40 protein-coding genes and 1 tRNA gene are annotated in these 49529 nt (G+C 69.0%); 18 read left to right on the forward strand and 23 right to left on the reverse strand.

Features of this window, described 5'->3' with window-relative positions:
• Positions 1-184: 184 nt before the first annotated feature.
• From OXM58_10660 to OXM58_10670, 3 genes are all read right to left on the reverse strand, one after another.
• Entirely contained in the window at positions 185-889 is a 705-nt protein-coding gene (locus OXM58_10660; protein MDE0148823.1) for a hypothetical protein, read from the reverse strand.
• A 224-nt stretch (positions 890-1113) separates the two neighbouring features.
• Positions 1114-2697 carry a cisplatin damage response ATP-dependent DNA ligase gene (locus tag OXM58_10665; protein ID MDE0148824.1) on the reverse strand — a complete coding sequence of 528 codons (1584 nt, stop codon included), beginning with the start codon at positions 2695-2697 and terminating at the stop codon, positions 1114-1116.
• A 12-nt stretch (positions 2698-2709) separates the two neighbouring features.
• Positions 2710-3723, reverse strand: a complete 1014-nt coding sequence (locus OXM58_10670) for a ligase-associated DNA damage response exonuclease (GenBank protein MDE0148825.1) — start codon at positions 3721-3723, stop codon at positions 2710-2712.
• Positions 3724-3885: 162 nt separating this feature from the next.
• Here OXM58_10670 and OXM58_10675 point away from each other — a divergent pair, with 162 nt between their 5' ends.
• The 3 genes from OXM58_10675 to OXM58_10685 all read left to right on the forward strand — a co-directional run bounded on the left by OXM58_10675 (position 3886) and on the right by OXM58_10685 (position 7180).
• Positions 3886-5100, forward strand: coding sequence for a multidrug effflux MFS transporter (locus OXM58_10675; GenBank protein MDE0148826.1), 1215 nt, complete (start codon positions 3886-3888; stop codon positions 5098-5100).
• A 5-nt stretch (positions 5101-5105) separates the two neighbouring features.
• Positions 5106-5666, forward strand: coding sequence for a gamma-glutamylcyclotransferase (locus OXM58_10680; protein MDE0148827.1), 561 nt, complete (start codon positions 5106-5108; stop codon positions 5664-5666).
• A gap of 95 nt (positions 5667-5761) precedes the next feature.
• A complete protein-coding gene (locus OXM58_10685) occupies positions 5762-7180 on the forward strand; it encodes a Glu/Leu/Phe/Val dehydrogenase (protein ID MDE0148828.1) in 1419 nt (472 codons plus the stop codon).
• Positions 7181-7232: 52 nt separating this feature from the next.
• On the opposite strand, the gene OXM58_10690 is transcribed toward OXM58_10685, so the two are convergent.
• From OXM58_10690 to OXM58_10705, 4 genes are all read right to left on the reverse strand, one after another.
• A complete protein-coding gene (locus OXM58_10690) occupies positions 7233-8318 on the reverse strand; it encodes a BsuBI/PstI family type II restriction endonuclease (GenBank protein ID MDE0148829.1) in 1086 nt (361 codons plus the stop codon).
• On the reverse strand, positions 8318-10075 hold the full coding sequence (locus OXM58_10695; GenBank protein MDE0148830.1) for an N-6 DNA methylase: 1758 nt from the start codon (positions 10073-10075) through the stop codon (positions 8318-8320). The genes OXM58_10690 and OXM58_10695 overlap by 1 nt, the downstream gene beginning before the upstream one ends.
• A 97-nt stretch (positions 10076-10172) precedes the next feature.
• Positions 10173-13721 (reverse strand): ribonucleoside reductase, encoded by a 3549-nt coding sequence (locus OXM58_10700; GenBank protein ID MDE0148831.1) that lies wholly within the window; start codon positions 13719-13721, stop codon positions 10173-10175.
• 226 nt (positions 13722-13947) lie between these two features.
• A complete protein-coding gene (locus tag OXM58_10705; GenBank protein ID MDE0148832.1) occupies positions 13948-14946 on the reverse strand; it encodes an NADP-dependent oxidoreductase in 999 nt (332 codons plus the stop codon).
• 213 nt (positions 14947-15159) lie between these two features.
• Here OXM58_10705 and OXM58_10710 point away from each other — a divergent pair, with 213 nt between their 5' ends.
• The 5 genes from OXM58_10710 to OXM58_10730 all read left to right on the forward strand — a co-directional run bounded on the left by OXM58_10710 (position 15160) and on the right by OXM58_10730 (position 20916).
• Positions 15160-16053 (forward strand): alpha/beta hydrolase, encoded by an 894-nt coding sequence (locus OXM58_10710; protein MDE0148833.1) that lies wholly within the window; start codon positions 15160-15162, stop codon positions 16051-16053.
• 67 nt (positions 16054-16120) lie between these two features.
• Positions 16121-17809, forward strand: a complete 1689-nt coding sequence (locus OXM58_10715) for a thiamine pyrophosphate-binding protein (GenBank protein ID MDE0148834.1) — start codon at positions 16121-16123, stop codon at positions 17807-17809.
• Between the two features lie 187 nt (positions 17810-17996).
• On the forward strand, positions 17997-19040 hold the full coding sequence (locus tag OXM58_10720; protein MDE0148835.1) for a TRAP transporter substrate-binding protein: 1044 nt from the start codon (positions 17997-17999) through the stop codon (positions 19038-19040).
• A 110-nt stretch (positions 19041-19150) separates the two neighbouring features.
• Positions 19151-19612 (forward strand): TRAP transporter small permease subunit, encoded by a 462-nt coding sequence (locus OXM58_10725; protein ID MDE0148836.1) that lies wholly within the window; start codon positions 19151-19153, stop codon positions 19610-19612.
• Positions 19603-20916: a TRAP transporter large permease gene (locus tag OXM58_10730; GenBank protein ID MDE0148837.1), complete on the forward strand. Its 1314-nt coding sequence runs from the start codon at positions 19603-19605 to the stop codon at positions 20914-20916. The genes OXM58_10725 and OXM58_10730 overlap by 10 nt, the downstream gene beginning before the upstream one ends.
• A 15-nt stretch (positions 20917-20931) precedes the next feature.
• Here the strand turns inward: OXM58_10730 and OXM58_10735 are convergent, their stop codons facing one another.
• The 4 genes from OXM58_10735 to rpsT all read right to left on the reverse strand — a co-directional run bounded on the left by OXM58_10735 (position 20932) and on the right by rpsT (position 23475).
• A complete protein-coding gene (locus OXM58_10735) occupies positions 20932-21864 on the reverse strand; it encodes an AEC family transporter (GenBank protein MDE0148838.1) in 933 nt (310 codons plus the stop codon).
• Positions 21865-21885: 21 nt separating this feature from the next.
• Positions 21886-22386, reverse strand: coding sequence for a Holliday junction resolvase RuvX (ruvX, locus tag OXM58_10740; protein MDE0148839.1), 501 nt, complete (start codon positions 22384-22386; stop codon positions 21886-21888).
• Between the two features lie 155 nt (positions 22387-22541).
• Positions 22542-22994, reverse strand: coding sequence for a MarR family winged helix-turn-helix transcriptional regulator (locus OXM58_10745; protein ID MDE0148840.1), 453 nt, complete (start codon positions 22992-22994; stop codon positions 22542-22544).
• 217 nt (positions 22995-23211) lie between these two features.
• The gene (gene rpsT / locus OXM58_10750) at positions 23212-23475 is read right to left on the reverse strand and encodes a 30S ribosomal protein S20 (protein MDE0148841.1); all 264 of its coding nucleotides are present in this window, start codon (positions 23473-23475) and stop codon (positions 23212-23214) included.
• A 410-nt stretch (positions 23476-23885) separates the two neighbouring features.
• On the opposite strand from rpsT, the gene OXM58_10755 reads away from it, so the two are divergent.
• The 4 genes from OXM58_10755 (at position 23886) to OXM58_10770 (ending at position 27064) form a co-directional block, all read left to right on the forward strand.
• Entirely contained in the window at positions 23886-24176 is a 291-nt protein-coding gene (locus OXM58_10755) for an integration host factor subunit beta (protein ID MDE0148842.1), read from the forward strand.
• Between the two features lie 119 nt (positions 24177-24295).
• Entirely contained in the window at positions 24296-24592 is a 297-nt protein-coding gene (locus OXM58_10760) for a DUF1049 domain-containing protein (protein MDE0148843.1), read from the forward strand.
• 73 nt (positions 24593-24665) lie between these two features.
• On the forward strand, positions 24666-25754 hold the full coding sequence (gene accD / locus OXM58_10765; GenBank protein MDE0148844.1) for an acetyl-CoA carboxylase, carboxyltransferase subunit beta: 1089 nt from the start codon (positions 24666-24668) through the stop codon (positions 25752-25754).
• 8 nt (positions 25755-25762) lie between these two features.
• Positions 25763-27064 carry a bifunctional folylpolyglutamate synthase/dihydrofolate synthase gene (locus OXM58_10770; protein MDE0148845.1) on the forward strand — a complete coding sequence of 434 codons (1302 nt, stop codon included), beginning with the start codon at positions 25763-25765 and terminating at the stop codon, positions 27062-27064.
• 7 nt (positions 27065-27071) lie between these two features.
• Here OXM58_10770 and trxA read toward each other — a convergent pair whose 3' ends face one another.
• The 6 genes from trxA to OXM58_10800 form a co-directional block, all read right to left on the reverse strand.
• The gene (gene trxA / locus OXM58_10775) at positions 27072-27404 is read right to left on the reverse strand and encodes a thioredoxin (protein MDE0148846.1); all 333 of its coding nucleotides are present in this window, start codon (positions 27402-27404) and stop codon (positions 27072-27074) included.
• Positions 27405-27540: 136 nt separating this feature from the next.
• Entirely contained in the window at positions 27541-31137 is a 3597-nt protein-coding gene (gene addA / locus OXM58_10780) for a double-strand break repair helicase AddA (GenBank protein ID MDE0148847.1), read from the reverse strand.
• Complete coding sequence (gene addB / locus OXM58_10785) at positions 31134-34196, reverse strand: double-strand break repair protein AddB (GenBank protein ID MDE0148848.1); 3063 nt, start codon at positions 34194-34196, stop codon at positions 31134-31136. Before addB ends, addA begins: the two co-directional genes overlap by 4 nt.
• Before the next feature lie 18 nt (positions 34197-34214).
• Positions 34215-35003: a nucleotidyltransferase family protein gene (locus OXM58_10790; protein ID MDE0148849.1), complete on the reverse strand. Its 789-nt coding sequence runs from the start codon at positions 35001-35003 to the stop codon at positions 34215-34217.
• Positions 35000-36502 (reverse strand): tRNA (adenosine(37)-N6)-threonylcarbamoyltransferase complex ATPase subunit type 1 TsaE, encoded by a 1503-nt coding sequence (gene tsaE / locus OXM58_10795; GenBank protein ID MDE0148850.1) that lies wholly within the window; start codon positions 36500-36502, stop codon positions 35000-35002. The genes OXM58_10790 and tsaE overlap by 4 nt, the downstream gene beginning before the upstream one ends.
• Positions 36503-37451: 949 nt before the next feature.
• A complete protein-coding gene (locus tag OXM58_10800; protein MDE0148851.1) occupies positions 37452-38417 on the reverse strand; it encodes a radical SAM protein in 966 nt (321 codons plus the stop codon).
• 192 nt (positions 38418-38609) lie between these two features.
• Between OXM58_10800 and OXM58_10805 the strand changes: the two genes are divergently transcribed.
• The 4 genes from OXM58_10805 to OXM58_10820 all read left to right on the forward strand — a co-directional run bounded on the left by OXM58_10805 (position 38610) and on the right by OXM58_10820 (position 41588).
• A tRNA-Gly gene (locus tag OXM58_10805) sits at positions 38610-38685 on the forward strand.
• 48 nt (positions 38686-38733) lie between these two features.
• Positions 38734-39204 (forward strand): DUF2147 domain-containing protein, encoded by a 471-nt coding sequence (locus OXM58_10810; GenBank protein ID MDE0148852.1) that lies wholly within the window; start codon positions 38734-38736, stop codon positions 39202-39204.
• Positions 39205-39276: 72 nt separating this feature from the next.
• Positions 39277-40149 (forward strand): DUF1932 domain-containing protein, encoded by an 873-nt coding sequence (locus tag OXM58_10815; protein MDE0148853.1) that lies wholly within the window; start codon positions 39277-39279, stop codon positions 40147-40149.
• The gene (locus OXM58_10820; GenBank protein ID MDE0148854.1) at positions 40146-41588 is read left to right on the forward strand and encodes an FAD-dependent oxidoreductase; all 1443 of its coding nucleotides are present in this window, start codon (positions 40146-40148) and stop codon (positions 41586-41588) included. The genes OXM58_10815 and OXM58_10820 overlap by 4 nt, the downstream gene beginning before the upstream one ends.
• 124 nt (positions 41589-41712) lie before the next feature.
• Here OXM58_10820 and OXM58_10825 read toward each other — a convergent pair whose 3' ends face one another.
• From OXM58_10825 to OXM58_10840, 4 genes are read right to left on the reverse strand one after another with little or no spacing between them, the layout of a single operon-like run.
• On the reverse strand, positions 41713-43380 hold the full coding sequence (locus tag OXM58_10825; GenBank protein MDE0148855.1) for a hypothetical protein: 1668 nt from the start codon (positions 43378-43380) through the stop codon (positions 41713-41715).
• A gap of 9 nt (positions 43381-43389) precedes the next feature.
• The gene (locus OXM58_10830; GenBank protein MDE0148856.1) at positions 43390-44301 is read right to left on the reverse strand and encodes an SMP-30/gluconolactonase/LRE family protein; all 912 of its coding nucleotides are present in this window, start codon (positions 44299-44301) and stop codon (positions 43390-43392) included.
• Between the two features lie 22 nt (positions 44302-44323).
• Entirely contained in the window at positions 44324-44617 is a 294-nt protein-coding gene (locus tag OXM58_10835; protein MDE0148857.1) for an XRE family transcriptional regulator, read from the reverse strand.
• Entirely contained in the window at positions 44607-45095 is a 489-nt protein-coding gene (locus OXM58_10840) for a type II toxin-antitoxin system RelE/ParE family toxin (GenBank protein ID MDE0148858.1), read from the reverse strand. The genes OXM58_10835 and OXM58_10840 overlap by 11 nt, the downstream gene beginning before the upstream one ends.
• A gap of 84 nt (positions 45096-45179) precedes the next feature.
• On the opposite strand from OXM58_10840, the gene OXM58_10845 reads away from it, so the two are divergent.
• Complete coding sequence (locus OXM58_10845) at positions 45180-46352, forward strand: pyridoxal phosphate-dependent aminotransferase (protein MDE0148859.1); 1173 nt, start codon at positions 45180-45182, stop codon at positions 46350-46352.
• A gap of 206 nt (positions 46353-46558) precedes the next feature.
• The gene (locus tag OXM58_10850) at positions 46559-47791 is read left to right on the forward strand and encodes an MFS transporter (protein ID MDE0148860.1); all 1233 of its coding nucleotides are present in this window, start codon (positions 46559-46561) and stop codon (positions 47789-47791) included.
• A gap of 136 nt (positions 47792-47927) precedes the next feature.
• Here OXM58_10850 and OXM58_10855 read toward each other — a convergent pair whose 3' ends face one another.
• Both OXM58_10855 and OXM58_10860 read right to left on the reverse strand, forming a co-directional pair.
• Positions 47928-48770 (reverse strand): DUF3883 domain-containing protein, encoded by an 843-nt coding sequence (locus OXM58_10855; GenBank protein MDE0148861.1) that lies wholly within the window; start codon positions 48768-48770, stop codon positions 47928-47930.
• A gap of 22 nt (positions 48771-48792) precedes the next feature.
• A partial coding sequence (locus tag OXM58_10860) for an AMP-binding protein (protein ID MDE0148862.1) occupies positions 48793-49529 on the reverse strand: 737 nt, incomplete at its 5' end.

Genomic DNA, 49529 nt, shown 5'->3' on the forward strand with positions numbered 1-49529 from the left:
CCTACCGGCCTTTTGCAGAGGAATCCTCTTCAGAGGGGGAGGCCAGGTGGGGGTGGCGCGGCGTCAGCCGCGCGCCGCCGGAAGGCGGCTCTCTCCAGACTGGCACGGCACCCCCATCGACCTCGCTGCGCTCGGCCACTTCCCCCTCTGAAGAGGGGGAAGGAAAATTCTGCCGCCTCCCTTCCTAGGATACCACTGCGGAACCGGCACCGCGAAACTCTGCCACGACGGGAGGCGCGTCTCTTCGGGGCCACGGCCGCGATTCGACGTCGACGCACGCGGATCGGAGACGCTGCGCCAAGCTCTTGCTCGCCAAGACTAGGTGGAGCCGGGAGGCGCCATCGGGACGCGTCTCGCTGTAGCTGTGCGTGCAACCGGGCATTTCATCGGGGCGAGGATGCGCCGCGCGGTAGAGATCGACAAATCCGAGACCCATCAATTCTTCCAGCGCCCCCCGCTCATCTTCCGAATACCAGCGGTCGTTCTTCTCAAGCGGGCCGTCGGCCCTGACCTTGACGTTGAAGTCGCCGCACAGAAGGCTGTCCCGGTCGGCGCAACCCCGGTCGCGGACATGGTCCCGGAGGCGGTTCAGCCATGCCACCCGTCGTTCGATCGCCTTCTCATGGCCCAGACTCTTTGGGCCGTACGGCGCATAGACCGAAGAGACCCAAAGGCCGCCGATATCCACGGTGAGGAAGCGCGATTCTTTTTCCCCGGCGCCCGGCAACTGCCGGACACGCGTCTCCGGCTTCGGCAAATCGCGATGGCTCAATATTGCGACCCCGAGGTCCGAACCGGATATCCGGCCGAGAAACGCGCTTTCGTAACCCTTTTCGCGGAGCGGTTCTGCCGGAAAATCCTTTTCGGAACCGATCTTCTGAAGCGTCACGATATCCGGCTGTCTGGCGTGCAGCCAGTCGAGCAGCCGGGACCCGTTTGTCTTCATGCTGCCGATCGCTACGTTTGCGATTTTCATAACCGGGTCATGCCTCCGATCCCGCGATGTCATTGATTCTACAGTGCGAGACGCCCATGCAAAGCCAGTGGGAGGCACGACTTGGCAAGTCGTCCTCGCGCTAGCACCGACGATGCCCCAAAAATCCGCCGCGTCCCTCACACCATCGCCTCCAGCGCCTCGATCCGGTCGGCCTCCGCTGCGGGCTTGTCCCAGCGGATGCGGGCGATGCGGGGGAAGCGCATGGCGAGGCCGGACTTGTGGCGGCTGCTGGCGTGGATGCTGTCGAAGGCGACCTCGAAGACCAGCCGCTTCTCGACCTCGCGCACCGGGCCGAAGCGGTTCACCGTGTGGTTGCGCACCCATTTGTCGAGCTGCGCCAGATCCGCATCGGTGAAGCCGAAATAGGCCTTGCCGACCGGCACCAGCTCGCCGCCCCGCCACACGCCGAAGGTGTAGTCGGAATAGAAGGAGCTGCGCCTGCCGTGGCCGCGCTGGGCGTACATCAGCACGGCGTCGGCGCGCAGCGGGTCGCGCTTCCACTTGAACCACAGGCCGGTCTTGCGCCCCGGCTCGTAAAGGCTGTCGCGCCGCTTGAGCATCAGCCCTTCGCGGCCCAGCCGGCGCGCCTCGGCCTGAAGCGCGGCGACGTTTCCCCAGTCCGGCGCGTCGAGCAGGGCGGAAAGTTCGATGTCCGGATGGCCGTGCCGCGCCACGAAGGCTTCCAGCTGCCCGCGGCGCCGTTCGAGCGGCAGGCCGCGCAGGTCCGCAGCGCCGTCGAACAATATGTCGTAGGCGATGACGTAGGCCGGGTGTTCGGCCAGCATCTTCTTCGACACCGTCTTGCGGTTGAGCCTTTGTTGCAGCGCGTTGAAGGCGGCCGGATCGGCGGAGGCGGGATCGGCCGAATCGAGGTTGGCGGGGTCGCGCACCAGCAGTTCGCCGTCGAGCACGCCGTCGAAATCCATCGCCGCCAGCACGTCCGGGAAGGCGGCGGAGATGTCGTCCCCGGTGCGCGAATAGAGGCGCCGTTCGCCGCCGCGCGCGGCGAGCTGGACCCGGATGCCGTCCCACTTCCATTCGACCAGCCAGTCGGCCGGGTCGAGGTCCGTCCGCTCTTCGAGCGGGTGGGCGAGCATGAAGGGCCGGAAGGTCGGGCGGCCGGCCACGTCCGGCTTGCGGGCACCATCGGCCAGCCAGGCGAACAGCGCGCCATAGGGCGGATCGACGGCGTGCCAGATTTCCTCGATCTCCTCGACCGCCGTGTCGAAGGCCTGGCCCAGCGCGACCCGGGCGAGCCGGGCCGAGACGCCGATGCGCAGGCCGCCGGTGATCAGCTTGAGCAGGGCCCAGCGGCCGGTCGCGTCGAGCCCGTCGAGCCAGCCGGACACCAGGCCGCGCACCTCCGTCCGCCCGGCGCGGCGCAGGGTTTCGACGACGTCGGCCAGCCCCGGCGCTTCGGCGCTGGCCTGGGTCTGCCACAGCAGCGCCGTCGTCTCCGCCAGGTCGCCGACATAGTCGTAGCTGAGCGCGAACAGCACCTCGTCGGTCTGTTCGCGGGCGAGCTCGCGGATCGCGCCGGCCTTGGCGTTGGGGAAATTCAGCGAGCCGGTGAGCGCCGCCAATGCCCAGCCGCGGTCCGGATCCGGCGTGCGGCGGAAATAGTCGGCCAGCAGGCGCAGCTTGGCGTTGCGCGACGGCGTGTAGACCAGCCGGTCGAGCAGGGCGGCGAAGGCTTTCACGGCCGCCCGGCCCTACTCATCCTCGTCCTCCCGCCCGATCAGGGAGAGGGCGCGGGCGCGGATGCCGCGGCCGGCGGCCCAGTGGACCAGCGCCTCCTCCCGCCCGTGGGTCACCCAGACCTCCGGCGCGCCGACCTCTTCCAGCGTTGCGGTGAGTTCGTCCCAGTCGGCATGGTCGGAGATAATCAGCGGCAGCTCGACGCCGCGCTGCTTCGCGCGCTGGCGCACCCGCATCCAGCCCGACGCCATCGCGGTCACCGGGTCGGGCAGGCGGCGCGACCAGCGGTCGGACAGCGAACCCGGCGGGGCAAGCACGATTTCCCCGGCGAAGGCGGCCCTGTCCCGACCCGTCGCCGGCTCCAACGGGCCGAGGCCGATGCCGTGCGCTTCGTACAGGTCGCACAGGGCCTGCAGCGCGCCGTGCAGGAAGAGCGGCCGGTCCCAGCCGGCCTCGCGGATCAGCCGGATCGTCCGCTGCGCCTTGCCGAGGCCATAGGCGCCGACCAGATGGGCGCGCTCCGGGAACAGGGCGACGGAGGCGAGCAGGGACGCGATCTCGCCGGCGTCGTCCGGGTGGCGGAACACCGGCAGGGCGAAGGTCGCCTCGGTCACGAAGACGTCGCAGGCGACCGGCTCGAAGGCCGGGCAGGTCGGATCGCGCCGGCGCTTGTAGTCGCCCGAGACGACGATGCGCTGGCCGCCATGCTCCAGCACGACCTGGGCCGAGCCGAGGACATGGCCGGCCGGGACCAGCCGGACGATCACATTGCCCAGATCGAGGCTTTCGCCGTAAGCCAGCGGCTGCGCCTGCCGGGCGGCGGCATCGGCGTAGCGTGCCCGCATGATTGCGAGCGTTTCCGGCGTCGCGAGCACGCTGCCGTTGCCGGGCCGGGCGTGATCGGCATGGCCGTGGGTCACGACGGCGCGGTCGACCGGGCGGACCGGATCGACATAGAGATCGGCCGGCGCGCACCTCAGGCCGCGCTCGGTCGCCTTCAGCCAGTCTTCCGGGCGCAACCCGGCCATGCAGCCTCACGCTTCCGTTTCGGTTTGGCCCACGCGCCGCTTTGGATTAGGCATCCCGGGCCGAGACATTCCGGTGCGCCATCGGCGCAACAGACCGCCGTAATCGCCGACAGGGACCATGCCACAAACCCCGCACACTGCAATCCGCAAGACCCCCGCCGGATGAAACGGCCGGCGCCGACCTCGTGGATCGTCACCGCGATCCTCGGCATAACGGCCGCGATCACGGCGCTCGCCGTCGACATGACGCTGCCGGCCCTGCCGGATATGGCGCGCTCGCTGCGGGTGAGCCCGACCGAGGCCCAGTTCACCATCTCGGCCTTCCTGATCGGCTATGCCGGTGCGCAGCTTGTCTACGGGCCGCTGTCGGACCGGTTCGGCCGGCGGCCGGTGCTCGTGTCTTCGCTGGCGATCTTCGTCGCCGCCTCGGCGCTGTGCGCCGCCGCCGGTTCGATCGACATGCTGCTGCTCGGCCGGTTCTGCCAGGGCGTGGGCGCCGCGGCGTCCATGGCGATCGGCCGGGCCTGCATCCGCGACATCTACGGGACGCGCGCGACCGGGCCGATGTCGTGGGTGATGCTGATTTTCGGTGTCGGGCCGATCCTGGCGCCCCTGCTCGGCGGCCTGATCGTCGGCGCAGAAGGGTGGCAGGGCGTCTTCGTCTGGCTGCTCGGCATCGGCGCGGCCATGTGGCTGGTCATAGTCCTGTTCCTCGACGAAACCAACACGCGGCTCAACGCCGACGCCACGCGGGCGGGGCCGATCCTGCGGAACTTCGCCATGCTCAGCCGGCACCGGCTGTTCCTGGGCTATGCCCTGGTCACCATCGGGCTGTACGGCACGCTGTTCGCCATGCTGTCGGCGCTGCCCTTCATTCTGGAGGCGCGTCTGGCCGCGTCGCCGGAGGATATCGGCTTTTCCTTCGCCGCGCTGATGGTCGGCCAGGTCGTCGGTGCCTTCCTTTCGGGGCGGCTTTCCGCGCGGCTCGGCGCCGTCCCCCTCCTCCTGACCGGCGCGGCGATCATCATCGTGTCGGTTGCGGCGATGATCGCGGCGGTTTCCGCCGGCGCGGCCGGTTTCGGCGCCTATGTCGGCCCGCTGTTCGGCGTCGTGCTCGGCCTTGGCCTGTCTTCGCCCAGCCTCTATGCCGGCGTTCTCGCCCCCTTTCCGACCATCGCCGGCTCGGTTTCGTCGCTCATCGGCATCATCCAGTTCGTCTCCGGCGCGGCGCTCGGCGCACTCGCCGTGGCCCTCGTCGATCCGGCGGGATTGAACCTCGGCTTTCAGATGGTGCTGCAAGCCGCACTGGCGGCCTTTGCGGTCGCGTTCATCGTCCGGCCGGCGCTGAAGCGGCTGGACCTGCCGGCCGAACGCTGATCCGGATGTGGCTGTTCGGTTACGGCTCGCTGATGTGGCGGCCCGGCTTCGATTACGCCGAGCGGCGGCGGGCGACGCTGCACGGCCGGCAGCGCGCCCTGTGCGTGCGCACGGTCCACCACCGCGGCACCGCGGCGCGGCCGGGCCTGGTCATGGGCCTGAAGCCGGGCGGATCCTGCACCGGGATCGCCTACCGGATCTCGGCGGAAGATGCCGAAGCGGTCGCCGCCTATCTGCGCAAGCGCGAACTCGACCACTATCCGGTCTACCTCGAAAGCGCCGTGGCAATCGAACTGGACGACGGCCGCGAGGTTTCGGCGACGACCTACCTGCCGCGCGCCAGGCATCCGGACTTCCTGCCCGATCTCGGTCCGGAGGAACAGCTCGCCATCGTCCGGCAGGCGGAAGGCGTCAGCGGCAGCAATGCCGATTATGTCCGCAGCGCCGCCCGCGCCCTGCGCGAACTGGGAATCGACGAGCCGGCCATCTTCGCGGCGGAGGCGGCGCTGAAAGGACGGGCGGATTCGATCGACATCCCCGATGACGCCGGGCGGCTTCCGGGATAGGGTGTTTTTGCGCCCGGTGCGGAAGCGTCGGGCCATGTGGCCTGGCGGCTGCGGGTAACCTGCCAGACCTGCCCTAACCGCGACCGGAGGCCGGCGTGAATACTTCGACAGAACCCAATTTCCAGGCCAGCGTCCGCGGCATGTTCGACCGGGCCGCCCGGGCCCTCGCCATCCCGGACGACCTGGTGGAGACCATCCGCGAGTGCAATTCCGTCATCCAGCTGCGTTTCCCGGTGCGCCTCCGGGGCAGCTACCATACCTTCTGCGGCTGGCGCGCGGTGCACAGCGAACACCGCCTCCCCGTGAAGGGCGGCATCCGCTACGCGCCCCAGGTCGACCAGCAGGAGGTCGAGGCCCTGGCCTCGCTGATGACCTTCAAATGCGCGCTGGTCGACGTGCCGTTCGGCGGCGCCAAGGGCGGACTGGCGATCCGCCCCGCAGACTATACGGAGGACGAACTGGAGCGGATCACCCGCCGCTTCACCCAGGAGCTCGCCGACCGCGGCTATATCAGCCCGAGCCGCGATGTGCCGGCGCCGGACATGGGCACCGGCGCGCGCGAGATGGCCTGGATGGCCGACGAGTACCGGAAGCTCTACCCCTCGGAGATCGACGCGATCGCCTGCGTGACCGGCAAGCCGGTGACCCAGGGCGGCATTCCCGGCCGCACGGAGGCGACCGGCCGCGGCGTCCAGTATGTCGTCCGCGAGTTCTTCGAGCATCCCGAAGACGTGGCCATGGCCGGCCTGGACGGCGGCCTCGAAGGCAAGCGGATGATCGTCCAGGGCTTCGGCAACGTCGGCTTCAACGCGGCGAAATTCTTCGTCGAGGAAGACGGCGTGCGCCTCGTCGGGGTGATCGAATACGACGGCGCGCTGCTGTCCGACGACGGCATCGATCCCGAGGCGCTCGCCGAACACCGCGCCCGCACCGGCGGCATGAAGGGCTTCCGCGGCGCGCAATTCGTCGAGGACGGCGCATCGGCCCTCGAGGCGGAGTGCGATATTCTCGTGCCCGCCGCCCTGGAGAGCCAGATCACCGCCGCCAACGCCGCGCGCATCCGCGCCAGGCTGATCGTCGAGGCCGCCAACGGGCCGGTGACGCTGGAGGCCGACCGCGCATTGCTCGCGCGCGGCAGGGTCGTGCTGCCGGACATCCTGGTCAACGCCGGCGGCGTGACCGTCAGCTATTTCGAATGGGTCAAGAACGTCTCGCACATGCGCTTCGGCCGCCTGTCGCGCCAGCTCGAAATCCAGCGCGGCCTGCGCATCGTCGACATGATCGAAACGGCGGCCGGCCGGCCGGTGCCGGAAGAACTCAAGGCGCCGCTGCTGCGCGGCACCGACGAGCTCGACCTGGTCGAATCCGGCCTCGAAGGCGTCATGCGCGACGGCTACGGCGCGATCCGCCAACGGATGCGCGACACGGAAGCGATCGACGACCTGCGCACCGCCGCCTTCGCCGTCGGCCTGGAAAAGGTCGCGCTGTCGTACCAGCAGATGGGGCTGGCGTGAGGGAGCGGCCGTCGACGTAATAGGCGCTCCGGCCGTACTCCCGAGGGCACCACTACATTCTCATCAACTCCGACAGGCGCGCTCGTTCCGTATCGGCACCCTCGTGCAGCAGTAGGATGTGATCCGGTTCCGACATGAACCAGGCGAATGAACGCCATGCCAATTCGCTTACCGAGTCCTTGAATGCCGCCTCGTTCCGATCCGCATAAGCCGTAAGGAACGCCACCTGTCCTTCGCTGAAGCCCGCTTCAGTTGCGATGGCCATCAGCGCTGCCTGTCGTCCTTCAGTGACCGGCCCTGCCGTTGCGACGACCTCCACGAACACGAGCAGCGGCTCGACCGGTTCAAGGTCAACCAGAATCAGATCCGGCAGATTCCTGTCCGGCTCGATTGCGAGGCCGATGTCCTGTGCCAGGCCGTCGTCCCGCGCCACCACCTGATTTCGGCTTTCGCTCAACCAGATAACCCCCGGTTGACCCAGGAACCGCGTCGCAAACTCTTCGACGACCGCCTTGGAGATCACGGAACTCGGACCGGGTTCCATGTGCCGTGTCTCCCCATTGGGAAACGTCACGAGAACTCCCGCCTCGCGGGCTACCGCTCCCCGGCGCATGATCGCAACTCGGGCCAATGCGCCCTTGGACAGGTTCGCCGCCCGCCATTCCTCCATCAATGTATTCAACGTATCTTCCGTCAGCGAGGGATCGAACAGCGCCGCAAAATCCGGCGCCAACGCATAGCGCGGGAGTGGCGATGTCGTCGGCAGTCCTTCCCTTTCCTTCACCGCACCGATTCGCACCAGCCCCTCGCGCAGCGTCTCGTCGCGGATCGATTCGCGTGTGTTCGCGGCGTACCACCTTCCGTCGATATCGCCAGTGGTCGGACGCATCGACAATTCCAGCCACCCTGCGCGATCGGAGTCGCCTTCCTGTGCTGCCTGAGCATCCGACATCCGCGTCACCTGATCGGGGCGCAGCCAACATTCCTCACCATCGACCGCCCCGATATACAGCATGACAAAGACCGTCTTCGCCGCGATCTCCCGGGTGACATAGTTCCGGTTCGCCGTTCCCTCGGGAAAGATTGCCTGCAGGCGTTCGTGAATATCGGGAACGGGCAGGAGCGGCGGCAGCAGCATTATCCGGCCCCATGGCCGTATAGACGTTCGACCGCCCGTTCCAGCGTTGCCTGGTTCGCCCGCTCATTCACCAGCCGCTCGATCTCCGCCATGTTTTTCGGCAGCGGAAGAGGCAAGGCTTCCAGCTCATAGGCCGAAACGGCGACGCTTCCGTTGATGCACCGAAAAACCTGATCTACGACATCGCTGTTCAACAGAACGGCCAGCGCCGCCGGCGCCACTTTTGGCGTGCCATTGAGCGGTCTGATCATGTTCAGGTGATTCTCGATCACAACCGCGCCGTGCTCCGCGATGAATGCCGCTGGCAGTTCCGCCGCGATCAGCCGCCGGCATTGCTCTTTGGCCGTCGTTCTTTGCAGCAGTACGCACGGAAACTCCGTCACCACCCACCGTTCCTTGGCTTTCGGCTCGAAATACGGCTTGTGGTTTCGTTTCTCCGCCCGGAACGAAAACACCCCTTCCGGTCTCACGGCCTCTGCCCAGATCAGCGGATAGCGTCCCTTGCCCGGCCGGTCCCGCAAACTCGCCTTGTGCCGGTTCCATACCAGCGGCCCCGTGCTGACCGTGTAGCCGTAATCGGCCAGCCGATATGGCAGTTCGTCGACCTGACGCACCAGCGCGCTTTGTGCTTCCGTTCTCGGCATCAGCCAGGGCCGGCTCGGGTCTTCGGGCAGATTGAACGAGCCTGCGGTCGTCCTCACGACCGAGCCGTCCCCTCCCGAGGACAGGAAATGGACTTTCCCGGTGCGCGAAGTGCCGCCCCGCTTGTATGTCGCCAACAGCGTTTCCTGGAGAACATCCGCGAAAATACCCTTGCGCTTTGCCACGAAATCAATGCTGACCGGCGGTGCTTCCCGACCCAGCAAACCGCGCAATGCCTTGAAATACTCTCCAGCCAGGAAGCTCGTCGGCGTCACATAGGCAATGACTCCGCCCGGCTGCGCAAATCGAAGCGCGAGATCGGTAAACACGCCGTACAGATTCGCATGGCCGAACAGGCTGCGCTGGAATTTCTTGCGCGCGCCCGTGGAGAGCCTGACCCGTCCATAGGGCGGATTGCCGACGACGAGATCAAACCTCTCGCCGTCGACCGTTTGTTCGAGGCTGTCGCAGACCCGTACTACCGAGTTCAGACGCATTCCCGCCAAATGGCACAGGTCGGCAAGCGTCACGTCGAGGAATACCTGAGACATCCACGCGGCAAACGGATCCAGTTCGTAACCGTGCAAACGACGCTGAATGTCCTGCACAGCGATCTTCGCCTCGCAGTCACGCAAACTGCTCGCCATACGCCGGGCCACTGGAGACAGGAAAGCGCCTCCTCCGCACGCCGGGTCGAGTATCCGCGCCGTTCGCCAATCGACCCCTTCCATCGTCGCCATATCCAGCAGGCATTCGCAGAGCGCTGGCGGCGTGTAGTAAGCGCCCTGTCGAGCCCGAATGCCACCCGGCATCGTCGCGGTGTACAGCACCCCGATCGCGTAGCCGGCATCCATCACATCCAGCTTCGCCGCAGCGCACCCGATGTTCTCGGCTAATTCTCTGGCTTCCTTCGGCATCGAATAGTGCTCGATATCGAAGGGCGGCTTGCGCAGCGTCCAATGACGATCCGACTCTATCTGCAACTGTTGCCAATAGGCATTGATCGCACCGAAGACGACACTCCGCGCAAAGATCATCTGATGCTGCTGCTCGACCGATGACGCCAAGAAGCGGGCGCGCGAAGATTCCTCCTCAATCCTCGCAAGCGCGGACATTGACGGCATTGCATCTCGGCTATCGCAATTTGTTGGCATTCCGGTCGCCACGCCGCGTTTCAAGAGAGATCCGGATGTCGGTTCGATTCCGCCGCCCTCACCCGCACTTGCTGTAGGTGCAGCCGGTGCAGATGTCGCAGCCTTCCTGGCGGATCAGGGCGCGCTGGCCGCATTTCGGGCAGCCGCGCATGGCCGGGCCGGCGCTGCCTGACCCCGGCCCGCCGCCCGTTACGGCGATCGCCTGCCCCCGGGCGCCCCCGCCCGCACCCGCGCCGGCGGCCACCGCCGCCTCCGTGCCGCCGACGACCTTCAATTCCCGCCGGCCTTCCCGGGCCTCTTTCGGATCGGGCAGGAAGCCGATGTCGATCATGTGCTGCTCGATGACGTCGCCGATGGCGGCGAGCAGGCTGGGGACATAGCGCGGGCCGACCCACTGGCCGCCGCGCGGATCGAACACCGCCTTCAGCTCCTCGACCACGAAGGAGACGTCGCCGCCGCGGCGGAACACGGCGCTGATCATGCGCGTCAGGCCGACCGTCCAGGCGTAATGCTCGGTATTCTTCGAGTTGATGAAGATCTCGAAGGGCCGGCGGCGACCGTCCTGCACGATGTCGTTGAGCGTGATGTAGATGGCGTGGTCGCTCTCCGGCCAGCGGATCTTGTAGGTCCGGCCGGGCAGCGCCTCGGGCCGGTCGAGCGGCTTGGTCATGTAGACGACCCCGCCGGCGTCGAGATCGTCCTTCGGCCTGGCCGCCGCGGTCTTCTCCGGCGGGGCGAGCGGCAGTTCCTGCTGCCCGGACGTGTCCGCTTCCCGCCTGCCGGCGTTCAGCACCGCGCCGGTGACGTCGTTGGGCCGGTAGGTCGTGCAGCCCTTGCAGCCCATGTCGAACGCCATCCGGTAGACGTCCTTGAAGGCGTCGAAGCTTATGTCCTCCGGGCAGTTGATCGTCTTGGAGATCGAGCTGTCGACGTGCTTCTGGACCACCGCCTGCATCACGACATGGTCGCGCGGGCTCAGGTCCCCGGCATCGACGAACCAGTCGGGCAGCGGCGCGTCGGCGCCCTTCAGCCGGCGGTAGAGCCGCCAGGCATGGTCCGCCACCTCTTCCTCGCGCCGCGTTCCGTCCGGCATCAGGACGTTGCGGGTGTAGGACCAGGTGAAGACCGGCTCGACGCCGGAGGACACGTTATCGGCCAGCAGCGAGATCGTGCCGGTCGGCGCGATCGAGGTCAGCAGGGCGTTGCGCAGCCCCTTTTCGCGGATCGCGTCGCGCACCGCGTCGTCCGCGTCTGCCATGGCCGGCGTCGCGAGATATTTCTCCGCGTCGAACAGGGGGAAGGCGCCCTTCTCGACGGCCAGATCGGCCGAGGCCAGATACGCCGCCTTCTGCACCGCCGCGAGCCATTGCCCGGCCAGCCGCACGGCCTCCGCACTGCCGTAGCGCGCCCGGCACATGATGAGCGCGTCGGCGAGCCCCGTCACGCCCAGCCCGATGCGCCGCTTGGCCAGCGCCTCCGCCCGCTGTTCCGGCAGCGGGAAATTCGAGATGTCGGTGACATTGTCCATCATGCGCACGGCGACGGCGGTGAGCGCGCGCAGGTCTTCGAGGTCCAGCGCGGCGTCCGGCTCGAACGGCTTCCGGACCAGCCGGGCCAGGTTGATCGAGCCGAGCAGGCAGGCGCCGTAGGGCGGCAACGGCTGCTCGCCGCAATTGTGGACATAGAGGCCGTTGGCGTCGAAGGCGTTGACGCCCGGCACCCGGACGTCGAAGACCTCTTCCTCGCCATCCGGCTCGACCGTATCGACCACCGCCAGGAAGCGCTCCCGGTTGGGCCGGCGCCTGTAATTCGCGAGCGCAAATTCGAGCTTTGCCCGCTTCTCCGTGTCGGCGAACCCGATCAGTTCCGCATAGCGGCCGACATTCTCGTTGGCAATGACGAGTTCATGCTGCGCGCCGGTGCGGTACGCCCGATGGCCGCCCTTGCCGTCGGGCAGGGACCGCATCTGCGCCGGGCGGCGGTCGGCATAGATCGTGGCGATGATGCCGAGCCGGGCCAGCATGCGCTGGACGGTTCGCAGCCGTTCCAGGTCGCTCTGCGCCAGGCGGAGGCTGACGCCCTTTTCCTGTGTGCCCTGCACGCTGCCGTCGGCATCGAAGAAGCCGCGCAGGAAGCCGATCGTGAAGCCGGAGGATGCGGTCTCGATCTTCGGCGTCAGGTCCTTGCGCCCCGGCGCCATGCCCAGATCGAGCGCCAGCGCCTTGACGGCGGCGAGCGACAGGCGGTGCTCGCTGCGGCCCCGGACCGGACTCCAGCCGGTGAAGTCGGCGCGATGCGGCAGCGTCTTCGCCGCGGCCAGCGCCGCCGCCATCACGCCGTCTGCGCCGTCCGGCGCGCAGCCCACGTTACCGCCCCCGTTGCCGGCCGCGCGGCGCTTCCAGACGCTCAAGACGGCCTTGTCGGCCTTCAGCGTGCCGTCGCCGACCAGCAGGCCGATCAGATAGCCTTGCTCCTGCGAATACGGGCCGGGCCAAGATGGCGCGGCGCGATGGTCGTGCAGGACGATCATGTCGCCCGCCGCCAGTTCGCCGGCCGGCTTCCACGCCCTGCCGATCCGGTTCCGGGTGCGGGAGCCGGCGGTCAACACCCGATGATCGGCGGTCAGGCGCAGGCAATGACCCTCCCGCGTCCGCACCGCGAGCACCGGCTTGCGGCCCGTCGGGAAGAAGCCGGACGGACCGGTCTCGACATCCCGCCCGTCGACCCGCGCCCTGAATCGGCAGCCGGCCAGATCGCGCACCTGCCGCGGCCCGTCGCCGGTGTGTACCCAGGTATCGGCAGTGACGCAGGGGTTGGTGGCATGGATGGTTTCCGCATAGTTCAACGGGTTCTGCCGGTTGATGCGGTCGATGAAGATGACGCCCGGTTCGGCGAACGCATAGGTGGAGCGCATGATGGCATCCCACAGCGCCCGCGCCTGCACGGTGCGGTAGACCGTGCCGCCGAAGACGAGATCCCACGGATCGTCGCGCCGGACGGCGTCCATGAGGGCGTCGGTCACCAGCACCGAGAGGTTGAACATGCGCAGGCGGCCGGGCTCGCGCTTGGCCTCGATGAAGGCCTCGATATCCGGATGGTCGCAGCGCATGGTCGCCATCATGGCGCCGCGGCGGTGTCCCGCGCTCATGATGGTCCGGCACATGGAATCCCAGACATCCATGAAGGAGAGCGGCCCGGACGCGTCGGCGCCGACACCGCGGACCGGCGCGCCGCGCGGCCTGAGCGTCGAGAAATCGTAGCCGATGCCGCCGCCCTGCTGCATGGTGAGCGCGGCTTCCTGGAGCTGGCGGAAGATGCCGCTCATGTCGTCCGGGATTTCGCCCATGACGAAGCAGTTGAACAGGGTGACGTTGCGGTCCGCCCCGGCGCCGGCGAGGATGCGGCCGGCCGGCAGGAAGCGGAAATCGCGCATGGCATCGAAGAACCGGTCTTCCCAGGCCGCCGGCTCGCCCTCGACCGCCGCCAGCGCCTTCGCCACCCGCCGCCAGGTGTCGTCGATCGTCCGGTCGACCGGCGCGCCGTCCGGCCCCTTGAGCCGGTATTTCATGTCCCAGATCCGGTGGGAGATGGCGGCGATGTTGGTCATACGGTTGGCGTCTCCGGCCGCGCAGCCGCAAGGCTACAGCCTCCTAAACTAGCATCGCGCGGTGAGTTCGACAATAGTTTGTTCCGCATTTGTTTACACACATTAGATCACAGCAAACGACCGGTCAACCGGCTGCAATTCCTGAATTTTCCGGGTTATCCCCGGCATTGAACGGGGCCGGATTCCGACCTGTACCCATGCCTGGATTTTCTTGCGCAAATTGTCTTCAGATTCGGCTCCCGCCGCTATCCGAATAGCGCACCAGCATCTTGCCGACATGGTTGCCGGAGAGCACGTCGTGCAGGGCGGCCGGCGTCCGCTCCATGCCGTCGACGACCTGGTTGTGCATCGCCAGGCGGCCGGCCCGCAGCAGCGCGCCCAGGCGCTCGATGACGAGCGGATACAGCGCCTTGTAGGCGTAGCGGTTGAATGAATGGATCGTCGCCTCCCGCGACCAGACATGGCGCAGGTTCGCCATGTCCCGCTCCGGCTCGGCGCTGTTGTTCGCCGCGACGCGGCCGACCAGCAGGATATCGGCCCCCAGGGCGAGGCGTTCGGACACGGCGTCGGCCACCGGGCCGCCGACCGTATCGAAATAGAGGTTCACGCCGTCCGGGCAGGCCGCGGCGAGGTCGTCGCGGAAGCTGCCGGAGCGGTAATCGACCGCCGCATCCGCGCCCAGCCGGTCGCGCACGAAGGCGGCCTTTTCCGGCCCGCCGGCGATCCCGACGACCCGCGCCCCGGCCAGCCGGCCGAGCTGCACCGCATAGCTGCCGACCGCGCCCGCCGCCGAGGTGACGACCAGGGTTTCGCCCGGCATCGGCCGCACCTTCTGCGAAAAAGCGAGATACGGGGTCTGGCCCGGCGAGGACAGGGCGGTCAGCCATTCCTCCGCCGTGTAGACGTCGGAGGCGAGCGAGACGTCCTCCGGCCGGACGGCGGCATAGTCCTGCCAGCCCTGGCGGCCGACCACCGCCGCACCGGCCGGCAGCGCTTCGCACCGGCTCTCGACGACCCGGCCGAAGGTATCGCAGGAGATCGTCTCGCCAATATCGAACGGCCGGATGAAGTTCCTGAAATCCTTGGTGCGCATGCCCTGCCAGGCCGACAGCGCCGCCATTTCGATGCGCACCAGCGCCTGGCCGTCCCCGATCTCCGGAACTGGGCCACGCTGGAGTTCGAAATTCTCCGGGCCGGCAAGATGGACCGGGCGGGAGCGCAACACGAAACGGCGGTTTTCGGCGGACGGGATGGTTCGCACTCCTATCGGTATCGGGATCGCCGGCACCGTATAGAAGGGGCGGCGGCGTGTGAAGCGGACCCGGCCAGAGACCTTTGCGCCCCGGCCGGTTCGTGCTAGCGCTGCGCCCGAAACAGGCGCTGCCGGGCGGTTACGGCCCCGCGCGATCATCGCAGGAGCGGGCGGCAGGGGGAGACCATGGACTATCGCGACTTACCGCGCGAAGAACTGATACGCCAGTACAGCCCGCGCATCGCGGTGCCCGAGCATCCGGTCTGGAAGGCCCAGTGGACGCTCGCCAGCGCGCTGGCGCGCAGCACATACGAAGGCCGGCTGCGCATCCCCTACGGGCCGACGGAGGGCCAGACGCTGGACCTGTTTCCGGCGAAGGAGCCGGGGTCGCCGATCAACATTTTCGTTCATGGCGGCTTCTGGCGCTTTCTCGACAGCTTCGACCACACCCTGGTCGCCCCGGCGGTGCTCGACGCCGGCGGCGCGTCGATCCTGCTCAACTACGATCTCTGCCCGAAGGTTCCGCTCACCGAAGTCGTGCGCCAGGTCCGCGCCGCGCTGAAATGGGTCTGGGACCATGCCGAAGAGGCCAACGGCGACCGGGAGAAGATTTACATTTCCGGCCATTCGGCGGGCGGCCACCTCGCCTCGATGATGTGCACCGGCGATTTCAACCGCGACTTCGGCCTGCCGGACGATGCGGTCAAGGGCGCGACCATCGTGAGCGCGATGCTGGACCTGGAGCCGGTGATGCTGGTGCCGGGGTCAGAGGAACTGCTCGTGCCGGACGACGAGGTGCGCGCGCTCAGCCCGCGTTACAATCCGCCGGCGCCGCACATTCCGCTGGTCGTCGCCGTCGGCGGCATGGAGACCACCGAGTGGATCCGCCAGACCGACGACATGATGGTCGTGCTGCGCGAACAGGGCAGCCCGGTTGTCTATCTCAAGCCGGAATTCGACCAGCACTATTCGATCCTGCTGTCGCTCGGCAATCCGCTGTCGGAACTGTGCGCCGCCATGCAGGGGCAGATGGGCCTGCCGGCGATGGACCCGTATGTGTTCGGCGACGTCGTCTGGTGAGCGCCGCGCCCGAGCAGCGGCAATTGTGCAGCGAAAGAATAATTCAGCGCCCTTGGAGAAAGCGGAAATGACCGAACCGATCTATGGCGGCCAGGCCGTTGTCGAAGCCCTCAAGAATGAGGATGTCCGCCATGTATTCGGGCTCATCGGTTCGGCGACCATGGAAGTGTTCGACGGGCTCTACGAGGCCAATTCCATCCGCTTCGTCGGCGTGCACGACGAGCGCACCGGTACCCACATGGCCGACGGCTACGCCCGGGCGAGCGGCGGGCCCGGCGTCATCGTCGCGGGCCAGAACGGGCCGGGGGCGACCAACCTGCTGACCGGCCTCGCCCAGGCGTCGGCGGCCTATTCCCCGGTCGTCGCCATCGCCGGGGCACTCTCGTCCGCCCATGTCTACCGCGACGCGTTCCAGGAGGTCGACCAGCACGCGACCCTGTCCCCGGTCACCAAGTCGAGCGTGACCGTGCCGAGCGTCGACCGCATCCCGGAGCTGTTTCAGGCCGGCTTCCGCACTGCGCTCACGCCGCGGCGCGGCCCGGTGCTGCTGAACGTGCCGCGCAACGTCCAGTCCGCCAAGGCCGTGTTCCCCGAGCCGCCGGTGCCGGACACCTATCGCGTCCAGTACGCCCCAGCGGCCCCGGCGGCGGCGGTGGAGCGGGCGGCACAAATGCTGCTCGACGCGGAGCGGCCGGTCATCGTCGCCGGCGGCGGGATCAAGAATGGCGGCGGCGCGGCGCAGACCCTCGCGCTCGCCGAGCTTCTGAATGCGCCCGTCGCCATGTCGCCGGGCCACGGCGACGCGATTCCGTTCGGGCATCCGCTCAACGCCGGACAGATGGGGCCGCGCGGCAATCCGGTGGCGTCCCGCCTCGTGCTCGAGGCCGATGTCATCCTCGCCCTCGGCACCCGGCTCGGCTTCAACTCGACCTTCTACTCCTACGACAACATCAACCGGGACGCGGCGATCGTCCAGGTCGAGATCGAGCCGACGGAAATCGGCCGCCATTTCCCGGTCTCGCTGGGCATCTGGGCCGATGCGCCGACCGTCGCCGACCAGCTCGCCGAAGCCGTGCGCAAAGCCGCCGCGATCCGCGAAGCTACCGAGTGGACGGCGCAGTTCCAGGCCGAGCGCAAGGCGTTCCTCGCCCGGCGCGATGCCGAGGCGGTCATGGACGAGAGCCCGATCCAGCCCTCCGGCCTGTTCCGCGCCTACCGCCGGGTGCTGCCGCGCAACGCCGCCATCGTGCTCGACGCCGGCACCATGACGCTCCAGGCCACCGACGCGCTCGAATACTGGGAGCCGCCCTGCCTGTTCACGCCGCTCGATTTCGGCCTGGTCGGCTTTTCCTTCGCCTGCGGCCTCGGCGTGAAGGCGGCGCAGCCGGACCGGCCGGTCGTCAGTTTTGCCGGCGACGGCGGCTTCGGCATGCAGGTCTCGGAGCTCAGCACGGCCGTGGACCACGGGCTCAACACCGTGGCGGTCGTGATGAACAACGGCTGCTGGGGCGCGGAAAAGGCCTATCAGAGGGACTTTTTCGGCGGGCGCTATATCGGCGCGGACGTCGGCAGCCCGCCGTTCGACGAACTGGCCAGGCTCTACGGCGCGGCCGGCTACCGGGTCGAGCGCCTGTCGGAGGTCGAGGACGCGATCGCCGCGGCGCTGGACGAAGATCGCCCCGCCGTCGTCGACATCAAGGTCGATCCGGATGCGCTCTACAGCTTCCGGCGCGACAGCTTCGCCCACCGCATGTGATCCCTTCCCGGCTGCCCTTCGATCCGTTGCCTATCGCGCCGGCGCAACGCGGTTTTTGCCCTGCATACCTGCGGGTCCCGGCCGGGACGCAGCCATGTTCGGGGTTGCCTTGACAGGGTGTAGGGGCACACTGACAATGCCGCGCCCCTCGACCGAGGGGCATTTTAACGAATGGGAGGACGTTATCGTGTCGATCTGGAAGCATGTCAAAAAGCCTGCGGTTTTCGCCGCGATGGCGTTGGCGGGAACGGCTCTGGCGAGCCAGGCGCCGCAGGCCCAGGAATTCAAGTTCACCTATGCCGGCTATCCCAGCCCGAAGATTTCGTCGGGCAAGGCGGTCAACTTCTTCGCCGCCGAGGTCGAGAAGCGGACCAACGGCCGGGTCAAGTTCAAGATTCATCACAGCGGCAGCCTCTATCAGGAAGAGAAGGCGCTCGAGGCGCTGCTCGCCGGATCGATCGATTTCGCCGCCGCCGGCACGTCCACGGTCGGCGTGTTCACCCGGCACTACGACTGGGTCAACCTGCCCTTCATCGTCAGCGGCGACCTCAAGACCGGACCGCGCCAGCTCCTCCAGATGATCAACAGCGACGTCGGCAAGGAGCTCCAGGCCAAGGTCGAGAAGGAGACCGGCCTCAAGCTGGTCTACATCATGCCCAGCAACGGCGGCGCCCGGGCGATCGCGACCCGCAAGGTCCGGCTCGTCGTCCCGGCCGACATCAAGAACACCAAGCAGCGGGTCAGCCTCGCGCCGCTCGACATCGTCATCAACAAGGCCTGGGGCGCCAACCCGGTCCCGGTGCCGTGGGCCGATACCTTCACCGGCTTCAGCCAGGGCGTGTTCGAGGGCGTGCAGATCCCGATCCCGCACATCCACAATGTCGGCTTCGACGAAATTGCCAAGCACATCACGATGGTGAATTTCCAGTATCTGCCCCAGGTCATGTGGGTCCGGGTCGATTTCTGGAACAAGCTGCCGGCGGACATCCGCAAGGTCATGACCGAGGTCGGCGGGGAAGCCGCCCTCTACGAGATGAAGGTCGACCAGGAGGCGCATCAGGCCTTCCGCGATGCGATCACCAAGCGCGGCGCCGAGATCATCGACCTGACGCCCGAGCAGATGGCGATGTGGCAGAAGGCCAGCGAGAGCGTCTACAAGAGCGAGGCCGTGGCGAAATACACACCGCCCGCGCTGCTGGCCCGTCTGCGGAAAGCCGGCATGCTCAAATAGCCCACAACGACGGGCCGCCGGTCCGATGAATCCGATTCCGCCCGAGGCGGCCCCGGCCGTTTCGGGCGGTTTCGTCCGGGCCGGTGCCGGCCTGCAGCGAGGCGCGTGACATGCAGGAACGGGTCCTGAGGCTGAGCGGTCGGATCCGAAAATACCTCTTCGTTCCGGCGATCGCCGCCGTGATCGCGCTGCTGTTCGTCAACATCGTCGACCGTTTCGTGCTCGACGGTGCGCTGGGCATTTCCTGGGTCGAGGAACTCAGCGTCATCATCATGATCTGGCTGGTGTTCCTGAGCGTCTTCGCCATCGACCAGGACAGGAGCCACATCAAGGTCCAGATCCTCAACCTGCCGCCCCGGTTGCAGGAGATCCTGGAAGATATCGCCATCGTCCTGTTCGTCGGCTTCCTCGTCTGGTCGACCTGGGCCCTGCTGCCCAGGATGTTCTCGAAATACGCCGCGCTCGGCTGGCCGATCGAGGTCGGCTACTACGCCATCCTGGTCGGCGGCGGCGCAACGATCCTCGCCAAGTTCGGCAAATACCTCCTGCGGGGGCTCCGCCGATGGAGTTGATCGCCGGCGGAATCGCCTTCGTCGTCCTGTTCTCGCTGGCGATTTTCGGCGTGCCGCTGGCCGCCGCCATGGGGCTGGCCGGCCTCGTCGGCATGCTGGTGGCCGGCATTCCGCTGCTGGGATCGCCGATCGCCGTGATGGGCGTGCTCGGCAACTTCGCCTGGCTGGCGCTGCCGCTCTTCATCATTTTCGGCGGCGTGCTGTCGGATATCGGCGTCGCCCGCGGCGTGGTCTGGTTCGGCGAGGTCATCGGCCGGCGCGTCCGGGGCGGCACGTCCCAGGTCCTGATCGTCTCCTCGCTCTTCATGGGCGGCATGACCGGCTCGACCCTGGCCGAGGCCGGGATGCTCAGCTCCATGTTCCGGGACGAGATGGAGCGAATCGGCTATGCCCGGGGCTACCTGGCCGGGCTGATCTCCTGCGCCGGGCTGATCGGCGCCCTGATCCCGCCAAGCAACGTCCTGCTGATCCTGGGCCTGGCCGGCGAAATCTCGATCCTGCGCCTGTGGATCGCGGGAATCGCGCCGGGCATCATGGTCGCGATCGGCCTGATGATCGTCGCGGCATTCCTGCAGACGCGCTACGAATCCGCGAAACCGGCGGCGGCCGGCGCGCCGGGCGGAGCGGCGAAGATCTACCACCGGCGCGGCGGCTCGCCGGCCGCGGCGCTCGTCGGCCTGGCGATTCCGATCTTTATCCTCGGCGGCATGCGCTTCGGCGTCTTCTCGCCGGTCGAGGCGGGCGCAGCGGGCATCGTCTTCGCGCTGTTCCTCGGCTTCACCATATTCCGGGCCGGCACCAGCGTGACCGGCCTGGCCGATTCCTTCAGCCGCAACCTGCTGAGCTCCATGAGCTACCTGTTCCTGGTGGCAGGCGCAGCCGTGTTCGGCGTGCTGATCGTGCGGCTGAACCTGGCGGACGTCGTCGAGCAGTTCTTCAAGGCCGGCGCCTTTACGCCGACCGAATTCCTGCTCCTGAACTTTGCCGTCTTCTTCGTGATGGGCTTCTTTATCGAGGCCGTGCCGATCATGCTGATCTTCGTGCCGCTGATGCTGCCGTCGGCCCAGAGCCTCGGCATCGACCCGATTCACTACGGGGTCAGTTTCAGCATGATCATCCTGCTCGCGAACCTGACACCGCCGGTCGGCGTCCAGACCCTGTTCGCCTGCCGCCTGCTCGACACCACCGTTTTCGAATGGTGGAAGCACGGCAAGCATTTCTTCTTCGTGATCCTGGTCGTCACCTTCGTCGTGATGTTCGTACCGGAAATCCCGCTGTGGCTGCCGGACGCGATCATGAACTGAGCCGGAGCCCGGGCTCTACAGGAATTCCGTAGCCAGCCAGAGCCAGAACGGCAGGGTGACGATGCTGACCACCGTCTGGGCGGCGATCATGGCGGCCGTGGTCTTGGCGTCGCCGCGCAGCTGCCGGGCGAACGCATAGGCCGATACCGAGCACGGCACCGCGGCGTGAACCAGCAGCGCCGTGGCATAGGTGCCCCCGATCTCCAGCATGTCGAGGCCGATCAGCACGAGAGCCGGCAGGAGCAGCAGCTTGACAGCCATGGACGCCAGCACGGCGCGCCCGCTTCCGGCCGTGGCGTCGAAGGCGAGGCCGGCGCCGACCGCCAGCAACCCGAGCGGCAGGGCGGCCCGGCCGAGGACCTCCAGGATCGTGTCCGCCGGGCCGGGAATGCCGGTATCGGCGACATTGATCGCGAGGCCCAGGGCAACGGCGATCAGGATCGGGTTGAGCAGGATCTCGCGCACGATCGGCCCCAGGGCGCCCGCCGCCGCACCCTTTCCGCTGCCCGTCCGCACCAGCGCGATGACGCTGATCAGGTTGGTCAGGGGCACGAAGGCGATCAGCGACAGCGCGAAGGCGGAGAGGCCGACATCGTCGAACAGCGTGACGACGATCGCCAGGACCGGATAGTTGTTGCCGCGCAGGCTGCATTGCACCAGCGCGCCGTAGGCGCCGGGCTTGGGGGCGACGACGCGGCGGACCGCGTGCATCAGCACGACCGCCGCCAGCACGACCGCACCGGCCGCCAGCACGGCGTCGCCGACCGGCAGCTCGTCCAGATTCGCGCCGGCCAGTCCGTTGACCAGCAGGCAGGGCAGCAGGATGAAATAGGTCAGCCGGTCGAGGCCGGTCCAGAAGGCTTCGGGCGCGAACTCGGCCCTGCGCAAGGCCCAGCCCAGCAGGATCAGGACGACGACCGGGGCGATTGCTGTGAAGGTCTCGGACAAGGGGCCTCCGCCGCTGCGCCGTCAGGCCGGATCCTGTGGCGGCCGCTCCCGGGCCGCCCGCGCTCTCAGGGCGTCCAGCGCGCCCTGGAGGATCCACGCCGCCGCGGCCTTGTCTACCACCTCCGCGCGGCGCTTGCGGGTCATATCCGCCTCGCCGATCAACAGCCGCTCGACCGCCGCGGTCGACAGGCGTTCGTCCCAGAAGGCGTAGGGCAGCGGCAGCCGGCCGTCCAGGTTGCGCGCGAACTGCCGGACCGACTGGCAGCGCGGCCCTTCGGCGCCGTCCATGTTGACCGGCAATCCGTAGACCAGGGCGGCCGCGCCGCGCCCGGCGACCTGGGCCGCGATCGCCGCGGCATCGGCGGCGAATTTCTTCCGGCGCACCGTGACCAGCGGCGACGCGATGGTGCGCGTGCGGTCCGAGATGGCGAGGCCGACCGTTCTGGCGCCGACATCGAGGCCCAACGCCGGCGCGCCGGGCGGCAGGTGTTCCGGCAGGGCGTGAAGGTCGATTTCCGGCATGGGGCGGGCGGACGGCGGTCGGGCGGCGGGCAGCGGCGAACCGGAGTCTAGACCGTTCGCCGGCCGGGCGGAACCGGCGCCGCGCGGGGCGTCGGCCGCTGCCGGACCCGCCCCGTGGCGATCTCAGGCCTGTCGCAGCGGCCTCAGTCGGCAGCCTATTTCCGGGTCGCGTCCACGGTCAGGCGCAGATTCTCCATCAGGACGCCCCACTTGAAGCGCCCCAGCGCCTCGACCATGCCGGATTGGGCCTGCTTCCACAGGGGCAGCGCCGCTTCGAGCGCGTCGAGGCCTTTCGGGGTTGCGCTGACAAGACGCGCCCGCCGGTCGTCTCCGGATGCAACCTCCACCAGGCCGGCGCGCTCCAGCGGCTGCAGGTTGCGCGTCAGGGTCGTGCGGTCCATGACCAGCGTTTCCGCCAGCCGGCTCATCGGAACCGGGCCGTTCGCCGCCGCTGCCGCCAGCACCGGAAGCTGCGTAATCTTCAGGCCGATCGGCTCCATAGCCTGTTCGTAATGCTGGGTCACGACCCGCGTCGCCTGGCGCAGGTTCTGGCAGGTACAGCTGGAGAGCAGTTCCTGCACCGTCCGGTCACCGGATCCGTCCGGCATGTAGGCCTCCTTGGATTTCTGAGGGATTTCGGGGGGATTTCTGGGGAGTTCCGGGTTGCGATGCGATATATTTGTGTTGCGCTGCAAAATTCAATAGGTGCAGCAGCATGCCGCCGTGCGCGGGACCGGCGAAACCCGATGCTCTCTGGACGATCGACCTGCCTGTCCTGCCGGCGGCCCGGCGCAGCCTGCGCCACGCCGCCCACGCCGTACAGCGTCAGGACATCGCCTTGATACGCGCGTTCAGGCGGCTGATGCGCCGCGATGCGGTATTGCGATGCAGGATACCCTTGGTCACGCCGCGCATGATTTCCGGCTGGGCGGTCTTGAGCGCGTCGCGCGCCGCCTCCGGGTCGCCGGCGGAAATCGCGAGTTCCACCTTTTTCAGGTATCCGCGCACCCGGCTGCGCCGGGCGGTGTTGACTTGCGCCTTGGCGCCGTTGCGGCGTATGCGCTTCCTGGCCGATTTGTGATGGGCCATCTTCTCTCTTCGGTCCGGTACGGTTTGTCGTCGGCGTGCAGCGCGCGCCGGCCGGGCAGCGGCGGCGCGCGGAATGGGCGGTATAAAGGCGGAAAATGCCAAAGGTCAAGGGCGGCCGCGCCGCTCCCTATGGCCGCATTCCGGCCGGTCCGAAGGAATTGCGGCGCCGGCGTTCGCGCCGGCAATTGGCGGCGCCGGCGCCGGCCGCACGCCGCCACGGGCGCATCCCTGCCGGGGCTGTATGCAGCGGCAACATAAAAATAGTTATTTCTTAGAGACTTAGTCTTGACCTTGGCGCGCCCCTTTGGCACTCTTTCGTTCCGGTTGGGGACAGTGCGCAGGCAATGTTCGGACTGGCTCGCGACCGTTCCGGAATCCTTTTGCCGCGTTTGGGAGCGTTCGCACTTGCCATGACGAAGTCGGAACTGATCGCCCGGCTGGCCGAACGGCACCCGGATCTGAAGGCGAGGGTCTTCGAACGCATCGTGACAACGGTGTTCGACGAAATCTCCGACGCACTGGAACGCGGCGACCGCGTTGAACTGCGCGGTTTCGGTGCCTTTTCGGTCAAGGACCGCGCGCCGCGCACCGGGCGCAACCCGCGCACCGGCGCGACCGTCCATGTCGCGCGCAAGCGTGTGCCCTATTTCAAGACGGGCAAGGAACTGCGCGAGCGGCTCAATTCCGACCGGACGGACTGACCCCGGCGGCAACCGGCGCGTCTCCCCGGACGGGCTTGCGCCGGCGGCGGACCGTTGCCATCTGTCCGGTTCGGCGCTGCGGCGCGGCCCCAGAGGAGCAGTCCTGCAGGAGCACCGGCATGAGACTTATCGGTTGGATCGTCATCGGGCTGGTCGGGATCGCCTTCATCGTCTTCGCGACCCACAACTATCATGCCGCAATGGTGAATCTGTGGCCGGCGCCGCTGACCTTGTCGCTGCCGGTTTACGGGCTGGCGTTCGGCGGCATTGCACTCGGTTTCCTCGGCGGCGCGCTGGTCGCCTGGCTGGCCGGCGGCAAGGGCCGGCGCAGGACGCGCGAAATCCGGCGCACGGCCCGGCAGCTGGAGCGCCAGGTCGAGGCCGGCGGCGGCGTGCCGGCCGTCCGCGCGGGCTGAACGTGCATCGCGGGGTCGCACTTTGGGAGAATCCCCCCGGCCGCTGCATCCGCGGGCAATTCTGTGAGGAGCCATGAGCTGGCTTGAAAACATCCGTCCGAAAATCCGCGCCCTGGTCACGCGCGATGTGCCGGAAAATCTCTGGGTAAAATGCGCCGCCTGCGATCAGATGATCTTCCATCGCGAGCTGGACGCCAACCTGAAGGTCTGCCCGCATTGCGGCCATCACATGCGCATCGCGGCGCGCGAGCGGCTGGCCGCGCTGTTCGACGACGGCGCGTACCAGGAGATCGAACCGCCGAAAGCGATCGTCGACCCGCTGAAATTCCGCGACCGCAAGCGCTATTCGGAACGGCTGCGCGACGCCCAGGCGGCGGCCGGCGCCCGGGAGTCGGGCGGCGATGCGGCCATCGTATGCCACGGCACGATGGGCGGGATGAAGGTCGTGATCGCGGCCTTCGACTTTTCCTTCATGGGCGGCTCTATGGGCGTTGCGGTCGGCGAGGCCTTCGTCGCGGCCGCCCGCCTTGCCGTCCTGCAGCAGGCGCCGCTCATCGCCATTCCGGCCTCGGGCGGCGCGCGGATGCAGGAAGGCATCCTCTCGCTGATGCAGATGCCGCGCACTGTCGTCGCGGTGCAGGAGGTGCGCGAGGCGCGCCTGCCCTTCATCTCCCTGATGACGGACCCGACGACGGGCGGCGTTTCCGCCTCGTTCGCCATGCTGGGCGACATCGCGATCGCCGAACCGGGCGCGACGATCGGCTTCGCCGGCAAGCGCGTGATCGAGGACACGATCCGCGAGAAGCTGCCGGAAGGGTTCCAGAGCGCGGAATATCTCCACGAGCACGGCATGGTGGATATGGTCGTGCCGCGCCAGGAGATGCGCGAAACGCTGATCCGCACCTTGCGCCATCTGGTCCGGCCCAACCCGCCGGCCGATGTCGTGCCGCTGAAACCTGCCGGCCGGATCGCGGCCGCGCCGGAAACGCCGAAGGCGCTGGCCGGGCCGGCTGAAGCCGATGCAGAAACCGCGGCGGCGCCCCCGAAGCGGTCCGCGAAGCCGGCCCCGAAGCCGTCCGGGAAGCCGTCCGGGAAGCCGGCGGAAGAGGCGGCCGGCGACGCATCCGGGCCGGACAAATCCGGCGAACCCGCCGCCGACTGAACCCACCCTTGTCCGCCGCAACCGTCGACCGGCTGCTCGAGCGGTTCACGGCGCTCCACCCGCGCGTCATCGACCTGTCGCTCGGCCGGATCGAGGCGCTGCTGGCCAAACTCGGCCGGCCGCAGGACCGGCTGCCGCCGGTGATCCACGTCTCGGGCACGAACGGCAAGGGCTCCGTCCTCGCCTTCTGCCGCGCCGCCTTCGAGGCGGCAGGGCTGACCGTCCACCAGTATGTCTCGCCCCATCTGGTGCGCTTCAACGAACGGATCGTTCTGAACGGACGGCCGGTCGGCGACGCGGCGCTGGTCGATATCCTGGAAGCCGCCGACCGGGCAAACGACGGCGCGCCGATCACCTTCTTCGAGATCACGACCGCCGCAGCCTTCAAGGCCTTCGCCGAAACTCCGGCCGACGTGCTGCTGCTGGAAACCGGGCTCGGCGGGCGGCTGGATGCGACCAACGTCGTCGCGCAACCGGCCGCAACCGGCATCGTTTCCATCGGCCTCGACCATCAGGGCTATCTCGGCGATACGATCGCGGCGGTCGCGGCGGAAAAGGCCGGCATCCTGCGCGCCGGCGTTCCCGTCGTCGTCGGCGACCTGCCGCCCGCTGCGCTGGATGTTGTCGAACGCGCCGCCGCCGAGGCCGGGGCGCCGATGGAGACATGCGGCGAGACCTGGCGTTTCGAGGCCGCGGCCGGTTCCGGCGACGGAACATGGCGCTATGCCGGCCCGGGCCGGGAATGCCGCCTGCCGCCTCCGGCGCTGCCCGGCGGCCACCAGACCGCGAACGCCGCCTTCGCCGTCGCTCTGGCCGATGCGTCCGGCGTCGCGCGGCCGGAGGACCGGCACTGGGCGCAGGCCATGCAGACGGTCGCCTGGCCCGGCCGGCTTCAGCGCCTCGGGGCCGGCCCCCTTGCGGCGAGGCTCGGGCCCGGCCGGCAGCTCTGGCTGGACGGCGCGCACAACCCGCCCGCCGCCAAGGCGCTTGCCGATTGGGTGCAGGCGCAGGCGCGCCCGGTCCACGCCATTCTCGGCCTGCTGGAAACCAAGGATCCGGCGGGCGTTCTGGCGCCGTTGGCGCCGATGTGCGCGTCGCTCACGGCGGTGCCGGTTCCCGGACACAAATGCTATCCGCCGGACGGGCTGGCCGAAGAAGCCCGCGCACGCGGCGCACCGGAGGCGGCTGCGGCGCGGGATTTAGGACACGCGCTCGACCTTGCGGCGGCACGCACCGCCGATGGTGGCACTATCCTTGTTTGCGGGTCGCTCTACCTGATCGGGCAGGCGCTGGCGCTGTCGGAAGGGTAGAAGCGGGTCAGGCGCCGTCGGCGAGCACGCTGTCGACCCATTCGTAGAGCTTGCTCTTCGGCAGGGCGCCGACCTTGGTGGCCGCCAGTTCGCCGCCCTTGAACAGCATCAGGGTCGGGATGCCGCGCACATTGTAGCGCTGCGGGATCGACGGGTTCTCGTCGATGTTCAGCTTGGCGATGGAAATCCGGCCGTCCTTGTCCGCGGCCATGTCTTGCAGCGCCGGCGCAATCTGCTTGCAGGGGCCGCACCATTCCGCCCAGAAATCCACCAGGACCGGCGTGGGCGACTGCAGGACATCGGCGTCGAAAGACGAATCGGTCACGTTGTTCAAGGCCATGCTTACCCCGTTTTCCCTGAAGGCCGGCGCTCTCGGGGCGCCGGTCTTTTGCTGCGGTACGGGCCCCGGATCGGGCTCCGGGACCGGTTTACGATCTAGGAAAACGACGCCGACAAATCAAGCCGGTTCGCACCGCTCAGCCGCTCTCCGGCGCATAGGGGTCGAGCAGCGAATCGGCGAGCGCCATGAGCCGCGGGGCGGCGGTCCAGAGCAGGAAACAGTCGACCCTGCGGGCCGGATAGAGGCGGCGCAGCAAGGCCCGGTAGGCGGCCATCTGGCGCAGGTAGACCGGCGGGGTCGCCGGGGCGTCGGCGGGCGGCGGGCGGTTGGTCTTGTAATCGACGACGGAGACCGTCTGCGCGCCGATGGCGAGCCGGTCGATCTGGCCCGAAATCACCGCCCCGCCGACCGTGCCGGTGACCGGCGCTTCGGCCATCGAACCTGGGCCGAACAGGGGCCGGGCCTCCGGCAGGTCGAGCACGGCGCGGATCTCGGCGGCAATTTCGCGCTGTTGGTCGTCCGTCAGGCCGTGGCCGGGGCGGGCGAGGTATCGTAAAGCCGCCCGGTCGCGCCGGTCTTCCGGCAGGTCGGGCAGATATTGCAGCAGCCGGTGAATCAGGGCGCCGCGCCGGAACCGGTCCGCGCCCGCGTCGAACGGGCCGAAGACCGGCGGCTCGTCCTCCGCCGGCCGCGACGGGGCGAGCGGCCGGGGCGGCTGCGCTTCGGGCGGCGGCGGAGCGAGCAGCGCCTGCAATGCCGCCGGATCGTGCGCCGCGCCGGTCTCGGACGCCACGACCGCCTCCCGCGGCGGCGTTTCCGCCGCTGCAAGGCTGCCGTAGCGCATGACCGGTTCGTCGAACCCGTCGTCGGCGACCTCAGCCGTGCCGTCGAGCCGGCGCAGCCCGCGCTCGACCAGCGTGTGCCAGCAATCGTCGTCGATCTTCCTCGGCCCGCGGCTGCCGCAGACGATCAGGGCATCCTGCGCCCGGGTCATGGCGACGTAGAGCAGCCGGTTGTATTCCTGCCGCCCGGCCTCCCTGGCATCGTCCTTGAAACCCATCGTCCGGATGTCCGCATCCGCATCGGACGGCGCGATCAGCGGCAGGCCGCCAATCGCTCCAGCGGCGCCGGCGTCTGCCGCCGGCCACAACAGCCTGTCGGCCCGTTTCGGCACCCGGATCGTGTCGGGCAGGATGACGATCGGCGCCTGGAGCCCCTTGGCGCCGTGGACCGTCATGATGCGCACCGCGTCCGGAACGCTTTCCATGTCCCGCCTTGTCTCGACCTCGCGCCGGCGCAGCCAGTGCAGGAAATGCTGCAGGGACGGCGGATGGTCCCGCTGGAAGGCCAATGCGAGGTTGAGCAGCTCCTCCAGCGGCTCGATGGCGTCGGGGCCGAGCCGGCCCCAGAAACGCTCGCGCCCCGTGGGTTGTGGGGTCGGTTGTGGGGCCGGCTGCAGAGGCGGCTGCGGGGTCGGCGGCGCGGCCCCGGTCAGGATCGCCTTGAGCAGTTCGTAGGGCGGCGTGTAGTCGACGGTCGCCAGCAGGCCGGACAGGGTCTTCGCCGCCTCCCTCGACGCGTCGTCGTCCGCCGCCTGGAGGCGCGACCACAGGCTGGCCCTGCCGCGCCCGTGGGCGAGATCGAACAGCCGGTCGTCGTCGAAGCCGAACAGCGGGCCCTTGAGGACCGTCGCCAGCGTCAGGTCGTCCTCCGGCAGCAGCAGGAAATCCGCGACGGCGAGCACGTCCATGACCGCCAGCTGCTCGGTCAGCACCATGCGGTCGGTGCCGGCGACGGGAACGGCCGAATCCTTGAGCGCGCGGATCAGCGCTTCGACCAGGGCGTCGCGCCGGCGCACCAGGATCATGATGTCGCCGGCGCGCGGCGCGCGCTGCACCGGTTCGCTGCCGGAACGGTCCCAGACCATGCCGGCCGATCCGTCGAGCCAGGCGCGCACCTGCCGGGCGATCCGGTGCGCCAGTTCCTCGGTCGTCGAGGCCGCCTCGGCGTCGATTTCCGGCAGCGTCCACACCTCCGGTTCCGCCGGCTCGTCCGGGGCGATGACCGGCCACAGTTCGACCATGCCGCCCTGGCCCTGCCGCCAGGCGGTATGGCGCAGCGCAGCGCCCTCCCCGACAACGCCGTCGCCGACCACGCCATCCCGGGCCGGACCCTCGGCGAAGCTGCTGTCCACCGCGTCAAGCACCTGCTGGACCGAACGGAAGGACACGTCGAGATCGACCGGAGACCACTCCTCCCCGGCGGCCCGCACCCGGTCCTGGAAACCTTCGCGGACGTTGTCGAACACGACTGGGTCGGCGCCCTGGAAGCTGAAGATCGACTGCTTGATGTCGCCGACGGCGAACACGGTGCGCGGGGGCCGGGGCAGGCCGTCGTCGGCCGGCGCGGGCTCGACTCCTTTGCCGGCGAAGAACTCCTGCGCGATCGCCTCGACCAGGCGCCATTGCTGCGGGCTGGTATCCTGCGCCTCGTCCACCAGGATGTGGTCGATACCGCCGTCCAGCTTGTAGAGCACCCATTCGGTCGCCGCCTTGCGGGTCAGCAGGTCTTCGGCCTTCAGGATCAGGTCGTCGAAATCGAGAACCGCGCGCCGCCGCTTCTCCGCCTCGTAACCCTGGTGCACCGCCGCGCCGAGCCGGGCCAGCGCCGCGCTCCGCTGTACGACCGCCAGCGCCTTCTTGCGGTCGTACACGCCGGCGAGCCGGGCGGCCTCCTGCCCCATGACGTCGAGGATGTCGGGCATCTTCCCGACAGCGCCTTTCGTCGCCAGCCGCGCGCGCGGTTGATGTTCCCCGGTAAGGAAAGCCGCGGCATAGTCGTCGAGCGCCTCCGCCCGGGCCGCATCACCGGCCGCCAGCCAGCCAGCGATTTCCTCCGCCTTTCCAGCATCCGTCGGGCTGCCGCTTTCCAGCGCCCGCGCCGCCTGCTTGAGCCCGTCGCGGTCGAACGCTCCTTCGGCGCAGGCTTCGGCGTCGAGCGCCGCCTGGCTCGCGCCGGTGTCGAAGCCGGCCTCGTCGTAGAGCCGGCGGACCGCCCGGGAAACCGCCGCTTCGTTTTTCAACAGGTCGCGCAGCCGGCCGCGCTCGCCCAGGAACTCGCCGAGCAGGGCGGTGAGATCGTCCGGCCCGCCGAGCGGCGTGAGCAGCGCCAGTTCTTCGGAATACGGCCCGCGGCCGGGTTCGGCATCGGCCAGCACCCGGTCGCGCACGCCGTTCAGCAGGGCGCGCTGGTCGCCTTCCTCGATCACCCGGAAGTGGGGCGGCACGCCGGCCTCCAGCGGGAAGCGCTTGAGCAGGGCCTGGCAGAAGGCGTGGATCGTCTGGATGCGCATACCGCCCGGCACGTCCAGGCAGGTCGCGAACAGGGTGCGGGCGCGCGCCGTCTCGGCCGCGACCGGCGCCCGGCCGGTTATCTCCTTCAGATCCTTGCGCAGGACGGCATTGTCCATCAGCGCCCACCGGCCGAGCCGGGCCGCGATCCGGTCGATCATCTCCGCCGCCGCAGCCTTGGTGAAGGTGAGGCACAGGATGCGCGCCGGGGCGGCGCCGTTCAGCAACAGCCGCAGGACACGCCGGGTCAGCACATGGGTCTTGCCCGTGCCGGCGCTGGCGCCGACCCAGGACGAGACCTCGGGCTTCGAGGCCCGGCTCTGCGCGCGCTCGGCGACCCGCTTTGGATCGGGCGGCGCCTTTTGGCGGCGCGCCGCGGTCACGGGTCCGCCTCCGCCAGCGCCCACTCCCGGATGCGCGCCAGATGTTCGTAATCGTTGTAGGCCAGGGCCCAGGCGCTTGCCGGGCGCGCGGCGTAGGCCCGTGCCGGATCGTCGAAGGCCGCAACCAGCCGGGCGAGGCCCGCTTCGGCGTCTTCAATCAGGTCGGCAGCCGGCGTCCTGCCGGCGGCGGGCCGGGTTTCCAGCGGAGTCCGGCCGCCGCTCAGCTGCCAGTAGGTCAGGTCCGCGGCATCGGCGGTTTCCGGCACATCGGCGAACCCGCCGCGCCGCAGCATCAGCCCTTCCAGCGCCAGCTGGGGATTGAAGCCCGCGGCAACGTCTTTGACCTTCGGCAGGCTGCCGGTCTTGTAGTCGAGGATTTCGGCGCCGCCGCCGTGCTTCAGGTCGATCCGGTCGGCCTTGCCGGTCAGGGTGAACGGCCCGGCCGGCGCAGGAATTTCGATCCGGCCGTCAACCTCGACATGGGAGCTTCGGATCGCCGGGCGCCGGACCGCCTCCCTGGCGACGAAGGCCTCGGCCGCCCGCTCGAAGCGCGGCCACCAGAGCGCCGCGACGCCGGGCGCGTGGGCGAGGTCCATGAAGCGCGCGCGGCCCAGCGCCAGCAGCTTGGGCAGCGCATCGGGCGGCAGCGGCCCGGCCGGGTGGTCGCGCACGAACGCCTCGAACACGTCGTGCAGGATGATGCCGCGCTCCAGCGCGCCGGGGTCGGCGTCGATCTCGTCGAGCGGCCTGAGGCGCAGGATGTGGCGGGCGTAGATGGTGTAGGGATCGCGCAGCCAGCGCTCGATCTGGGTGACCGACAGGCGGCGCGGCCGGGCGGCGACCGGCGGGCGCGGCTGCGGCCGGGCGCAGCTTACGACGCGCGCTGGCCGGTCGAGCTGCCGCGCCAGCGCGACGAGCGCGCCGTCCCGCTCGCGGATGCCTGCGAGGGTCTCGGCGTCGAGCGCGCCTTCGAGGACCGTATCGAGCCGCTGCAGCCAGCGCGACGCGACTGCCGGGCTGCCCTCGACCTTTTCGCTGCGCGTGACGAGGACTTCCGGCGCGCAGAAGGCCTGGGCGAAATCGTGCGCCGACAGGCCGGTCCGCCGCTCCGGCGAGGGCAGGCCGAACTGCAGCCGCATCGGCCGGCTCATCCACGGATCGACCGGCGCTTCGGGCGGCCAGGCGCCTTCGTTCAGCCCGCCCAGGACGGTCAGGTCGGCATGGTGCAGCCGGGCTTCCAGCGGACCCTGGATGGCAAGCCGGGGATGGGCGCCGTAGCGCGGCCGCACGACCCGGCCGAGCATCAGCGTGGCAAGCAGCGTTGCGCGATCGTGCAGCGCGTCCGGGGCCACCACGGCGCTCGCATCGGCCAGATCGTCGATGAAGCCGGCCAGCGCCTCGCCGGCGTCGCCGGCCCACAAGCGGCGGCCGGCCGGGTCGTCCGGCGATGCCGCCAGCGCCGCCGCGGCGCTGCACAGCGCGCGCAGGTAATCCGGCATGGCGCGCGGCTTGCCGGCCAGCAACGGCGCAAGCAGTCCGTCAAGCCGGTCGACCAGGGCAGTGGCGGAATCGCAGACCGCCAGGCCCGGCCCGAACCGGTCGTCCCGCGCTGCGGCGAGCCGGCGGCGCAGCCCGGCGATCCCGGCCTCCGGCCGCGGCCCGCGCAGCGCCGCCCGTTCGAGGGCGCGGGCCTGCCGCCGCGTGTCCGCCAACGGCTGCCCGGCGGCGCACAGCGGATGCTTGAGCAGGGCGAGCAGGCCGGTCGGCGCAAGCCCGTCCTCGACCGCGCGGGCGAGCAGCAGCAGGAAGGAGGCCGGCGGCGTGGCGGCCAGCGGCACGCCGGCGGAATCGTCGACGGTCACGCCCCAGCGCTGCATTTCGGCAGCGACCCGCCGGCCGAGGTCGCGGTCGGGCGTGACCAGGGTGGCGGTCTTGCCCGGCGTATCGAGGGTCCGGCGGAAGGCCAGCGCGACGACCCGCGCCTCTTCGCCGGGATCGCGGCAGACGATGCAGCCGAGGTCCGGGCCGAGCGCGGCGGCCAGCGTATCGCCGTCGAGCGGCCGGCGCGCCCAGGCCTCCGTCGTCCCGGCCGGCCGCAGGGCTTCGGCGATCAGGCTAACGCGCGCGCGCGGCGCCTCGTACAGGGCGGCGCCGTCCGCCGGGGCCGGTTCCGGCCAGTCCTGCACGTCCTCCCGCCGGATGCCGAGGCGTTGCAGCAGCCGCGCAAGGCCGAACTGGGGATGGCCTTCGTCGGCCTCGACCGCCGACCAGCTTTCCTCGTCGAGATGGCGGTCCAGTCCCGGCAGGACGACCTGGCCGTCCGGCAGCGCCGCGACCGTCGCCAGCAGGTCGGCCGTCGCCGGGATGCTGCCGGTCGAGCCGGCGGCGATCACCGGATGGCCCGGCGCGGCCTGGGCCCAGCGCCGCTCCAGCCGCTCCAGCAGCAGGTTGCGCCGCGCCGCCGGATCCATCGCGCCGTTCTCTGCCAGGACGGCGGGCCAGTGCGCGGTCACGATCTTCAGGAATTCGAGGGTCTGTTGCCAGTGCGCGGATAGGTCGGCAGGCGCCAGTTCGGCCAGGCGGTCGAAGGACAGCCGCTCGGTCTGGGCCTGGTCGAGCAGCCGCGCCAGCGCCTGGGCCAGCAGCACGGCCTGCTCCGCCGAGGCATCGCGCTCCCGCTCGAGGATCAGCCGGGCCAGCAGCAGTTGTCGTTTCAGTTCGGGAATCGCGGGCGGCGTCTCGAACAGCGAACCGTCATCGGGCGGCAGGTCGTCGCCGGCCGAAAGAGCGAGATCGTCCTCGTCGACATCGCCGATCGGGCGCATCCTCGGCAGCAGCAGGGGCGCGCCACCGCTCAGCCGCAGGAAAGCCTCGCGCAGGGTGCGGCAGGCGCGGCGCGTCGGCAGCAGGACCAGGACCGGCGCCAGGCTTTCGGGCGCGCCGCCGAAACGGTCGAACAGGCCGCGTGCGAGGGCCGTGACGAAATCCCGCTGGGGCGGGATGGTGTAGACGCTTCGGGCGGGCACGCCGTCCGCCGCCATTTTGCCGGTCCCGGTCATTGTGCGGTCATGGTGCGGTCAGCCGGCGTCGAACAGGTCGGCCTGGGCCGGCGGCGCGGCGGCATCGCCCTGTGCGATATGGGCGTAGAGCCGGCTGACCCGCTCGAAGCTGTCCGGCGTGCCGACATGGTGCCAGGCGCCGTCGTGCCGGATGCCGTACAGGCGTTCGCGTTCGAGCGCGCGGTCGTAGACCCGGTTGAGGGAAAAGGCGCCCGGCGCCATGCCGTCGAACAGGGCCGGACTGAGGATCTGGCTGCCGGTGAAGACGAAGGGCGCGATCTCCGCTTCGCCGCGGCGCTGCAACCGGCCTTCGATATCCATGAAGAAATCGCCGTCGCCGGCATATCCCGTGGCGGCGACCGTCGGGTGGACCAGCAGCAGGGCATCCATGCGCGCCGGATCCCAGGCTTCGGCGAGGCGGTGCAGCGCCGGGGTCGGCCCGTCCTCCCAGACCGTGTCGCTGTTGAGCACGAAAAAGGGGTCCGGTCCCAGCGCGTCGAGCGCATTGAGCACGCCGCCGCCGGTATCGAGAATTTCGGCCTCGTGGCTGATGACGATCTCCGGCGCGGTGCGCGCCTTCAGCCGCCGTTCGATCTGGGCGGCGAGGTGGTGGGTGTTGACGACGGCGCGGGTGACGCCGGCTTCGAGCGCCTTGTCCAGCGTCCGGTCCAGCATGGTCCGGCCGCCGACTTCGAGCAGCGGCTTGGGCGCGGCCCCGGTCAGCGGCCGCATCCGCGTGCCGAGGCCCGCAGCGAGCAGCATTGCCGTTTCGGGGGCCGTTTCGGGGGCCGTGTGCGGCGCGGTCACGGCGGGTCGCCGAAATGCGGGACGGTGCGCAGGGCCGGCGGAATCGCCTCGTCCAGCCACGCCCTGACCGGCGCCAGCGCCGGGTGGGCGAGATCGGCCTCGAGCAGGCGCCAGACCCGCGGGATGTGCTGCAGGTAGACCGGCTTGCCGTCGCGCGCCATGAGCCGGGTGAAGATGCCGATGATCTTGCAGTTGCGCTGGGCCGACAGCGTCGCCGCCGCCGCCAGGAAATCCGCCCGGTCGAGCGCCGGAAACGCGGCGAGATAGCGCTCGACCATCGCGTCGCGCAGCGCCGGGCGGATGTCGCGCCGGGCATCGGCGACCAGGGACACCAGGTCGTAGGCCGGCGAGCCGATCAGCGCGTCCTGGAAATCGAGCAGGCCGCAGGCCGCGACGCTGGCGCGGCCCGGCAGTTCCATCAGGTTATCGACGTGATAGTCGCGCAGGACGAGGGTGGGCGGCGCAGCCTCGGCGAGCGGATAGAGATCGCGCCAGACCGCCCGGTATTCCGCGGCGGCCGCCGTCGGCGTCGGCGCGCCGGTGACGGCCGGCAGGAACCAGTCGATCAGCAGGTCTGCCTCGCGCTGGAGCGCGTCCCCGTCGTAGGGCGGAACCTCGACCGAGGCGGCGCCGGGATGGCGGTGCAGCGCGATCAGCGTGTCGGTCGCCAGGGTATACAGCGCGTCCTCGTCCGCGCCTTCGGCAAGCCGGCGGGTGAATGTCGCGTCGCCGAAATCCTCGATGACGAGAAAGCCCTGCGCCGGGTCCTCGGCATGGATGGCCGGTGCGCTGAAGCCGAGAACGCGCAGATGCCGGGCGACCCGCACGAAGGCCGCGGCATCCTCCCGGGCTGGCGGCGCATCCATCAGCAGGGCCGGGAACGGCCCGCCGGCCAGCCGGAAATAGCGCCGGAAGGACGCGTCGCCCGAAAGCGCCGTCATCCGCGCGTCGCGCCACTCCGTGCCGGCGAGGAAAGCGCGGCGGGCCCGGTCGCGCCCGTCCGCCGCCGCGGCGCCGGAGCCGATCTCCGCCAGCCGGTCGAACACCGGCGCCAGCCGACCCGGCCCCTCGCCGCCGTTACCGGTGCGGTCTTCCACGGACAGGCGCCGCAGCTCCGGATCGCCGGTATGGTCGAGGCCGATGTCGATGCGCCGGTCCGGCAGCAGGTTGCCGGCGCGTTCCGGCCATTCGATCAGGCAGATGCCGCCGGCCAGCGCCTCCTCGAAGCCGATCTCCCACAGCTCCTCCTCCGAAACGATCCGGTACAGGTCGATATGCCAGACCGTGTCGGCGCCGAAGCTGTAGAGCTGGACGAGGGTGAAGGTCGGGCTCGGCACCTCCCCGGCCGCGCCGCCCCTGCGCGCCGCGTAGCTGCGGATGAAATGCCGGGCGAAGGTTGTCTTGCCGGCGCCGAGCGGGCCGCTGAGCGCGATCACGTCGCCGCGCCCGGCGCACGCCGCCAGCGTCTGCGCCAGATCCGCCAGATCCGTCTCCGACACCTCGGCGGAATGTCCGGAGGCAGCGCCGCCCGGCCCGCCGCCCTCGGGGACAGGAACGCAGGGGAGCCGGGAAGAAAGCCGGTCGGTGCTCACGAAGCCGACGCATACTGAAGCTGCGGTCCCCTGTCCACCCGCGCCCCGTCGTATTTCCGGGATTTGGCACGATCCGTATCCGTCTCCCGCTGGCAGCGCAACGCGGCCCTGTTTCTTGAGAAATCCTCTGCGAAAGGCCGCGAACGGGAACCTGCAGTAAAATGCAAGGCGTCCCCCCTCCCCTTGGGCTTCCTCTGCGAAAAGCCCCACGGCGGGCTCCGCCGGGCCGGCCTTTCAAAATTATTTCCTTTTTCTCGATAATATTCCTTGACACGGTCGATCCCGCGCCCTATATCGGCCCCGTCAACGCCCGAAATGCGCCTGCCGCGGCCGGCCGACGCCCCCTCAAAGAGAAGCGAACGAAGAAGCAGGCGAGGGACCGTGCGGGACCGTTCCGTCTTTCCCGCTCTCCGGCCCGCCGCCGCCAGTCGGCCATCCTGTGCGCCGCCCTGTGCGCCATTGGGCCTGACAGCCGGACCCACTCCGGTTCGACCCTCCGTTTCCGCCGGGCCGTGTTGCTCCCGGTCCTGCCCCGATCCTGTAGGGCGGTGCTACCCCCGGTGTCGACTGGCGCTCCCGCCCGGCCGGAAATCTGTAATATTTCCTATCTGGCTTATTTTCTTGCATCCCGGAGCGGCGTGTTTCCAACGATTCCAAAGGGTTAGGAGCGCCGCTGCGCAAGAAAAAACGAAAGAAAAATATTGAGCATTCATTCAAAATCCGGCCGTTTTCCGGCGTCCGGTCCGTCCGGCACGCCCTTCCGCAGGGGATCCTTGGGGGAGGGGCAGCCGGGCGGTGCAAACCGGTTACATGGGTAACGGTCCGGACCGGCTGCACAGGTAACGGGTCCGGCGGATCAGCCCGAGCAGCTGCCGCCGCCGAGGACGCAGAAGCGCGCGCAGTGCGGATGGTTGAGCGGGACTGCGCCGGCCGCCTCGCCCAGCGAATGCCCCATGACGAACCGTTCGTCGTAGGGCAGCAGCGTGCAGGGCATCACGACCGGCCGGCTCTCGCCCTTGCGTTTGACGACCATGCGGGAGGAGGCGCACATCAGGCTGCCCGGATCGACGCCCAGAATATCCCAGCAGGCTTCGGTGACTTCCGGCACGTCCAGCGTTTCGTCCATCTCCGGGAACAGCAGCAGCGCGGCCGGATCGTTTGCGTCGATCCGGATAGTCTCCCGCTCGAACAGCCGGGCATAGCCGGCGCGCAGCTCGGCCTCGCTCTCCTTCCACATCGTCCGGCCGGCGGCGGTAACCGCGAAACCGTTGTCCGACAGGAACTTGAGGCCGAGGATCATCGGCGCCCAGGCCCGCGGCCCCCGCTCCAGCGCATGCAGGGCCTCGGCGTAATGGTCGATAGAGACGCGCAACGTCAGGCGGCCGCCGAAGCGTTCGCGAAGTTCGGACAGCGCGTCGGCATGGCGCATCATCGGCCGCATGGCGTTGGTCAGGACCAGCGCTTCGTGCCCGGCGGCGAGGATGCGCTCCAGGATTTCCGCGATCTCCGGATTCATGAAGGGCTCGCCGCCGGTCAGGCCGACGGTGCGCACCGGCAGGCCGTCGCGCGCGATCTCGTCGAGATAGCCGCCGACCTCTTCGGCCGTCAGGTAGCTCAGCCGGTCGTTGGCCGGGCTCGATTCGATATAGCAGTTGCCGCAGGCCAGGTTGCACAGGGTGCCGGTGTTGAACCAGAGGGTCTCCAGCGCCCGCAGGCCGATGCGCGCGCGCGCCGCGCCGTCCGCCGTATGCAGCGGATCGCGGAATTTTGCCGTGTCGAGAGCGGGGCGGTCCTCGCGGAGCGCCGGGACGGCGGGGGTCATACTGCACCATATAGGCGGTCGCGCCGCCGGTCATAGCCCCGCACCGGCGATCGCGCCTATTCAAAAGACCGTCATGTCCGGAATCCCCGCACCTCCGTCTTGCCCGCCGGCGGTGCGGCGGCTAAACAGGCCGGGTGCGGGCCGGGCAGGCGCATGGCGCGGCGGCCCGGCCGCAGGCGGTATGGAACTAGCGCGGGTGTAGCTCAGTCGGTAGAGCACGAGCTTCCCAAGCTCGGGGTCGCGGGTTCGAGCCCCGTCGCCCGCTCCAGACGGAAAGGACGGGAGGTCCGCCTTTGTGACGGCGGGCAGAATAAGTATGGCATTGAAATGTGCGATGAAGGTCCGCGCCCCGGCCTTGGCGTCGATGCTCGTCGCGGCGGCCCTGCTGACCGGCGGGGCGGCGAGTGCGGCGGAGAAACTGTCGCCGCTCGGCGTCTGGCTCGGGATCAGCGATTCGGGCGAAAAAGGCCACGTCAAGATCTACGAATGCGGCGACAAGCTGTGCGGCACGCTGGTCTGGAGCAGCAAGCCGGACGCGCGCGACATCAACAACCCGGACGAAGCCAAGCGCAGCAGGATCCTGATCGGCCAGGACATTCTCGTCGGCCTGACGCCGGACGGCGAGAATTTCTGGGACTATGGCAAGCTCTACGACGCGACCACGGGCAAGACCTGGAACTGCAACATCACGGTCCTGCCCGGCAACGACAAGCTGAAGATCCGCGGCTACTGGGGCATCTCGCTGTTCGGCCAGTCCCGGGTCTGGGACCGGGTCAAACAGGAATAGCCGCGGCATGAACCGGCGCGCGGCTGCAACGCTCCCGGCGAGGGCCCCATAGACGACCGCCCGACCGTCGCCGTGCTCAGCGCCGGCGATATGGGCCATGCGGTCGGCTGGGTGGCGCGCGACCGGGGCTGCCGCGTTCTCACCTGCCTCGCCGGGCGGAGCACACGGACCCGCGCGCTGGCCGCCGAAGCCGGCATCGAGGACGGCGGCGACCTCGCTTCGGTCGTCGGGGCTGCCGACATCCTCCTCTCCATCCTGCCGCCAGCCGAGGCGCCGGCACTGGCGCGCGCCGTTGGCGGGTGCACGGTTTCCGCCAGGGAACGCATCTACGTCGACTGCAACGCCATCGCGCCGGCGACGACGCTGGCGATCGGCCGCACCGTCAGCGCCGCCGGGTTCGCCTTCGTGGACGGCGGCATCGTCGGCCGGCCGCCGGTCGCGTCGCCGGCAACCCGCCTCTACGTCAGCGGCCCGGCGGCCGGGCGCCTCGCCTTCCTGGAAGACGAACGGCTGACCGTGCGCGACCTGGGGCCGGAGCCGGGCCGGGCCTCGGCGGTCAAGATGTGCTACGCCGCGCTGACCAAAGGCAACTGGACCCTGTTCGCCGCGCTTTCGACCGCCGCGCACCGGCTCGGCGTCGCCGAGGCGCTCGACCGGGAGTTTTCGGAGAGCCAGGGCGCGGTGCGGGAACGCCAGCGTGCGATGCTGCCGCGCCTGCCGCTGGACGCCGGGCGCTGGATCGGCGAAATGGAGGAAATCGCCGCCACCCTCGATGCCGCCGGTCTGCCCGACGGCTTCCACCGCGCCGCCGCCGAGATGTTCCGCCTGCTCGACGGCACGCCCTTCGCCGCCGAATCGCGCCAGGACTGGGACCGGGACCGGACCCCGGAACAGACCGTCGCCGCGGTCTCGGAGGCCATCGACCGCCTTCAAGGACACTCATGACCGATCCCTCCTCTGCCGATCCGCTTCACGTCGATATCTGCGTCATCGGCGCCGGCGCCGCCGGCCTGTCGGTCGCCGCCGGCTGCGCCCAGCTCGGCGCGCGCACGGTGCTGATCGAGCGCGGCACGATGGGCGGCGACTGCCTCAACACCGGCTGCGTGCCGTCGAAAGCGATGCTGGCCGCCGGCCACGCCGCGGAGATCGTGCGCACCGCCGGGCGCTTCGGCGTGACGGCATCGGCCCCCGAAGTCGATTTCGCCGCGGTCCACCGCCATGTCCACGGCGTCATTGCGGCGATAGCGCCGATCGATTCGGTCGAGCGCTTCCGGGCGCTGGGCGTGAACGTCATCCAGGGCTCGGCGCGCTTCACCGGGCCGGACGCCCTCGAGGTCGACGGCCGGCGCATCACGGCAAAACGCTTCGTCGTCGCGACCGGATCGAAGGCCGTTGCGCCGCCGGTGCCGGGGCTGGCCGACGCGCCCTACCGCACCAACGAGACCATCTTCGACCTCACCGAATGCCCGGAGCATCTGCTGGTCATGGGCGGCGGGCCGATCGGCTGCGAACTGGCCCAGGCCCACCGCCGTCTCGGCGCCCGGGTGACCGTCGTCGAGATGTTCAACATCCTCGGCCGGGACGATCCGGAGGCGGCCGACGTCGTGCGCCGGCAATTGAAGGCGGAAGGCATCGGGATCCTGGAAGGGACGCGGGCTGAACGGGTCGAGGCGCGGGACGGCGGCATCGCCCTCACCGTCAGCCGCGACGGCGAAGAGACCGTGCTGACCGGATCGCACCTGCTGGTCGCCGCCGGGCGGGCGCCGGTGGTCGACGGGCTTGACCTGGACAAGGCCGGCGTCCGGGTCGGCCGCGCCGGGGTCGAGGTCGATGCCGGCCTGCGCACGTCCAACAGGCGCATCTTCGCGGCCGGCGACGTCGCCGGCGGGCCGCAGTTCACCCATATCGCCGGCTATCACGCCGGGGTGCTGGTGCGCCGCCTGCTGTTCCGCATGGGCTGGGCGAAGGTCGATTACCGGGCGCTGCCCTGGGTGACCTATACCGAGCCGGAGCTGGCCCAGGCCGGCCTGACCGAGGCCCAGGCCGCCGAGAAGCACGGCCGCCTCTCCGTGCTGCGCTGGAGCTTCGCCGAGAACGACCGCGCCCAGGCCGAGCGCCGCACCGACGGGCATATGAAGATCGTCGCCACGCCCAAAGGGAAAATCCTGGGCGCCACCATCGTCGGCGCCCATGCCGGCGAGCTGATCCATCCCTGGGTGCTGGCAATCCAGAACGATATCGGCCTGGCGAAAATGTCCGGCTATATCGCGCCCTATCCCACCCTGGGCGAGATCGGCAAGCGCACCGCATCGAGCTACTACACCCCGAAACTGTTCAGCGAGCGCACCCGCAAGATCGTGCGGTTGCTGCTGCGGCTGCCGTGAGGGCACTTTCTAAGGGACTGCCCTTACCCCGACCGGCGAGCGCCCGACACCAGGGCGAGCGCGAACGGATCGGCTGAAGGTCGCCGGAATACCGTTTTCCGGCCGACTCCGATACGGACGCAGACTATTTCCGTCCGGCGACTGCCAGAGCGATGTCGGTGAGAGCGTGTGCCTTCGGACCGGCGCCTTCAATCCTTTCGGCGGTCGCAAGCGCGCCCTCTACATCGCCGGCCTGTGCCTGCGCCCGTGCGATGACGTGGAAAGCCCAGGCCTTGTCAGAAGCGTTTTCTGCCCTTCCAACGGTCGCCAGCGCCCCCTCCATATCGCCGGCCTGTGCCTGCGCCTCTGCGATGCCGCGGAGGACCTCAGCCTTCCAAAGGGCCACATCAATCTTTTCGGCAGCCGCGAGCGCCGATTCGAAGGTAGCCCGCGCGCCCTCCATATCGTCGGCTTGCACCTGCGCGCCGGCGATGACGCCGAGCACCCAGGCCTTGTGAGAGGCGTTTTCGATCTTTCCAGAGGTCGCGAACGCGGCTTCGACTGTTGTCCGGGCGCCGTTCCGATCCCCGGCCTCCGCCTGCGTCCGTGCGATGACGCCGAGCACCCAAGCCTTGTGAGAAGCGCGTTCAGTCCTTTCAGCGGTCGCAAGCGCGCCCGCCGTGTTGCCGGCTTTCGCTTGCGCCCCTGCGATGCCGGCGAGAGCCCGAGCCTTGCCATCGGCAGGCTCGATCCTTTCGGCAGTCGCAAACGCGCCCTCTATGTCACCGGCCTGCGCCTGCGCGCCTGCGATGTCGCCGAGAGCCAAAGCTTTCTCGTAGGCTTTGCCAATTCTTTCGGCGGTCGCAAGCGCGCCCTCGGTGTCGCCGGCTTTCGCCTGCGCCCCTGCGATGTTGCCGAGCGCCGAAGCCTTGTCAGAGGCGCTTTCAATACTTTCGGCGGTCGCGAGCGCGCCCCCTATGTCGCCGGCCTGCGCCTGCGCGTCTGCGATGTCGCTGAGCACCCAGGCTTTGTCAGAAGGGCGTTCAGTCCTTTCAGCGGTTGCAAGCGCGCCCTCCATATTGCCGGCTTTCACTTGCGCCCCTGCGATGCTGGCGAGAGCGTCAGCCTTGTCAAAAGCACGTTCGATACTTTCGGCGGTCGCGAGCGCACCCTCTAGGTCACCGGCCTGCGCCTGTGCGCCTGCGATGGCGATAAGGACCAAGGCCTTGTCATCGCCGCGTTCGATCTCTTCCACTACCGCGAGCGCCTGGACGATGAGACAGGCGAAATCGGGCCCAGCAAAGCATCGGTCGCGTTCTGTAGCGGCGCGCTCGGTCAATAGATCCTTCCGCGCCTTTGCGACCCGTTCTTTCACACCGACGAGCGAGACGCTGCCGACCGCTTGGCTGGCGATCAGCTTCACCGCCGGATCGGTGGTCGAATAGCGTTTCGCGATCCGGGCGAGAGCGGCTTCGGCCCGTTTCAGCAGGCGGTAGCGAGCCTCCGGCGTTACGCGGCCGGCACGCTGCTTAAGCCGCACCTCGCCGACCATTAACTCGCTGGCGGGGCTGTAACCGTCCGCCAGGGCCGGTGCGCCGGGCAAGAGAGAAAGACACAGGGCCGTCAGAAAGGCGAGCGCGGCAAACGTCTTGTTCCGTCGCCCGGTCATCCGGTACGGCATGGCGGTGTTTCCTGTTCGTTCGGCCAAGTCTCGCCGGTGCGCATAACCGAACGGTTCGGGAACTGCAACCGGAATCGGGCGCGGCCCGATTCGAAATTGCCGGACGGGACCTTCCGATTCGTAAATGAACATACAGACCGATCAACCGATAGACGAGCCGCGGCCAAAACTCCCGACCGGAGCGCCGCTGACGCCGGGGCTGAAGGCGAACAGGCCGCCGGCAAGCGGCTCGGCGGCGCGCGCGGCCCCGTCCATGCCGGCGGTGCCCGAGGTGACGACGAGGATATCGAGGTCCGGGCCGGCGAAGGCGCAGCTGGTCGGGCGGCTCACCGGCATGTCGACGATCCGGTCGACCGTCCCGCCGGGCGTGAAGCGGGCGATGCAGCCGCCGTCCCAGCGCGCGCTCCACAGGCAGCCTTCGGCATCGACCGCCATGCCGTCGGGCCAGCCGGGCGCAGCGCCGGGTTCGACTGCGACCGCCCGCAGGCCCAACGCGCCGCCGTCGGGCGCGCCGCCCGCCGGGTCGAAGCCGTAGCGGAAGATCGCGCCGGCCGGGCTGTCGGCGATGTAGAAGACCGTCCCGTCCGGGCTCCAGCCCGGCCCGTTGGGCACGGTGAAGCCGTCGGCCATCTGCGCCACCGTGCCGCCCGGCCCGAGCCGGTAGAGCCGGCCGCCCGCGCCCGTATAGTTGCGCGGCATCGAGCCGGCCCAGAAACGCCCGTCCGGGCCACACTTGCCGTCGTTGAAATGATAATCCGGCCGCGCTTCCTCCGGCCGGCTGAGCGGGCTGAATGCTCCGGTCTCCGGGTCGAGACGGCCGAAGCCGGAGGACAGCGCCGCGACAAGACCGCCATCGTTGCGCAAGCCGATGCTGTGGATCGCCTCGCCGACCTCGACGCACGCGGTCGTCCCGGCCGCAAGGTTATGGCGGTGCAGCCGCTTGCCGATACAGTCGATCCACCAGACGCAGCCGGCTTCGGCATCCCAGACCGGCGCTTCCCCCAGGCGCGCCTTCGCGTCGGAAAGCAGGTCGACCGCGATTTTTCCGGTCATGCCGCGGCGCCGGGCGCGCCTTCTAGATCTGCCGGATTTCGAGATTCAGACGCATGCCGACCGCGGCGGCTGCGCGCTTCAGGGTATGCAGCGTTACGCCTTCATTCTCCGGATCGAGCAGACGGTCGAGTTGCGAACGGCTGGTTTCCATGCGCTCGGCCATATGCGCCTTGGAGATGTTCTGCGCTTCCATCGCTTCCTTCAGTTTGTAGACCAGCGCGGCCTTTATCGCGTCGTTGCGGATGTCGTCATATGCGTCGTCGCGCCGGAGCAGGCTGTCCAGCGTCGAGCCGACGCGCGGGTTCTCACGGTTCATTTCGGTTGTGCTCCTTCATGCGGCGCTGCGCCAGCTTCAGTTCCTTTGCCGGTGTCGTCCTACTCTTTTTTATGAACCCATGGAGAAGGACCATGGACTTCCCCGACACGAGGAAGAAAACTCTGGCGATCCGGCCGCCGGCCATATCGCTCCGCACTTCGTACAGACCGGGATATCCTGCGATCGACCGGCAGAGTGGCAGACCGCACGGCCAGCAGAATTCGACCTTCGTCAGATCCCGTCCGATCGATCTCCGGTCCTGCCGCGAGAGTTCCGCCAGCCAGTCCCGAACCGGTTCCCGGCCGCCGGGCAGCCGATAGAACCGGGCTACGATCGATTTTCCAGGTGCCGCCATGGCTCGTAATGCACCATAATTGGTACAGCAAATGCAATCCGGTCGTCCAGACCGGAAATGGTCGGCGCTGTCCTTCCCGGAGACCTTACCGCCTGTCACCGCTGACGCATCGACCTGTGTCATTCTTCGCGCTACCGGGCGGGCGGCGGGCGCGTTAGGGAGGGCGGCCGCATCCGCCAACCCGATCCGCGACCCCCGGAGCCTGCCATGGGCGACGCCGAGCTTCTTGCCGCCATCAATCCGCGCATCGCGGCGATTCCGGAAAGCGGCATCGTCGAGCTCGCCAACCACGGGCGCGAGATACCGGACCTGATCCCGCTGTGGATCGGCGAGGGCGACCTGCCGACGCCGGACTTCATCGGCGAGGCCGCGATGAAGGCGCTGCGCACGGGGCAGACCTTCTACACATACCAGCGCGGCATCCCGCCCCTGCGCCGGGCGCTCGGCGCCTACCTGAGCGGGGTCTACGGCATCGAGGTCGCGCCGGAGCGCACCATCGTCACCATCGGCGGCATGCAGGCGGTCATGCAGACCATGCAGATGCTGCTCGGCCCGGACGACGAGGTGGTGGCGCCGTCGCCGGTCTGGCCGAATATCGGAGCGGCGGTGGATATCGTCGGCGGCCGGGTCGTGGACGTGCCGCTCAGCCTCGGCAGCGCCGGCTGGACGCTCGATCTCGACCGGCTGTTCGATGCGGTCGGCCCGCGCACCAAGGCTTTCTTCATCAACTCGCCGGGCAACCCGACCGGCTGGACGATGCGTCGCGAGGACCAGATCGCGGTGCGCGACTTCGCCCGGCAGCGCGGCCTGTGGATCGTCGCGGACGAGGTCTACGGCCGGCTGGTCTACGGCATGGACGTCGCGCCCTCCTTCCTCCAGGTCTGCGAGCCCGACGAACGGCTGGTCGTCGTCAACACCTTCTCGAAGAACTGGTCGATGACCGGCTGGCGCATCGGCTGGCTGGTCGGGCCGGCGGCGCTCGGCCAGGTCTTCGAGAACCTGGTCCAGTACAACACGTCCGGTGTGCCGACCTTCCTGCAATACGGCGCCGTCGCCGCGCTGAAGGAAGGCGGGCCGTATCTCGACGACATGATCGCGCGCTGCCGCACGGGCCGGGACATTGTGTGCGATGCGCTGGCGCCGCTGCCCAACGTCCGTTTCGCCCGGCCGGATGGCTCTTTCTACCTCTATCTGGCGGTCGATGGCGAAACCGACAGCCGGGCGCTCGCCTACCGGCTGGTCGACGAGGCCCGTGTCGGCCTCGCGCCGGGCGCGGCCTTCGGACCGGACAGCGAAGGATTCATGCGGCTCTGCTTCGGAGTCTCCCACGACAAGCTGGAGGCGGCCATGGCGCGGCTGTTCCCGGCGCTGGCGCGGTAGCAGGGCGCCCTTCGAGACGGCCATTTCGGGACGGCCCTTCGACAAGCTCCGGACAGGCTGCTGGCGCGCCTCCTCAATGGCCTCCTCAGGATGAAGCTGAACATGTTGAACATATTACATCTTCATCCTGAGGAGAGGTTGAGGAGCGGTCCGCAGGACCGCGTCACGAAACCTCGTCTCGAAGGGCGGCGCGCACCGGCCGTGGCATGACGCTTTCAGAGACACAGGCCCATCGGCAGGCCCGGCCCGGGCTGCTGCTGTTCGCCACCCTGGTGCTCGCCACGATGATGGGGCCGATGGCGCTCCAGATGTTCTTCCCGGCGGTGCCCGGCGTGAAGACGGGGCTCGGCGTGGCCGACGCTCTCGGCCAGCTCACGGTCAGCCTGCCGCTCTTCGTCATGGCCTTTCTCACCCTGGCCTACGGCTCGCTGTCCGACCGGCTCGGGCGCCGGCCGGTCCTGATCGGCGGCATCCTGCTGTTCGCCGCGGGCAGCGCGCTCTCGGCCGCGGCGGACACGATCTGGCTGCTGCTCGCCGGGCGCTGCGTCCAGGCCGCGGGCGGGGCGTGCGGCGTGGCCCTCGCGCGCGCCATCGTCCGGGATGTCTACGGCACCGACCGGCTCGCCAAAACCATCGCCTACCTGACCATGGCCTTTGCGCTCGGGCCGATGCTCTCGGTGCCGCTCGGCGGCTGGCTGGTCGCCGGCTACGGCTGGCGCAGCGTGCTCGTCTTCGCCGCGCTCGCCGGCCTCGTCATCGCGCTGTGCGTCTTTCTCGCCGTCGCCGAAAGCCACCCGCCGGCGGCGCGCAGGCCGGGCGGCGGCGCGGCCGGCCTGCTCCGGGACTATGGCGGCCTGTTGCGCAATCTCCGCCTGCAAGCCTTCGTCTGGCAATCGGGCGCGACCTCGGGCGCCTTCTTCGTCGCCGCGCCGGCTTCCGCCATCGTCATGATCGACTATCTGGGCTATTCGCCGGAGGCCTACGGCTTCTGGTTCCCGCTGTTCCCGGCCGGCTTCCTGCTCGGCAACTTCGCCGCCGGCCGGCTGAGCGGGCGCGTCCCGGTCGAGACCATGGTGCTCGCCGGCAGCCTGCTCCAGGCGGCGACGGTCGGCGCGTTCGCGCTGTTCGCCGCGGCCGGCGCGCTCACGCCCTGGACGATCTTCCTGCCCGCCTTCTTCATCACCTTCGCCAACGGGATCGGCCTGTCGAGCGCCCAGGCCGGCGCGATCCGCCTGGCTGGCGACCGCGCCGGGACCGCCGCCGGCATCGGCTCGTTCATGCAGCTGTTCTGCGGCGCCCTGTTCGCCCAGCTGTTCGGCCTGCTCGCCGATGGCACGGCCGGCCCGCTCGTCCTGGTGCTCGGCCTGACCAGCGCCCTGGGGCTCATCGCCGGCACCGCCGCCTTCGCCCTGCGGGACCGTGCCACGTTACGGCGCTGACGCGCCGGCTCGGGATGAGGCTATTATTTGCAAATACAAATACCGTCTTCTCACCCTGAGTAGCCCGGATGAATAACGGGGCGTATCGAAGGAATACAGCCTGTTCTCACGTTCGGGAATCGGGCAGTCGCCCGCATCAACGAAAATGCGCTTCGTAACTGGTGGGGAAAAGTGAAACGTGCGCCTTAAGGGGCGGGTATAGCTCGAAGGCCTTGGGTTCCCGAGCAAAATTCCACAGCCTGAACAGACACCATTCGCCGGCGCACGCTTCAGACACGGCGAATTCGTTGTGAGTGATGTCGAAGGGCGTGCGCTCCCATCCGTTCGTGGTCTTCACTTCGATCAGCCTTGGGCGCCCGTCGTGCCGAAAACTGGCAATGTCGTATCCAGCGCCATCGCCCTCGTCGCGGGACACCCATTTCACCTGCTCCGCCAGATCGGGGCGCCGTTCCACTTTCAGCGTTGCACGCTCAAATTCGAACACCAGCGCCTCGCCGGCCTCTCCGAGGGCCCGGTTACGCTCATCCCTGCCCGCTACATCGAATCTCCGCGCGACGCCGAGCATTCTCTCGAGATCGGCCGGTGGAGGCGCGTTACTATGCGTGGGCGGCGGCGAGACATAGAGCGAACCCGGATCCCTGATGCCGGTGGTAGCACGCGCGTCTTGACTAGGTGCAATCAGGTCCGGGTTTCGCTCCAGCCAGCGCCAAACCGCATCGATCAGAGAATCTTGGAAATTGTAGGCCGGTCTGTAGCCGTAGAGCCAAGTCTGGGCGAACGCCTTGAGCACCGCGCTGATATTCCGGTGCTTAAATTCAATGGAGGCCCGGCTGCGATCAATCCGAGTCCGGAGTTGCCGGTTGTGCTCGGCTTTGTTGGGCCGACGACCGGCGAGATCGTCTGCAAGCATCGCGAAATAGTCCGCGACGATTGCGTCGTTCTCCTCGTCGGTCCAGGGAGTGCCCGCCCCGCTGGCCATTGTTTCGCCGGCTGAGCCGCCCCTACCCCGTCCGGTTCTGGCGGTTGTCGACCAGGTCGTCGACCACGGCCGGCTCGGCGAGCGTCGAGGTGTCGCCCAGGTTGCCGAAATCGTCCTCGGCGATCTTGCGCAGGATGCGGCGCATGATCTTGCCCGAGCGGGTCTTGGGCAGGCCGGGCGCCCATTGCAGCCAGTCGGGCGAGGCGATCGGGCCGATCTCCTTGCGCACCCAGCGCACCAGTTCCATGCGCAGGTCGTCGCTCGGCTCGGCGCCGGCGATCAGGGTGACATAGGCGTAGATGCCCTGGCCCTTGACCTCGTGCGGCGCGCCGACCACGGCGGCCTCCGCCACCTTTTCGTGCGCAACCAGCGCGCTCTCGACCTCCGCGGTGCCCATGCGGTGGCCGGAGACGTTGATCACGTCGTCGACCCGGCCGGTGATCCAGTAATAGCCGTCGGCGTCGCGCCGGCAGCCGTCGCCGGTGAAATACTTGCCCTTGTAGGTGGCGAAATAGGTCTGCACGAAGCGGTCGTGGTCGCGGTAGACCGTGCGCATCTGGCCGGGCCAGCTGTCGGCGATGCACAGGTTGCCCTCGCAGGCGCCGTCGAGCACCTTGCCGTCGGCGTCGACGACCTCGGGCCGGACGCCGAAGAAGGGCCGGGTCGCCGAGCCGGGCTTGAGCCGGGTCGCGCCGGGCAGCGGCGTGATCAGGATGCCGCCGGTCTCGGTCTGCCACCAGGTATCGACGATCGGGCAGC

The sequence above is a fragment of the Rhodospirillaceae bacterium genome, assembly GCA_028819475.1.
Taxonomy (GTDB): Bacteria; Pseudomonadota; Alphaproteobacteria; order Bin65; family Bin65; genus Bin65.

Coding starts and splice junctions, on each gene's coding strand:
- OXM58_10695 (MDE0148830.1), bottom strand. CDS start 10,075: ATGTCCGCGCTTGCGAGGATTGAGGAGGAATCTTCGCGCGCCCGCTTC.
- OXM58_10825 (MDE0148855.1), bottom strand. CDS start 43,380: ATGTTCATTTACGAATCGGAAGGTCCCGTCCGGCAATTTCGAATCGGG.
- OXM58_10680 (MDE0148827.1), top strand. CDS start 5,106: ATGTGGCTGTTCGGTTACGGCTCGCTGATGTGGCGGCCCGGCTTCGAT.
- OXM58_10840 (MDE0148858.1), bottom strand. CDS start 45,095: ATGACACAGGTCGATGCGTCAGCGGTGACAGGCGGTAAGGTCTCCGGG.
- OXM58_10725 (MDE0148836.1), top strand. CDS start 19,151: ATGCAGGAACGGGTCCTGAGGCTGAGCGGTCGGATCCGAAAATACCTC.
- OXM58_10835 (MDE0148857.1), bottom strand. CDS start 44,617: ATGAACCGTGAGAACCCGCGCGTCGGCTCGACGCTGGACAGCCTGCTC.
- OXM58_10845 (MDE0148859.1), top strand. CDS start 45,180: ATGGGCGACGCCGAGCTTCTTGCCGCCATCAATCCGCGCATCGCGGCG.
- OXM58_10800 (MDE0148851.1), bottom strand. CDS start 38,417: ATGACCCCCGCCGTCCCGGCGCTCCGCGAGGACCGCCCCGCTCTCGAC.
- OXM58_10670 (MDE0148825.1), bottom strand. CDS start 3,723: ATGGCCGGGTTGCGCCCGGAAGACTGGCTGAAGGCGACCGAGCGCGGC.
- ruvX (MDE0148839.1), bottom strand. CDS start 22,386: ATGCCGGAAATCGACCTTCACGCCCTGCCGGAACACCTGCCGCCCGGC.
- OXM58_10830 (MDE0148856.1), bottom strand. CDS start 44,301: ATGACCGGAAAAATCGCGGTCGACCTGCTTTCCGACGCGAAGGCGCGC.
- rpsT (MDE0148841.1), bottom strand. CDS start 23,475: ATGGCCCATCACAAATCGGCCAGGAAGCGCATACGCCGCAACGGCGCC.
- OXM58_10675 (MDE0148826.1), top strand. CDS start 3,886: ATGAAACGGCCGGCGCCGACCTCGTGGATCGTCACCGCGATCCTCGGC.
- OXM58_10810 (MDE0148852.1), top strand. CDS start 38,734: ATGGCATTGAAATGTGCGATGAAGGTCCGCGCCCCGGCCTTGGCGTCG.
- OXM58_10850 (MDE0148860.1), top strand. CDS start 46,559: ATGACGCTTTCAGAGACACAGGCCCATCGGCAGGCCCGGCCCGGGCTG.
- OXM58_10730 (MDE0148837.1), top strand. CDS start 19,603: ATGGAGTTGATCGCCGGCGGAATCGCCTTCGTCGTCCTGTTCTCGCTG.
- trxA (MDE0148846.1), bottom strand. CDS start 27,404: ATGGCCTTGAACAACGTGACCGATTCGTCTTTCGACGCCGATGTCCTG.
- OXM58_10820 (MDE0148854.1), top strand. CDS start 40,146: ATGACCGATCCCTCCTCTGCCGATCCGCTTCACGTCGATATCTGCGTC.
- OXM58_10855 (MDE0148861.1), bottom strand. CDS start 48,770: ATGGCCAGCGGGGCGGGCACTCCCTGGACCGACGAGGAGAACGACGCA.
- addB (MDE0148848.1), bottom strand. CDS start 34,196: ATGACCGGGACCGGCAAAATGGCGGCGGACGGCGTGCCCGCCCGAAGC.
- OXM58_10690 (MDE0148829.1), bottom strand. CDS start 8,318: ATGCTGCTGCCGCCGCTCCTGCCCGTTCCCGATATTCACGAACGCCTG.
- OXM58_10760 (MDE0148843.1), top strand. CDS start 24,296: ATGAGACTTATCGGTTGGATCGTCATCGGGCTGGTCGGGATCGCCTTC.
- accD (MDE0148844.1), top strand. CDS start 24,666: ATGAGCTGGCTTGAAAACATCCGTCCGAAAATCCGCGCCCTGGTCACG.
- OXM58_10710 (MDE0148833.1), top strand. CDS start 15,160: ATGGACTATCGCGACTTACCGCGCGAAGAACTGATACGCCAGTACAGC.
- OXM58_10700 (MDE0148831.1), bottom strand. CDS start 13,721: ATGACCAACATCGCCGCCATCTCCCACCGGATCTGGGACATGAAATAC.
- OXM58_10715 (MDE0148834.1), top strand. CDS start 16,121: ATGACCGAACCGATCTATGGCGGCCAGGCCGTTGTCGAAGCCCTCAAG.
- OXM58_10755 (MDE0148842.1), top strand. CDS start 23,886: ATGACGAAGTCGGAACTGATCGCCCGGCTGGCCGAACGGCACCCGGAT.
- OXM58_10745 (MDE0148840.1), bottom strand. CDS start 22,994: ATGCCGGACGGATCCGGTGACCGGACGGTGCAGGAACTGCTCTCCAGC.